The organism is Methylibium sp., assembly GCF_013817345.1.
Classification (GTDB): Bacteria; Pseudomonadota; Gammaproteobacteria; order Burkholderiales; family Burkholderiaceae_C; genus Methylibium.
Genome location: NZ_JACDCW010000002.1, coordinates 1 through 57671, shown reverse-complemented (window position 1 = coordinate 57671; position 57671 = coordinate 1). Strand labels below are relative to the sequence as shown.

The following is a 57671-nucleotide window of genomic DNA, read 5'->3' as shown; positions in this document are numbered from 1 at the left end:
ATTTTCGGGTGAGCAACCTGTGGGCGGTGCGGCGCGGCAGCGCAGGCCAAGGCGGCCGCCTCCTCGCCTTCGCCGGCCACACCGATGTGGTGCCGACCGGCCCGCTGGAACAGTGGACCAGCGACCCCTTCGTGCCGACGCACCGCAACGGCAGGCTCTACGGGCGCGGCGCTGCCGACATGAAGACCTCCATCGCCTGCATGGTCGTGGCCGTGGAGGAATTCGTCGCAGCGCATCCGGAGCACGCCGGCTCGATCGGCTTCCTCATCACCAGCGACGAAGAAGGCCCGGCGCTCGACGGCACGACCCGCGTCGTGCAATGGCTGCGCGAGCGCGGCGAGCGGCTGGACGCCTGCATCGTCGGCGAACCGACCTCCGTCATCGCCGTCGGCGACATGATCAAGAACGGCCGGCGCGGTTCGCTCTCCGGCCGGCTGCGGGTCTGGGGCGTGCAGGGGCACATCGCTTATCCGCACCTCGCGAAGAATCCGATCCATGCGCTGGCGCCGGCATTGGCCGAACTGACCGCGATGCGCTGGGACGAGGGCAATGCGCATTTCCCGCCGACCTCCTGGCAGGTTTCCAACCTGCACGCCGGCACCGGGGCGAGCAACGTGATCCCGGGCGAGGCAGTGGTCGATTTCAACTTCCGCTTCTCGACCGAATCGACGCCCGAGTCGCTGCAGCAGCGGCTGCTCGACGTGCTGAGCCGCCACGGCGTCGAGCACACGCTGGACTGGACGCTGGGGGGCCGGCCCTTCCTTACCGCGCCGGGTGATCTGACGCAGGCGCTGAGCGGCGCGATCCTCGAGGTCACCGGCCGCCAGACCGAGCTGTCGACCACGGGAGGCACCTCCGACGGCCGCTTCATCGCGCAGATCTGTGCGCAGGTGGTGGAGTGCGGGCCGGTCAATGCCAGCATCCACCAGATCGACGAGCATGTGGCGGTGGCCGACATCGAGCCGCTCAAGGACATCTACCGCAAGACGTTGGAGCGCTACGTGTCGTGAAGCTCATCGAGGCAATCGAAACTCACAGCGCCCGCTTGGAAGAAGCGGGCGTTTCGTTTGGGCACGGCACGGACAACGCCTTCGACGAAGCCGCGTGGCTGCTGCAGTGGGCGCTCGGGCTGCCGCCGGACGCGCTCGACGAGCACGCCGAGCGCGAGCTGACAGGCGACGAAGCCGCAGCGATCACCGCGCTGATCGCACGCCGCATCGCCACCCGCCAACCCGCCGCCTATCTGACCCGGGAGGCCTGGCTGCAAGGCGTGCCCTTCTACGTTGACGAACGCGCCATCGTGCCGCGCAGCTTCATCGCCGAGCTGCTGGCCGACCTGGACGGCAACGGCACCCTCGACGCCTGGCTGGGCGAGCACACCTACCGCGTGCTCGACCTGTGCACGGGCAACGGCAGCCTCGCGGTGCTGGCGGCGATGGCGTATCCCGACATCACGCTCGATGCCGCCGACCTGTCGGCCGACGCGCTGGCCGTGGCCCGCATCAACGTCGAGCGCCACGGGCTCGCCGAGCGTATCGCGGTGATCGAATCCGATGGTCTGCGCAGCCTGCGCGGTCCCTACGACCTGATCCTGTGCAACCCGCCCTACGTCAATGCCGCGGCCATGGCTGCGCTGCCAGCCGAGTACCGTGCGGAGCCGGCGCTGGCGCTCGCGGGCGGCGAAGACGGCATGGACTTCATCCGCACGCTGCTGCGCGACGCGCCCGCCTGCATGACCGAGCACGCCGTCCTCGTGCTCGAGATCGGCAACGAGCGCGAGCATTTCGAGCGCGCTTTCCCGACGCTCGAAGTGGCCTGGCTCGAAACCAGCGCCGGCGACGATCAGGTGCTGTTGATCACCCGGCAAGCGCTCACGCCGGCGCCTGCAGCGGCTGCTTCGACCCGTTGAAGCGCTTGCAGTACCGCGCTGGCGTCATGCCGACGTGGCGAAACAGCCGGCCGAAGAAGCCGGCATCCCCGTAGCCCACCTCGCCGGCAATCGACTCGCGGCAGTTCACGTCATCATCTCTTCACTACCGGCAATTTCGGCGCGGCGATGTCCGCGCGAGCCGGTGCGCGACATCGATCGCGTATGCTGCGCGCCCTCATGATCACCCTACGCAACCTCATCCTGCGCCGCGGCCCCAAGGTCGTGCTGGCCGGCGCCAGCGTCACCCTCAATCCGGGCGAGAAGATCGGCCTGGTCGGGCGCAACGGTGCGGGCAAGTCCTCGCTGTTCGCGCTCATGACCGGCAAGCTCGGCGCCGATGCCGGCGATTTCGGCCTGCCGCCGCGCTGGCGCATGGCCGAAGTGGTGCAGCACATGCCCGAAACCGAGCAGCCCGCCACCGACTTCGTGCTCGACGGCGACACGCGCCTGACCGAAGCCAACGCGGCCCTCACGGCCGCCGAGGAAGCCGACGACGGCCACGCCATCGGCGACGCGCATGCGCTGCTCGCCGAAGTGGGTGCCTTCGACGCCCGCCCGCGCGCTCAGGCGCTGATGCTCGGCCTGGGCTTCAAGACCGCGCAGCTCGACGCGCCGGTCAACAGCTTTTCCGGCGGCTGGCGCATGCGCCTGCAACTCGCCCGTGCGCTGATGTGCCCGAGCGACCTGCTGCTGCTCGACGAGCCCACCAACCACCTCGACCTCGACGCCCTGGTCTGGCTCGAAGCCTGGCTGCAGCGCTACGAAGGCACGATGCTCGTGATCAGCCACGACCGCGAGTTCCTCGACGCCATCACCAAGGTCACCCTGCACCTCGACGAAGCCCAGCTCACCCGCTACGGCGGCAACTACAGCGCCTTTGAGCTGATGCGCGCCGAGCGCATGAGCCAGCAGCAGGCCGCGTTCGGCCGCCAGCAGGACAAGGTGGCGCAACTGCAGCGCTTCATCGACCGTTTCAAGGCCAAGGCCAGCAAGGCCAAGCAGGCGCAAAGCCGGGTGAAGGCACTCGAGCGGATGGAAAAGATCGCGCCGGTGCTCACCTCGGCCGACTTCAGTTTCGAGTTCAAGGAACCTGCGAACCTGCCCAACCCGATGCTGGCGATGCGTGACATGAGCTGCGGCTATCACGTCGCGGATGCCGAGCCCATCACCATCGTGCGCGACATCAACCGCTCCGTCATGCCGGGACAGCGCATCGGCATCCTCGGCGCCAACGGCCAAGGCAAATCGACGTTGGTCAAGACCTTGGCGCGCATGCAGCCGGCGCTGAGCGGCAGCGCCACCGAGGGCAAGGGGTTGGCCATCGGCTATTTCGCGCAGCAGGAGATGGACCTGCTCACGCCCGACAGCGGGCCGATGGAGCACATGATCCGGCTCGCCAAGCAGGTTTCGCCGAACGCGCGCGAGCAGGAGCTGCGCAACTTCCTCGGCCAGTTCCGTTTCACCGGCGACATGGTCCACCAGACCGTCGGTTCGCTTTCCGGCGGAGAGAAAGCGCGGCTGGTGCTCGCGATGCTGGTCTGGCAGCGCCCCAACCTTCTGCTGCTGGACGAGCCGACCAACCACCTCGACCTCACCACCCGCGAGGCGCTGTCGATGGCGCTCAACGAGTTCGAGGGAACGGTCATGCTGGTCAGCCACGACCGCGCGCTGCTGCGCGAGGTGTGCGACGAGTTCTGGCTTGTCACGGCCGGCGGCATTCAGGAATTCGACGGCGATCTCGATGACTACCAGCGCTGGCTGCTCGAGCAATCGCGAGAGCAGGCCAAGGCCTATGCGCAGTCGCAGCGTGCGGGTGCTTTGACGCCCGCTGCGCCGGTGAAGGCGCTCGCACCAGCACCGGCTTCGGCACCGACGCCTGTCGCAAGCGCCGCAAGCAGCGATCCCGCCAAGCGCCGCGACGAGCGCAAGGCGCAAGCCCAGCAGCGCCAGAAGGCCGCCGACCATGCCCGGCCTTTGCGCCAGGAGCTGAGCCAGCTCGAGGTGCGCATGGCCGCCGCCTCGGCGCGGCGCGATGCCGCGGCCGCCCGACTGACCGACCCGGCGCTCGATCCGGCCGCTCGCGCGGAACAAGGCCGTCAGCTCAAGCTGCTCGAAAGCGAGATCGCCGAACTCGAGGCGCGCTGGCTCGAAGTGGGTGAGTCGATCGACGCGCTGAATGCGGCAGCCTGAAGCGCCTCGGCGCCTCGGCGGCTGGGGGTCGGCCGCTGGCCCCAGACTTCGGCAATTCGAGGCGGAGCCGAGCGGGGCCCGGACATGGCCCATGAAATGCGGAAACGCTGCATCTGCAGGCAGCGCCGCTCCGTAGTGAAGGGTGAGGCTCTACCGAACCCGTCCCCTTCCCGTGACCATCAGCGCACGCTGGCCCGCCGCTTCCAATTCCCGACGCGATGCCGATACCGATCAGGCGCTCCTGCTGGTCGGCCGCATGCGTTCGTCGCGGCTCACCGTGCTGTATGGAAGCGCCGGGGCCGGCAAAACGGCGCTGCTGACCGCCGGCGTGCTGCCGCTGCTCGCGCGCACGCGCGTCGAGCCGTTACCGGCGGTCGGGCCTGTATCCGGGCCGGTTCTGCGCTTTGCCGGCGCGCAAGGGCGTCGTCCCGGCGACGTGGCGGCGGACAGCGGCGAACGGGAGGTGGCGATCTTCTTCGACGCCTGGGAGGCGCCGCCCTGGGTCGGCCTACAAGCCAACGTACGAGACGCGCTGGCCATGCCGCCAGCCACGACGCCATCACGCTTCGGCATGGCGCAGACGCTGGCCGCCTGGTGCGAACAGGCCGGCGTGCGCCTGATGATCGTGCTCGATCGCTTCGAGGAGTGTCTGGCCGGCGCGGCGCGGCGCCCCGACCTGCGCGCCTTCACCGACGAGCTGGTGCAGGCGGTGAACCGGCCCGACCTGCGCGTGAACTTCCTGGTCGCCCTGCGCGACGAGGCCGAGCCGCTGATGGCGCGCCTGTGCCGGCGCATTCCCGGCTTCGACCCGAACCGCCTTGAGCTCGCGCCGGCGTCCGACCTGCGGCGCGCGCAGCTTCCGGCCAATGGTGCGCGGCTGGCAGAGGCTTCAGAAGCGGCACCGGCCCGGCCGACCTTCAGGAGACTCGGCGCGTCGAGGGCCGGCGAAACTTCCGCTGTGCCAAGGGCGGCGAAGACCGATCAGGTTTATGCGGCCATCGAGGCGGTGCTCGCTCGCACCGCCCGGCCCGGCGATGACGAGTGGGCGCCGCCTAGCGGCAAAGCCGAGGTTGTCGTCCCGACCGTTCCTGCACCTGCACCTGCACCTGCACCTGCACCTGCACCTGCACCTGCACCTGCACCTGCACCTGCACCTGCACCTGCATCTGCATCTGCATCTGCATCTGCATCTGCATCTGCCCGCGCCACCTTTGCCTTCACAGCGCAGGCAGCTGTGCGCGAACGGCCGGCGGTGTCCGCCCAATCCCTCGCGCCCCTCGCCGCCGCAGTACCGGCCGACGCGGCGCCAGCCCCTGAGAGCCGCGCCGAATTGCCGTCGGGGTTCAGTGGCGGCACCCAGCCCATCGACTCCGCCGACGAAGCGGCCTTCGCCGCCGCCGCGCCCGGCGTGAGCGGCGCCCGCGAGCCCTGGCTGGACGCCGGCACTACACCCCTGTCGACGCCCACACCCCCAACGCCAGAGTCGGCGCCGGCACCGCCGGGCAGCGCGGCCGGCACCGTTTCACGGCGAAGCCCGATGCTGCGGCGCTGGGTGCCGTGGCTTGCCTTGCCCGTGGCCCTGAGCGCTGTGCTTTTCCTGATCGAGCCCGCCAACCCGCCGGGCAGCATTCCTTCGGTACCCGAAGTAACCCTTCCGCCCGTCGTCTCACCTGTCCCCGAAGCGCCCGAGCCGCCTGACGAGATCTTGGCCGAGCCCGCCGGCCGCCCCGGCCCGCTGACCGGCAAGCCGGGCGCCGGACCCGTGACCAGCGCTCCCGACACGGTGCCGCAGGCGGACCCGTCCGCGCCCGGGCCACCGCTCGAAGCCCTCACCGAGGCGACCGTCCCCTCGGCACCGCCCGCTGACGCTGAAGTCAGGCCGCCCGCCCCGCCCGCCCGCCCCCGGCTCGAGATCGCCACCGACCTCGACGCCGCCGCCGATCGGCGTCTGGTCGGCCAGCTGGCTCGCGCCATGCCCCCCGCAGCCGGCATCGACGTCGGCGGGCTGTCGTCGGTGGACTGGGCCGCCTCGCTGGCAGGGCTGGATGGCGGGGCACGGCTGGCGATCGTGCGCTACGACGCGCTGCAGGCCGCGCGGCAGGTGCCGGCGCCGATCCCGCTGGAAATCATTACGCCGCTGCACACCGACGCCCTCCACTTCCTCGTGCCGGCCGACTCGCCGCTGCGCTTCATCCATGAGATCGTGGACCGCAGGATCAACATCGGCCCGGCCGAAAGCGCCGGCAGCCTGACCGCCGCCACCGTCTACCGGCGCCTGTTCGGCCAGCCGCTCGCGCCGGACCAGACGAGCGAACTGGCACCGGACGCGGCGCTGCGGCAGCTTGTCGTCGAGCGCAGCATCGACGTGATGGTCGTCGTCGGCGACATCTTTCCACCGTCGCGGCCGGTACCCGCCACAGCGGATCTGAAGCTGCTGGCCCTGGACCGCGAACACCCGGCAAGCCGCCGGGCGCTGCAGGCGTTCTTGCCGATCACTACAAGCCTGCAAGGCGGCGCAGCGGCGCAAACGCCGACGCTGGGCGTCATGTCTTTCCTGGTCTCCGCTCCGCCGGCCAGCGAAGCTCGAGCCGAACGGCTCCGCGACTTCGCCCGCGGGCTGTGCGGCGCCCTGCCCACGCTGCAGCGCGAAGGCGATCCGCAATGGCGCACCGTGCAGCCCGGCCTGCGGCTCGAAACCGGCTGGCCGTATTCAGCCGCGGCGGCCGAAGGATTCAGCGAATGCACGAACCCGGACCGCGATCAGCGGCCCAACCCCCCGGCCCGAACAGGCCATTCCTCACCACCTCCCGAAAGGAGCCCGACATGAAGATCCGCATCGCCACCCCGTTGACGCTCGCGCTGAGCGCCGCCCTGTGCGCACCCGCCGCCGCCCAGCCCGCCGCAGGCGTGGCGGTGGAGCCGGTCACCGTGCGCACGGTGGCCAATTTCGGTTTCGACCAGGCCAGCGTGCGCTCGAACGACGGCGAAGACATCCTCACAGAGGTCCACAAGCTAGAGGACGTCACCTGGCAAAGCGTGACCGCCACGGGCCACACCGACAGCATCGGCCCCGAGGAATACAACGAGGGTCTGTCGGTCCGCCGCGCGCAGGCCATCAAGGACTTTCTGGTCGGCAAGGGAGTCGACCCGACCATCATCGCCACCGACGGCAAGGCCGCCGCCGTGCCGGTGGCGGCCAACGACAACGCCACCGGCCGGGCCGAGAACCGGCGCGCCGAGATCGAGTTCAAGGGCGTGAGGCCGGCGGCGCGCTGACGGAGCACATCGCGCGCAGCGACGGCCCGCGGCTTCGGTGCTGGCCTCTGATCTCGCGGCCAGCCCGAAACGACTGCACCGGCCAGCCTCCACGGGGATCAGGGTCGGCTCAGCGGCGTGAAGAGCGAATCGGCCGGCGACACGGCCGCCGTGCGGCTTCGCTTGTCGAACAGGCACAGTTCGCGGGCACGCCTTGCGTCCATGTGCCCGGCGGCATGGCGGCCGGTGATCAGCAGCGCGGTGATGCCCGTGCCATCGTCGAACTCGATCGGCTGGCCTGCCGCGCGGGCGCCTTGCAGCGCGCTGGCCGCGACGCACGCAGCCGTCACTTCCCGCTCGTGGGCCGCCCACGCTTCGGCTGTCGCGGCATGCGCCGCCGGCGCGCTGGCTGGTAGCGCCCAGCCAGACACAGACGCCAGCGAACACCGCGCGTCCATGGCGCCAAGGCAATGAAGTCAGCATGGCGAGGCCTCCGATTACTTGTCTGTTGCGATCCCGAACCCGTGGATTGCCGCGCCGGCCCGGCCGCGTTGAACATCGCGCACATCGGCCATCGCTCCCGGCGGGCGCGCTCTGCGGCACCGCTCACAGCCCACGCATCATCTCCACATGGGCGATGCCGGCATCGAGGAACTCCGGCCCACGCGCAACGAAACCGCAACGCGCGTAGAAGGCAACCGCCGAGGTTTGCGCATGCAGCAGCACCTCGGTTTCACCGCGTTCTCGCGCGGCCTGCATCAGTGCCCCGAGCACGAGCCGACCGGCGCCTGCGCCGCGCAGCGGCTGGCGCACTGCCATGCGTCCAATCTTGCCCACCCCGGGTACGTGCTCGAGCAGCCGGCCGGTGGCCAGCGCCGCGCCGATGCGGTTGTAGGCCACGGCGTGCACGCAGGCGCTGTCGGCCTCGTCCCATTCGAGTTCGGCGGGGATGTGCTGCTCCTGCACGAAGACCTCGGTGCGAATCGCTCGCGCGTCGGCGCCGAGCTCGTCCCAGGTGCCCGTGCGGACCGAGAGCATCGGCTCGCCGTCATCGAAGGCTTGCAGCACCTCGCGCAGCGGCTGAGGCAGCGGCTTGCTTTTCTGTGTAGCCGGGTCGGCGAACACATAGACCAGCTCGCCGGCGGCGAGCAATTCATCCTGACGGAACACGGCGCCCGCCAGCAGCAGCGAGGTGGTGCCGGCGCGCGCGCAGCGGATGCCGATGTCGAGGACGTCGTCGTAACGGGCCGAGGCGTGGTAGTCGAGCGTGGCCTTGCGCACGTAGAGATCACCGCCGAAGGCCTGCATCGACTCGGTGTAGGGCAGCGCCAGCGCTCGCCAGTAGTCGGCCACGGCGGTGTCGAAGTACATCAGGTAGTGCCCGTTGAAGACGATGCCCTGCATGTCGACCTCGGCCCACCGCACACGCAGGCGGTGCAGGTTGCGGAAGGCGCTGCGCTCGGGGCGCGTCTCAGCCGTTGCTGGGGTGGCATCTTGGTTCATGTCGCGAACGCTTCCTGAAGTGCGCGGCCCGCGGCGGCATGCGCGAGCCGGGCCTCGGGCACGGAGCGGCCCATCTTGATGAAGTCGTGGACCACACCGCGCCAGAGCTCGAGTTGCACCGGCAAGCCGGCGGCGCGCAGCACGTCGCCGTAGGCCAGGCCCTCGTCGACCAGCGGGTCGCATTCGGCCAGGCCGATCCAGGCCGGCGCCGCGCCGTGGTGATCGGTGGCCAGCAGCGGCGCGAAGCGCCAGTCGTCGCGCTGGGCCGCATCGATGTAGTGCGCGAAGAACCACTCGATCAGCGGATGGTCGAGCAGCACTCCGCTGGCGTAGCGCCGGTGGGAGTCGCTGTTCGTCTGCGCGGCGGTGCCGGGATAGAACAGCAGCTGCAGCGCCAGCGGCAAGCCGGCGTCACGGGCGAGCAGCGCACACACCGCGGCCAGGGTGCCGCCGGCGCTGTCGCCCCCGATGGCAAGGCGCCCGGCGTCGAGCCCGAGTGCCGCAGCGCCCTCGCCGGCCAGCCACTGCAAGGCATCCCAGGCGTCGTTGACCGCGGCGGGAAAGCGATGGTCGGGCGCGCGGCGATAGTCGAGCGCCAGCACCGCCGCGCCGCTGTGCAAGGCGAGCTGGCGGCACAGGCTGTCGTGCGTTTCCAGGTTGCCGATCGTGAAGCCGCCACCGTGCAGGTAGATGAGCACCGGCAGGGGCTCCGACGAGTTCGCGTACAGCCGCCCTCGGAGCAAGGCGCCGTCGCGGGTCGGCACTTGAAGGTCTTCGATCCGCGCCAGCGGGGCGCGCGGCAGGTCCATGATCTCGGCGCCGATCTCGTAGGCCATGCGTGCCTCTTCGACGGCCAGCGTGTGCAGCGGCGAGCGGCCGGCACGGTGGATGCGCTGCAGCACGCTGCGCGTGGCGGGAGTCAGTGCATCGGGGTTCATGAAGGCGGTGCAGAGTCGGCCCGCGCGGCGCGCTGGGCTTGCGGGCCACGAGCATACTGGCTCGGTCGCAGCCCGGCCCTTGCGCGGGTCCTCAAGGCGAGCCCGTTTCGGCCCCCTCTTTTCATCCCGTCCCACCATGGCCAGCATCTTCTACATCACGCAAGTCCAGTTCGATTTCGGCGCCGTGCGCCAGCTCGGCGCGGAGTGCGCCCGTGTGGGCATCACCCGCCCGCTCGTCATCACCGATGCCGGCGTGCGCGCGGCCGGCGTGCTGCAAAAAGCGCTGGACGCGCTGAAGGATCTGCCGGTCGCCGTGTTCGACGGCACGCCTTCCAACCCGACCGAAGCCGCGGTGCGCGCCGCACGCGAAGTCTGGAAAGCGCACGGCGCCGACGGGCTGATCGCGGTGGGCGGCGGCTCGAGCATCGACCTGGCCAAGGGGCTGGCCATCCTCGCGACGCACCCGGGCGAGCTGAAGACCTACGCCACCATCGAAGGCGGCTCGCCGAAGATCACTGCCGCGGTGGCGCCGCTGATCGCGGTGCCGACCACGGCCGGCACGGGCAGCGAGGTGGCACGCGGCGCCATCGTCATCGTCGACGACCACCGCAAGCTCGGCTTTCACTCCTGGCACCTCGTGCCGAAGGTGGCGATCTGCGACCCCGAGCTCACGCTCGGGCTGCCGGCTGGCCTGACGGCGGCCACCGGCATGGACGCCATCGCGCACTGCATGGAGACCTTCCTGTCGGCGGCCTTCAACCCGCCTGCCGACGGCATCGCGCTCGACGGCCTCGAGCGTGCCTGGGCGCACATCGAGCGCGCCACCAACGAGGGCAGCGACCGCGAGGCGCGCAAGCAAATGATGAGCGCTTCGATGCAGGGCGCGATGGCTTTCCAGAAAGGGCTGGGCTGCGTGCACTCGCTCAGCCATGCGCTGGGCGGCGTGAACCCGCGGCTGCACCACGGCACGCTCAACGCGATGTTCCTGCCGGCCGTAGTGCGCTTCAACGCCGAGGCCGAAAGCGTCAAGGCCGAGCGCCGCCTGGAACGCATGGCGCATGCGATGGGGTTGGCGGCGGCGGGCGACATCCCCGACGCCATCACGGCGATGAACGCCCGCCTGGGCCTCGCGCCCGGCCTGGCCGCGCTGGGCGTGGAGCGCGACTGCTTCGACAAGGTGATCGAAGGCGCGCTGGCAGACCATTGCCACCAGACCAATCCGCGCCTGGCCAGCGCCGAGGACTACCGCTCAATGCTCGAGGCGGCGATGTAGCTTCGTCCGGCTCCGTCTGAACCGGCGCTACAGCGGCTCGACGCGCATCGCCGGCCCTCGGCCCAGCGCCTCGGCCAGCTCGTCGGCCAGCCGCTCGCTCTCGGCGGCGGCCCGGCTCCAGTCGCGCACGCGATCTTCGAGCCGGTGGGCATAGCGCCTGAAGTCGCTGCGGTCGGGCAGTTTGGCGCCGGGGAGCGTTTTGATCCATTCCGGATCGGGCGCCAGCACGACCACGTTGTCCAGAAATGGCGTGCAGCGATGGCGGCGCGTCCACGCCTTGTCCAGCCACCCCGGCACTACCGCCTGCTGAAAGTGCAGATAGAGCACGAGGCCGTGCTCCGCCTCGGCAACCGCCTCTGCCAGGCCGGCCACGCTCGCCTCGCGCGCCGTGTTGATCGTCGGGTAGTTCCAGTGCAGGTGATAGTCGGTGATGCCGCCGTCCGGCCGGGATCGACCTCGTAGGTTTGGTGGATGTAATCGTGCTCCAGGCGCCGAAAGCCCGCCACCGGATCGGCGAGCGCTGCGGTGGCTATGCGCCAGGCGCCGATCGAGGCTCCGACCAGGTGTACCGGCTGCGCAGCTCGGGGCAACCACTCGCCAAACACATATCGGTCGAGCGCCCCCAGCACCAAGCCCTTGGGCCCGCCCGCGGCGGCCGCGACGACGCGCACATCCCCGGGCCGAAGGCCATGCCGCTCCAAGTGTGCCCGGGCAGTTCGGCCGGCCAGGATACGGAGCGCGCGTGGGAAAAAGGACATCGCTTGGATGCTAGCCGTGCGCGCGGAGCGGCTCGGCGCAGAGAAGAGCGCCGTCCTTGCACCTTGTCCTACAAGCGGCTTGCAAGCCAGACTACAGCGGGCAAACCCTTGCTTCTGTGAGAATCGTTAGGGCAGTGCTTCGAAAGGCCGTAAGCGCCTCTCGCTTCTCGACTTGTTGAACGCAGTCGCCGACCTCCTCTCATGCTGACTCCTCATCTTCCTTGCGTGCTCACGACCTTTCCGGCTGTCTTGCCTGTAAGCGGATGGCGCTCGAGTTTTGCGCGGGCGCCGAATTCGGCGTCGGTTTCGCGGGCACAACCGTTGCTCTACTGCCGGGCAGCACGGTTCACGGCGGCTGTCACGACCAGTGACAAAGCTCCGGTCCCGTCGGCGAACGCCCACCGTCTTCCCTTCATCAATGGCTGGAGGTTGAACTCGAAGGTTCAACGAACCGATTCCCTTCAGCCCCCGCAGGCTCGTGCCTTCTTGCCGTACGAGTCCGACGCACTTACCGAAACCCGCCCCTAGCCCTGCCCGCGCAATGAAACTCACCGAAACGATTTCCGACGTATCGCCGCTTGCAGACGTCGCGACGGCACCGCAGCTCATGCGCGGCAGCATGACGCCACGGCCCTGGGCCGGCCTTGGCGGCAGCCTGCGTGCAGGCCTTGGCGCGGCGCTCGGTGACAAGTCGACTGCGCTGCCGGTTGCTGCACAGGCGAGCTGGGCAGGCATCGCGGCCGATCGCCGCCGGCTGTTGCTGGCGCTGGTCGTGGGCAGCGCCACGTTCGCCACCTTGGTGCTCGAAAGCGTCGCGCCGGTCGGTGACGGCGGTCCCTGGGCCGGTGTCCAGACTGGCTTGTTCGCGCTGCTCTTCGCCTGGGTTTCGGCCGGCTGCGTGACCGCGGTGATGGGCTACCTGACGCTGCTGCGTGGCGACCGCCATGCGCTGACCGCCGCGGGTGTGGCCAACCACGCCATCGATCCGTCTGCACGCACCGCGATCATCATGCCGATCTGCAACGAAGACATCGCCACGGTGGCCGCAGGTCTGCGCGCCACTTGCGAGTCCTTGATCGCGGCACAGCAGCAGGCCGGTGCGCCGCCGGTGTTCGATGTCTACCTGCTCTCCGACACCGCCGATCCGAAACTGCGCGAGGCCGAATTGCTCGCCCTCCAGGCGCTGCGCGCCGCGCTCGGCGACCTGCCGGTCTACTACCGCTGGCGCCAGCGCCGCACCAAGAAGAAGGCCGGCAACGTGGCCGACTTCTGCCGCCGCTGGGGGCGCCAGTACCGCTACATGATCGTCCTCGACGCCGACAGCGTGATGAGCGGCGAGGCGCTGCTCACAATGGTGCGCCTGATGGAAGCGCACCCGCGTGCCGGCATCGTGCAGACGGCGCCGCGCTCTTGCGGTCACGATTCGCTGCATGCCCGCGTGCAGCAGTTCGCCGGCCGGGTCAGCGGCGCGCTGTTCAGCGCGGGCCTGCGCTACTGGCAGCTCGGCGAATCGCACTACTGGGGCCACAACGCGATCCTGCGCGTCGAGCCTTTCATGAAGCATTGCGCCCTGGCCCCGCTGGCCGGACGCGGTGGCCTGTCAGGACCGATCCTCTCGCACGATTTCGTGGAGGCCGCGCTGATGCGCCGTGCCGGCTACGAAGTCTGGCTGGTCCCTGACATCGAGGGCAGCTTCGAGCAGCCGCCGCCGCACCTGATCGACGAGCTCACGCGCGACCGCCGCTGGTGTCAGGGCAACCTGCAGAACGCCCGGCTGGTCGCCGAGCCTGGCATCGCCGGCGTGCACCGCGCGATGTTCGTGACCGGCGCCATGTCGTACGTTGCTTCGCCGCTGTGGTTGGCTTTTGCCTTGCTGGGAGTGCTCCCGTGGCTCGTGAGCGGCACCGGTGCGGGGGTTCCCGACGGCGGTTTGCCGATGGCAGCCGTCGGCCTGTGGGCTGCAACGCTGGCGCTGCTGTTCCTGCCCCGGGTGCTGGCCGTGCGTCTCATCGTGCAGCGCGGCGAAGCCGCTGCCTACGGCGGGACGGGCAAGCTGGCGGTGAGTGCCGTGCTGGAGGCGCTGCTTTCGGCCCTGCAGGCGCCGGTGCGCATGGTGGCGCATTCCATCTTCGTGGTGGGCGCCCTCACCGGCTTGAAGCTGGCCTGGAAATCACCCTCGCGCGAAGCCACTGCAGTGGGCTGGCGGGAAGCCGCCGGTCGCTTCGGCGTGGTTGGCGCACTTGTCGCCGCCGCGCTGGCCTGGTGGATGGCCGGTCAGCCGGCCGACGCGTGGCGTGTGCTGCCCCTGGCACTGCCGCTCATGCTGGCCGTGCCCCTGGCGGTGGTGACGAGTCGCACAGGTGTGGGACGGGCGTGGCGTCGGCGCGGTTGGCTGCTGATTCCGGAAGAAACGCGTCCCCCAGCAGTGATGCAGGCGGCGTGGCGCCATGCCGGAGCCGAAACCATCGAGCTTCCTCCGCAGGCCGAAGTGCCCGCCCTGCCGACGCCTGTAGCTGTGCAGCCAGCATGGCCGGCTCGTCATCCGGTTTCCGGTCGCGGCGAACGCGGCAGCGCAGGCAGCCTGGCTTGGCCGGGCGCCCGCAGCGTTGCCTTCGCCAGCTTTGCAATGGCCAGCGTGGTCGCCATGATGGTGCCCAACACCGTGGCCACCGGGGGGCTGTCTGCCAGTGACCTGGCGGCGATGCGCATCGTGATGATGGCGTCCAGCCCCGAAGCCGCACCGCGCGTGCTCGAAGAACAACGGCGCGCGACGCCACAGCGTGGTGTGCGCCGGGTCGCGGTCAAAGCCACCGGCGATGCGGTTCGTCGTGTGAAGAGCCGCCCGACCAGCATCTGACGGGGACGGACGAGCCGGTATCGCCGGCTCGTCCGAATCTCGCAGTTCACCGCAGCGGTTTCAGCGCCCGGTTCGCAATTTTGCGAAAGCAGCGGCCATCGCACTGCCCGACTTGTCAGCTGGCGCGGCCGAGCGCGGTGTGCCGATACGTTCACCGCGAGCCGGCGCTTGGTAGGCGTTGCCTGCGCCCGTTCGCGGCGCGGGTTTGCCGTCGAGCTTCATCGTCAGTGAAACCCGTCCGCGCGCGAGATCGACCTCGAGCACCCGCACCTTGACGACGTCGCCGGTCTTCACGACCTCACGCGCATCGCTGACGAACTTGTTGGCCAGCTGGCTCACATGCACGAGGCCGTCCTGGTGCACCCCCAGATCGACGAAGGCGCCGAAGGCCGCCACGTTGCTGACCGTGCCCTCGAGCAGCATGCCGGGCTGCAGATCCCTCAGGTCTTCGATGCCGTCGTTGAAGCGGGCCGCCTTGAAGCCGGGGCGCGGATCGCGGCCGGGTTTTTCCAGCTCTGCAAGTACGTCCTTGACGGTGATCGCGCCGTGGCGCTCGTCCGCGAAGGCTTCCGGCTTCAAGGCACGGATCACGTCGCTCTTGCCCATCACCTCACCGGCCGGGCGGCCCAGCGTGGCGACGATTCTCTCGACGAGCGGATAAGTTTCCGGGTGCACGCCGGAGCCGTCGAGCGGGTTGTTGCCACCGCGGATGCGCAGGAAACCCGCCGCCTGCTCGAAGGTCTTCTCGCCCAGCCCGCCCACCTCGCGCAACTGGCGGCGGTTGCCGAAGGCGCCGTGCGCGTCGCGCCAGCGCACGATGTTCGCCGCCACGGCCGCGCTCAGACCCGACACGCGCGCCAGCAGCGGCGCCGAGGCGGTGTTCAGATCGACGCCGACCGAATTGACGCAATCCTCGACCACTGCATCGAGCATGCGCGCGAGTTCGCTCTGGTTCACGTCGTGCTGGTACTGGCCCACGCCGATCGATTTGGGATCGATCTTCACCAGTTCGGCCAGCGGGTCCTGCAGCCGCCGCGCGATCGAGACCGCGCCGCGCAGGCTGACGTCGAGCTCGGGCAGCTCCTTGCTCGCGAACTCCGAGGCGGAGTAGATCGAGGCGCCCGATTCGCTGACGACCATCTTTTCGATGGGCGTTGCCGGCGCGGGTTGCGACGCGGCGGGCGCCGAGCCGTCGGTCATTCGCTTGATCAGGTCGGCCGCCAGCCTGTCGGTTTCGCGGCTGGCCGTGCCGTTGCCGATGGCAATGAGGTTCACGCCGTGGGTGGCGGCGAGCCGGCCGAGCGCGTGCAGAGAGCCGTCCCAGTCCTTGCGCGGCTCGTGCGGATAGACCGTCGCGGTGTCCAGCACCTTGCCGGTGTCGCTGACCACCGCGACCTTCACGCCCGTGCGGATGCCAGGGTCCAACCCCATCACCACGCGCTTGCCTGCGGGTGCGGCGAGCAGCAGATCGCGCAGGTTCTCGGCGAACACCTTGATGGCGACCTTTTCGGCATCCTCGCGCAGGCGCGCGAACAGGTCGCGTTCCAGGCTCAGGCTGAGCTTGACCTTCCAGGCCCAGGCGATGCACTTGCGGATCAGGTCGTCGCCGGCCCGGGCCCGATGGCTCCAGCCGAGATGCAAAGCGATGCGCGCCTCGGCCACTGAAACCTTGCCGGGCACCGGCTCCTCGGCCAGCACCAGCTTGGCATCAAGGATCTGCTGCGTGCGGCCGCGAAACACCGCCAGCGCACGGTGCGAAGGCACCCTGGCGATCGGCTCGATGTAGTCCAGATAGTCGCGCAGCTTTGCCACGTCGGGCTGCAGCGGATCCTTGCCTTCCATCAACTTGGCGCGGAAAAGACCCGTCTCCCACAGCCAGCCGCGCAGCGACTGCACCAGCCCCGCGTCCTCCGCCCAGCGCTCGGCGAGGATGTCGCGAACGCCGTCGAGCAAGGCCAGCGCGTCGGCAAAGCCCGCCTCGGCGAGGGCTGCCGCGCCACCCTCATGAGCCGCTGCGAAGGACGCCGCCTCGTCCAGCGGCACCAACGTCGGGTCACCGAACAGCCGGTCGGCCAGCGGCTCCAGACCCGCCTCGCGTGCGATCGTCGCCTTGCTGCGGCGCCTGAGCTTGTAGGGCAGGTAGAGGTCTTCGAGTTCTTGCTTGGTCGGCGCGGCATCGATGGCGATGCGCAGCTCGGCGCTGAGCTTGCCCTGTTCGTCGATGCTCCTGATCACTGCGGCGCGGCGCTCTTCCAGCTCGCGAAGATAAGAAAGGCGCGCTTCGAGGTCACGCAGCTGGGTGTCGTCGAGGTTGTCCGTCGCTTCCTTGCGGTAGCGCGCGATGAAGGGGACGGTGGCGCCGCCGTCGAGCAGTTCGACGGCCGCTTTCACCTGGGCCGCTCGGACCTTCAGTTCGGTGGCGAGCTGCAGCAGGATCTTGTCGGCAGTATTCAATGGGGAAAGCGATGCGAAAAGCGGCGGTGCGCCGCGAAGGCGCGCAGTGTGCCACTGGCCACCGGGTCGAACCCTCACCCCCACCCTCTCCCGCAAGCGGGGAGAGGGAGTAATCCGGCTTGGACGCTAGGCCAGATTGCGTTCGGCCAGCGGCGGCGGGTTGTACTGGTACAGCCAGGTTTCGCTCATGGGCTGCCCGGCACTGCTGAGGAACAGGCGCAGATCGATGGGCTCCTCGTCGGGGGGCGGCACCACGTCGAACATCGCGCGCCAGCCGTTGATCGCGAGCAAGGGCCGCGCGGAGGTGATCTCGATCTTGCCGCGCGAGGCGGTGACGACCGCCTCGACCTTGGCTTTCGGGCCGAGCAGGCCCAGGTCGCCCCCGGCGAAGTCGACCGCGAAGCGCCACGAGAAGTGCTTGCGGGCCTGGCCGACGATGCCGCCCAACCCCGTACGCGTGGCCAGGCAGCGCGCCATCGGCGGCACGGCCGGCTGGGCGCCCCAGTGCAGGCGATACGAGAACAGCAATTCTTCGCCGGGCTGGGGTGCGCGATCGGGGTTCCACAGCACGACGATGTTGTCGAAGGTTTCGTCCACCGTCGGAATCTCGATGAGCTGCACCGAGCCGGCTTCCCAGCCGGCTTTCGGCTCCACCCACAGGCTCGGGCGCTTCTCGTAGAAGACGCCGTCGTCCTGGTAGTTGTCGAAGTCGCGGTCGCGCTGCATCAGGCCGAAGCCGCGCGGGTTGAGATCCTTGTACGCGTTGAAGCGCAGCGTGCGGGGGTTGTTCAGCGGGCGCCAGATCCACTCGCCTTCGCCGGTGAACATCTGCAGGCCGTCGCTGTCGTGGATTTCCGGGCGCCAGTCGTTGGCCATGCGGCGGTCGTTTTCGCCGGTCTGGAACATGCTGGTGAGCGGCGCGATGCCTAGCCGTTCGATCGTCTTGCGCGGGTACAGGGCCGCGTCGATGTCCATCACCTGGGTGTCGCCGGGCGTGATGAGGAAGCGGTAAGCGCCGGCAATGCTCGGCGAATCGAGCAGCGCGTAGACGGTGATGCTGCTGGCACCCTGCGCGGGCTTTTCGAGCCAGAACGAAACGAAGTTCGGAAACTCCTCGGGCCGCGGCAGGCCGGAATCGATCGCCAGGCCGCGTGCTGACAGGCCGTACTGCCATTGGCCGCCCACCGCGCGGAAGTAGCTCGCGCCGAGGAAGGCACAGATGTCGCGTTCCGGATCGGTGTGGAAGTTCAGCCGGAAGCCGGCGAAACCCAGGTCCTTCGGCAACTGGCTGCCCTGCACGCCGCTCTTGCCGTAATCGAACATCGACGGGTCGTAGGCGAGCTCGCGGGCCTGGCCGTCGACGAGCTCGTGAATGCGGACCGGGGATTTGAAAAAGAGCCCCAGGTGGAAGAACTGTGCTTGCAGGCGCAGCCGGTCGTCGCGCCACAACGCATGCTCGGGGCGAAAGCGGATCGCCTGGTGCTGGTCCCAGTCGAGCGAGTCGATGGCCGGAGGCAGTGTGGTGGGCGGCGCTTGGTAAGCCCGGGCCGCCAGCTCGCGCGCCCGGCCCTTGAGCCCCGCATAGTCGAAAGGCTGCGGCTTGCCGAGGGTCTCCAGCGTGGCCGCGCCGGCCGCATGGCCGAACAGGGTTTGTAGGGCTGCCGAGGCGGCCAGGCCGCCGACGAAGTGTCTTCTTTGCATGGAGCGGTCGTGTTGTCGTGGAAACCAGCTTGCCGCACGGGCCGCAGAGGCGAAGCGTCCGCTGACCGGGTCACCGCCCGGCGCTGACGCGATGCAACGACAGCGATGCAGCGAGCAACGACGCAGCGTAGCGGCCCGCCGGCGCCCGGTCTGTAGGACAGCAGCCAGAATTCTGTAAACGGCCGCGCCCTGCCGACGCGCAGGGGCGGTCAGACGGCGTGCAGACCCAGCGTCTCGAACAGCGCTTCGTCGCGTGCCACGTCCGGGTTGCCGGTCGTGAGCAGCTTCTCGCCGTAGAAGATGGAGTTGGCGCCGGCCAGAAAGCACAGCGCCTGGATGGCGTCGCCCATTTGCTGGCGGCCTGCGGACAGCCGCACGTAGGCCGTCGGCATGGTGATGCGCGCCACCGCGATCGTGCGCACGAACTCGAAGGGATCGAGCTTGTCGGTGCCGGCCAGCGGCGTGCCCTCCACCTGCACGAGCTCGTTGATCGGCACCGACTCCGGGTGCGGATCGAGGTTGGCAAGCTGCGCCACCAGGCCGGCCCGCTCGCGCCGGCTCTCGCCCATGCCGACGATGCCGCCGCAGCACACGTTCATGCCGGCCTCGCGCACATGGGCCAGGGTCTGCAGCCGCTCCTCGTACACGCGCGTGCCGATGATGCGGCCGTAGGCCTCGGGCGAGGTGTCGAGGTTGTGGTTGTAGTAATCGACGCCGGCTTCCTTGAGCGCCGCGGCCTGGGGCCGGCTCAGCATGCCGAGCGTGCAGCAGGCCTCGAGACCCAGCGACTTGACCTCGCGCACCAGTGCGGCCACTTTCTCGATGTCGCGGTCTTTCGGTTCGCGCCAGGCCGCGCCCATGCAAAAGCGCGTAGCGCCGGCCGCCACCGCGGCTTCGGCGGCGGCGCGCACGGCGCTCGGCTCCATCAGCTTGTCGGCTTCGACGCCGGTGTCGTAATGCACCGACTGCGGGCAGTAGGCGCAATCCTCCGGGCAGCCGCCGGTCTTGATGGACAGCAGGGTCGAGCGCTGCACTGCGTTGGCGTCGAAGTGCTCGCGGTGCACTTGCTGGGCACGGAACATCAGGTCGTTGAAGGGCAGGTCGAACAAGGCCAGCGTGGCTTCGACGCTCCAACGTTCGCACGCGGGGTGGAGGTGGCGCGCCTCGGAGCGGACCACGTGAACAGGCTGTACGGCGGCATTCATGAGAGGCTGTGCAAGGGGAGTTTCTGCAGATGCCGGGGGTTCTAACACAGGGTGCCGGCAAGATCAGGGAACGGTTGCCCTGCCGGCCAGCCAGTCGAGCGCGCCCTGCCCCGCCACCCGCCCGCTGGCCATGCTGGCCGTGAGGAGGTAGCCGCCCGTGGGCGCTTCCCAGTCGAGCATTTCGCCGGCGCAGAACACGCTCGGCACGGCGCGCAGCATCAGCCGTTCATCCAGCGATTGCAGGCGCACGCCGCCGACAGTGCTGATCGCTTCGGCGATGGGCCGGGGCGACACCAGCCGCAGCGGCAGGGCCTTGCATGCCGCCGCAAGCTGCACCGGGTCGTGCATCGCTTCCTTGCCGAGCACTTCATACAGCAGCGCTGCCTTGACGCCGGTGATGCCGAGCCGGCTCCTCAGTTGCGTGGCCAGCGTGCGCGGCCCGCGCGGACGCCCGACTTCCGCGGCGACGAACTCGGCGCTGCGGTCGGGAAGGAGGTCGAGGTGGATCGTCGCGGCGCCTTCTGCCGCGATTTCATCGCGCAGTGCGCTCGACGCCGCGTAGACCAGGCTGCCTTCGATGCCGGTGGCCGTGACGACGAACTCGCCCTGGCGCCGGAATTGCGCGCCGTGGCGGTCGGTGAAGGCCAGCACCACCGGCTTGATCGGCGCACCGGCGAAGCGCTCGCGGAAATGCTCGCTCCAGCCGATCGGCTGGCCGGCATGGCCCACGTCGAAACCGCAGTTCGAGGGCAGCAGCGGCGCCGTCTCCACGCCGCGGGCCGCCAGCGGCGCGGTCCAGGCGCCGTCCGAACCGAGCTGCGGCCAGCTCGCGCCGCCCAGCGCCAGCACCACCGCGTCGGCCTTCGCGGCGCGCTCGCCCTGCGGCGTCGCGAAACGCAGTGCGCCGTCTTCCGCCCACCCCTGCCAGCGATGCCGACTGTGAAAACCGACGCCGGCCGTACGCAGGCGGTGCAGCCAGGCGCGCAACAGCGGCGCGGCCTTGAGGTCGGTCGGAAACACGCGGCCCGAGCTGCCGACAAAGGTGCTGACGCCAAGCCCTTCGGCCCAGTCGCGCACCGCGGCCGGCGGCAGCACCTCGAGCCAAGCGCCGACCTCCTCAGTGCGCGGGCCGTATCTCGCGCAAAAGTCTTTCAGCGGCTCGCCGTGCGTGAGGTTCAGGCCGCCCTTGCCGGCCAGCAAAAACTTGCGGCCGACCGAGGGCATGGCGTCGTACAGATCGACGCGCGCCCCGCCGGCGGCCAGCACCTCTGCCGCCATCAGCCCGGCCGGCCCGCCGCCAATGACAGCCACCTTGGCCGCGGCCGGGGTGTCGCCGTCGATCCGGTGGCATTCGGTCGGCGCCGATGCGCCGCTCACAGTTGCGGATGACGCCGACGCCGACGCGCCCCCAGCGTCGCCGGCAGGCGCTGCCATGCTCACCCTGCGTCGCGCAGTTCTTGCGCAGGCGCGGCTGTCACCGGCTGGGGCCACACGATCTCGAAATGCTCGAGCACCAGCTCCAAGCTCTCGCTCGCCTCGAAGCCTTCGCGCTCGCCGCGTTCGGCGAAGTCCTGCCGGTGGGCGGTGAGCCACCAGCGCAGGCTCAGGTCGCCCTCGCCGGCCTCGAAGGCGAAACGGTCGTCGATGTCGTGGAAGTGGCGCAGCTCGACGTGGGTGTTGCGCACGATGGCGCGCGGCCGGCCGGCGCCGTCGAGCACCACGAGGTGGTCGCCCGGTTGCGGCAGGGGCTCGAGGTCCTTCTGGAAGTCGCGGTGCAGCGTGGCATGGGCGCGCTTGATGCCGCGGGCCACCAGATCGGCCAGTTCGTCGGCGAGCGGCCGTGTGTGGCCGAGGGCGCTGGCCGCGAAGCCTTCGACCTTAATACCGCACTGGCGCTGGTAGTCGAGCCAGAAGGGCTCGATGTCCTCGGCGCGGCCGGGTTGGGGCGACGCGCTCATCGAAGCGCCTTTGCCGCAGGGCGTTGCGCATGTCGCAACACCGGCATGGGGGGTCGCCGGGGTACAGCGAAAGTGCGAACGCGGATCGGTGTCATCTCAGTTGCTCCACGTGCTTCGCGCAACCCACGACGCATGAACCGTCGCAGCCAGGCAGACGCCGCAGATCCGGCTTCGCCGGTCTGCTGGCGTCGCCCCCTCGAGGGGGAGGCGCCGCAGGCGCTTCGGGGGTGGTTCATTCAGGCAGTTTGACATGCGACCCCGGCCGCGAGCGGCAGGCTATGCGCTGCGAAACCGGGTCGCCTTCACGAACACGATCGCCAGCAGCGGCAGCACCAGACCGATCGCGGTCGCGGTGATGAACAGCCACCCGAGTTCGCCGTAATCGGCCGGCACCTGCACCGCCCCGCCGGGGGCTTTCACCTCCCGCGTGACGAGGAACACCTCGTTGAGGTACTTCGTGCCGAGCTGCGAGGCCGACAGCGCGAGGTTCGTGAACGAGGCCATGACGGCGAAGAAGGTCGCTTTCAGACGGTCCGGCGCCGAATTGGCGATCCACGCCAGCATCGGCACCATGGCGATCTGGCCGAGCGGCGACTCGAGCGCCGTGTCGATGAGCGCAATCGCTCGGGCGTCGATCACGCCGCCCGTGAGCGCCGCTGTCCATTCGTGCAGCCCGTAGTACATGCCGACGATCGGCAGGCTGAGCAGCGTGCTGGCGACGGTGAGCAGGCCGACGATGTAGGCGATCGAACGCTCCGCCATGAAGCGGCGGAAGATGAACAGGCCCGCCAGCGTCAGCACGCTGCCCAGCAGCGACAGCATGGCGATGAACTGCTGGTCGAAATCGAGCTCGTCGATCATCCACCAGGTCGAGCCCGCGCCCGGGCCGGGCATGGCCCGGAACACGAAGATGACCACGGCCGTGCCGACCAGCACGTTGCGCGCCTCGGCCGGCAGCTCGCGCGTGAGCTGCCGGATGAGGAACAGCACGATCGCCATCGAGGCCACGAAAATGATCTCCTGCCCCGCCGCCACGTCGCCCAAGCCGACCGCCACGGCGACGGCCGCGAAGGAGAGCCCGCCGCCGAGGATCCACCAGTTGATCGGCGGGGGCTCGCCGTGCGGGTTCATCATCGTGCGCAGTTGCTCGTCCGAGAACCCCTTCCCGGCGAGCCCGGCCGCCTGGCGCCAGCGCAACCACAGGCCGAGCGCCACGCCGAGCACCGACACCACCGGAATGATCAGCGCGAGTTCGTAGATGCGCAGGTAGAGCCGGGCCAGCTCGTCGGGAGGCAGGGCGCCGGCGTCCCGCAGCAGCACCACGTTGGCCACCGAGATCAGCACCGAGCCGCCGATGATCGCCACGCGGCCGAGCGTCTGCATGGTCGTGTGCATGGAGCGCAGCATGGCCGGCGCGATGGGCCGGCCTTCGCTGTCGAAACGCGGAACGGCCTCAACCGTCATGGCGTCGGCCACCGTGTCCTGTACGACATAACCGATGGGTGCCAGCAGCGCGGACAGCACGAACCAGGCTTCCACCGTGGCCACCGCCTGCATGGCTTCGGTGTGCCCGAGCAGCCCGATCATGATGAAGAGGCTTGCGGCGATCAGGCCGGCGCCGATGAACACGAGGCCGGCCTTCCAGCGCCACAGCAGATCGACGAGGTGCCCGAGCGGCATCTTGAGCGACCATGGCAGCGTGGCCCAGAAGCCGAGTGCGGCGAGGAACTCGGCCGACAGCCCCAGACGCTCCTTCACGTAGAAGGTGCCGACGATGGCGGTGAGCCCCGAGATGCCTGCGGCGACATACACCATCAGCGGCGGCAGGTACGACCACCGCATTTCGCGGCCGAGCCCGAGGACGTTGCGATCCGCCCACCGCCGCAACGCAGCGGCCGCGCTTGCAAACGAGGACGAGTTCGCGGCGGGATCGGTACTCATCGCGCGGAACATATCAGGTCGGGCGTGGCCTCGCAGCGCTTGCGACCCCTGGGCATGTCGGTTGCTGCAAATCGGCATGCTGAAACACCTGATTCCCACGCTGTTCCTTGCCGCAACGGCCACCGTTGCAAGCGCCCAGGGCGGCGCCGTCGACCGCAACGACGCTGCGGGCCGCGGCGGTCCTGCCGTTCAAGTATCCGAATTCGGCCGCTACACGCTGCGGGCCAACGCGGTCAACAGCGAGTCCCTGGCGCCTGGCACGGCAGAAAACCACGGCATCGAGCGCGCGGCCGACCGCGCCGTGCTGAACCTCGTGGTTCTCGAGCGCAAGGACGGACGGCAGATGCCGGTGCGGGCCGAGGTCAGCGCCACCCAGCGCAATCTGCTCGGGCAAACCGAGGCGATCGAAATGCGCGAAATCGAGCAAAACGGGCGTGTGTCCTATCTCGGCACTTTCGGCCTTGCCCCCCTGCGAAATTTCAGCTTCACGATCACTGCACGGCCGGTCGGCGGCGGCGAGCCGATGACGATCGAGTTCGAGGACCGTCTGATCGCACGCGACCGATGAGCCTTCGCTACAGGCGTATCAACGGCAGCCGGTTCGGCGGGCCTGCGCCGCTCACCCGCAGGGGTTGAGCGATCGCAGGCCGCCTCACGGTCAGCGACCCGGTTCGATCGTGTAATTGCTGGTGAACTCGTCCTTGCTGATACGGTTGTCGCCGTTCTTGTCGAAGCGCTTCCAGTTGCGGTCCACATCCGCCGTGTCTTTGACCTCGGCCTTGTCGAGCGAGCCGTCCTTGTCGTCGTCCAGGCGCGAGAACAGCCCCGCAGGCGGGGCGTCAGAACCGGCCATGCTGCCGCCGTTGGCGCCAGACGTGGCGGCCATGCCGCCGCCAGCTGACGCCGGCAGCGCGGTCACGAAATAGCGGTCGATGTCGGCGACCCACACACGGTCGTTGAGATTTTCGTAGCGGCTGTCGGGAAAGTTCTTCATCGCCTGGAGCTTGGACTTCGTGATGTCGAGCACGAGTTCGTCCTTGCCGTCGGTCAACTTGAACGACGTCAGCGGGAAGGCGTAGTTCTGATCCGGCGAGACCCAGCTCGGGTCGAATTCGAGCACGGCGTAGTGCACTTTCTGCGTGGCCATGTTGATGATCAGCTCTTCGATCTCGCCGATCTTCTCGCCGCTTTTGCTGTTCACGTCCTTGCCGATCAGGTCGCTCGCGCGGTGCGCCCGCGCGCCGCGTGTCGGCTGCTTGATGCCCTGTACCGTGTCGAGCTTGGCGAGGTAGTCGGGGTCGTTCCAGATGCCGTCGTCCCAGCCGGCTCGGTCGATCTTCCCGCGCTCGAGCTTGGCTTCGCTCATGTTGTAGACCACGTCGTCGCGATCTGCGGCAATGCGCAGCTCGGTAGTCGGCACGGCGTACAGCTCCTCGCCCTGCAGGATGCCCGGATCGAACTTCAGGATCGCGTAGCGCACGTCGCCGGTATTCATGTTGACGATCATGTCGCCGATCTCCCCAATGTTGTCGCCCTTGGGGTTGCGCACGCTCATGCCGATCATTTCGCTGGCACGCACGCCGCGGTACTGCGTTTTCTGGGCAGCCTTGCTGCCGGTGGTTGCACTGTTTGCCTGAGCCTTGTCGGCGCTGGTGCTGGTTTGCGCATGGCTCGGCATGGAAAAGCCCATGGCGATGGCGGCCGGCACGACGGCGAACCGGGCGAGTCTGGAAAGGGTTGTAGTGCTCGAGAGGGTTGTGTTGCGCATGGTGCTTCTCCTGGTCGAAATAGAGGACTGCTTCGCGAGCCCGAAAAGCGTTGGTACATCTTGAGCCGGCAAGCAAGATGCCTGTGCCGCCGTGTTGAGTCAGTCGTCCGTTTCAGGACGATCAGACGCCCGGGAAATAAACGACACCGGTGACCTTGCCGCCCGGCTCAACGTGATTCAGCTCCGTTCGTGACGGGCTTGAAGCGCCGACTCGCCCTCGCCCGACAGCGGCGCATTGCGGTCGTAGGGCGGGCTGGCCTTGACCGCTTCGCGCGTGAGCTTCACCCGCACTTGGCGGGCGCTCCAGTCGACGCTTTCGATGGCCTCGGGCGACACCAGCACGAGCCGCCCCGGCAGCCAGTTGCGCGTGTCGACGACGGCTTGGCGTATTTGCCAGGAGCGCTCGTCGAACAGGAAATCCTCGATGTGGCCGATGCTGCCGTCGCCGGCCTCGATGTGGTAGCCGATCACCTCCTTGCTGCTGCGCAGGTTCGGGTCGGCGGCGGCGTCCTCGGCCTGCGCGGCGCGCTGCGAAAGCTCACGCGCCCGGCCGTCTTCAGCCTGCGGTACAGCCATCGCACCGACCGTCAGCGGATACGCCGCCGCACCCCACAAGCCGGTGCCGGTCCAGTAGTAGGGATAGCCGTAGTGATCGGAGAAGGCAATCTCGTGCTGCCGGGAGACCGGCTTGTCGGCGTCGATGCCCGGCGCGTCTTCGATCTGCTGGCGCGACAGGGCCACGGTGAGCCGTTGCTGGTCGCGGTCGAGCCGCTCTATCGAATGCGGAGAGATGAGCACCTTGCGGCCGGACAGCCAGCCGCCGGTGTCCACGACGAGATGCCGGATCACCCAGTGCCGGTCGTCGAAATAGACCTCGCGCACGCGACCGATTTCGCCATCGCGGGCGTCGAGCTTGAACCCTTCGAGTTGCCTGGTGCTGAAGAGCATGGTCGGATCCTCCAACAAAGTTGACGTTTCGTTACGGGCAGAGCTTGTGCCCGCGGAGGGACGGCGACTGCTTCTTGCGGACCTGCGGGTCGCCCGCGATGACCCCGCTTCCGTTGGCGGGAAGCGGTGCGGCAAAACGATCCGCCACTGCGAGGTCGGGCTTTCCCGGCCCGCTCTGGAATGCAGATCGACGAGCGGCGCGAAAGGCCGCCCGCTAGGGCTCAAGCCTGCACGCGCAGCGCTCGGCGCAGCTTCTTGCCGATCTCGGGCCTGCCCGCGAACGGGTCGGTCGGATTGCGCGGCAGGAGGATGTCTTCGAGCCGCGTCTGCACGCCGGCCAGCGCCTGCGGGTGGCTGTAGATGTAGAAGCGCTTCTCGCGCACGGCGTCGAACACCGATTGCGCCACCTGCGCGGCGCTCACCTTGCCCGAGTTGACCGCCTTGTCGCTCATCGCCTGGGCGACGAGTTGGCTCGCGGTCGGCTTTTGTGCAGCCATCGCACCCGGGCGGTTGCGCTGGCTGCGGCTGATGCCGGTCGGCACGAAATACGGGCACAGCACCGAGGCGCCGACCTGTTCGGTAACGAGCCGCAGATCCTGGTAGAGCGTTTCGCTGAGCGCCACGACGGCATGCTTGCTGACGTTGTAGACGCCCATGTTCGGCGCGTTCACCAAGCCGGCCATCGAAGCGGTGTTGACGATGTGGCCCCGGTAGTCCGGGTCGGCCTGGGCGGCGGCCAGCATCATCGGCGTGAAGACGCGCACGCCGTGGGCTACGCCCATGAGGTTGACGCCGACGACCCATTCCCAATCGGCCAGCGTGTGCTCCCAGATCAAGCCGCCGGCACCGACGCCGGCGTTGTTGAAGACCAGGTGCGGCGCGCCGAAGCGCTTTTCGGTGGCGGCACCCAACGCCTCGACCTCTGCGGCCTCGGCCACATCCACGCGCATCGACAGCACGGACGCGCCCGAACTGCTGATTTCGGCAGCGGCCTGCTCGAGCGCATCGGCCTGCACGTCGGCCATCACGACGTTCATCCCCTCGCGGGCGGCAATGCGTGCTGCCTCCAGCCCAAAGCCGGAACCGGCGCCGGTAATAACGGCTGTTCTCTTGCTGAGATTCCTCATTAACAAACCAGTCTAAACGTCTGACAAACAACGGATTCTGATTCGGACAAACGGCAGTCAGAAACCTATTTTCCAAAGATCGAGCACGGCGCTAAAGTCTGACTAAAAACCGGATAAATATCTAAACTGTTTGTTCATGATTAATTCTTAAGTCGTTGATTTATAAGCTAGGGAGTGAACTTCTTGATCTGAAAGCCGATCCGCGGGAAGTGCACGACCACCGCACCGGCGCGTTCATCCTCACGGCGAACCGCCACTTCGTCCGCACTCAGCCCGACCAGTTGCCCGAGGACGAGATCGCTGCCGTAGTCGGTGGCAGCCACGCTGACCGTCTCGCCGGCTTCGAAGCCCAGGCCGGCCTGAACGGCACTCGGCTCGCGTGCCCCGGCACCGGCACTGGCGGCGAGGCGCAGCGCTTCGGCGGCATCGACCTTCTCGCCGGGCTGGCCCTGCCCCAGGGCTTGAACCCGCTCGTACCACGCCGCCAGACGCGGGCAGGCGTCGAGCACGCCGGCCACCGGCGGTGCACGGCGGATGAACCAGATCGGGTGCGCCACCGAAAAGTCGGCAATGCTGACCTCGTCGCCGCCGAAGAAGGCCCGCCCGTCGGCCAGTTGCCCTTCGAGCCAGGCCAGGTAGATCTGCAATTGCACGCTGCCGTCGGCCACGGTCGGGCGGCGGAAATGGGGCGACATGGCGGCGCGGTCAGCGCCGAAGACCTTGATCGCCTCGGGCGGCGCATTGTTGAAGATCGAGGCCAGGCCAGCCGGCTGCATCGTGTACGGAATCGCCGTCCAGAACAGGGCGCTGTCGGCCCAGTGCGAGAGCAATTCGGCGCTGCCGGCCGAAGCCGGCGGATAGAGCGTGGGCTCGGGCGCGAGCCGCTCCAGCACCCGCGCGATGAGCGCGCTGTCGCAATAGATGTCGGCGCCGATCTGCAGGAAAGGGGTGCGCCGGTAGCCGCCGGTCAGGGCCACGACGTCGGGCTTGGGCAGGACCATGGGCACGGTCACGCTGCGCCAGGCGAGCCGCTTGTAGCCGAGGATGAGGCGCACCTTCTCCGAGAAGGGCGAGGTGGCGTAGTGGTGGAGGATCAGATCGCTGGCGGTGGGGTGGCTCATGGGGCTCCGGGAAGTGGTGATCGAGGTGGTGCGGCAACAGCAGCGCACGGCCGGCCGGATTGGGCAGTGTTTCGGCCAGCCGGCCGCTCTCGTCTCGAACGCCCTGCCCCGACCGGTTCCGGCTCAGACCAGCTTGACCAGCTGCTTGCCGAAATTGCGTCCCTTGAGCAGACCGAGGAAGGCCTGCGGTGCGCTCGCCAGCCCTTCGGCTACCGTTTCTCGGTACTTGAGCTTGCCGGTGGCGACGGCCGTGCCCAGTTCCTTGAGCGCAGGCGGCCAAGCCTCCATGTGCTCGCTGACGATGAAGCCTTCGATCTTCAGCCGCGACATCAGGATCAACGACGGGTTGGCCATGGGGATCGGCTCGCCGTTGTAGCCGGCGATCATTCCGCACACCGCTATTCGGCCGAAGGCGTTCATGCGCAGCATCACCGCGTCGAGGATCATGCCGCCGACGTTCTCGAAGTAGCCGTCGATGCCTTTCGGGCAGGCGGCCTTGAGCGCACCCGAGAGCGACTTGAGGTCGGGGTGCTGCTTGTAGTCGATGCAGGCGTCGAAGCCCAGTTCTTCAGTCACGTAGGCGCACTTCTCGCGGCCTCCGGCCAGGCCCACGGCCCGCGCACCGCGCGCTCTCGCGAGTTGGCCGACCACGCCGCCCACCGCGCCGCTGGCCGCGCTCACGACCACCGTTTCGCCCGGCTTGGGCGCAATGATCTGGGTGAGGCCGTACCAGGCCGTCACGCCCGGCATGCCGACAGCGCCCAGGTAGGCGGACAACGGAAGGTGCGTGGTGTCGACCTTCTGCAGCACACCGCGCTGGCCGGCATCCACGAGTTGGTAGTCCTGCCAGCCGCCCATGCCGACGACCATGTCGCCCACCGCGAAGGCGGTGTTTTTCGAGGCCACCACTTCGCCAACCGTGCCGCCGATCATCACCTCACCCAGCGGCTGCGGCTGCGCGTAGCTCTTGCCTTCGCTCATGCGCCCGCGCATGTAGGGGTCGAGCGAGAGGTAGTGGTTGCGCACGAGCACCTGGCCGTCCTGCAGCTCCGGCACTTTCGTCTCCATCAGCTCGAAGTTCGCAGCGCTCGGCTCGCCCTCGGGGCGGGAGGCGAGCACGATCTGTTGGTTGATCAGGGTCATGGTGGGGTCCTTTTGGGAAGGGTCGTGTCGATGCGCATCCGGGGCGGTGGGTCGGTTGGAGGCAGCGGCTGGGGCAAGGGTTCGCTCGTCGTTCAATCGGAGCCGCTGCCGCCAGACACTGGCGGCTCGCGCGTTTGCAGCGGCGCGAGCGTGCGCCGGTCGGTGGGCAGCGCGCGCAGGTACTTGAAGGTGGCCGTCGCATGCGCGCACAAGGCCCCGTCTTCACCGAAGACGCTGCCCTCGCAGAACGCCAGCGTCATGCTTCGGTGCAGCAGCTTGCCGGTGCCGCGCAGGCGGCCCTGGCCGGGTCGCATGAAGCTCGTCTTCATCTCGATGGTCACCACGCCGGGGCCGTGATCGACCGGCCCCACGCCGGTGGCATCGGCTGCCGTCATGTTGACGCTGCGCGCGGCATGCGACATCGCCACGTCGAGCAAGGTCATCGTCAGGCCGCCGTGGGCGACGCGAAAGGAGTTGAGGTGCTCCTCGCGCAAAGCCACCACGATCTCGGACTCGCCGCCGCCCAGGCGCACGAGTTCGAAGCCGAGCTGTTCGGTGAAGGGAATGTGAACGGGGAACTGCAGCATTGAAAAAGGTCCGTGGGAGTCGTGATGTTCGTGACGGTGGCGGGCGCACGCACGCTCAATGCGCGAGCCACTCGAAGAAAGCGTTGTTGTTCGGCGCCCGGCCGAGAAAGCGGGTGACCAGAATGGTGGGCTCGAACTGCCCGCCGTGGGCCAGCACGGTGTCACGGTAGCGCCGGCCGGTGGCGGCGTCGAGCGGGTCGGCGTCGAACGCGGTGTAGAGGTCGCGCGCCGTGGCCAGGCTCCACAGGTAGGCGTAGTAGCCCGCGCCGTAGCCGCCGGCCAGATGAGAGAAGTTGGCCGGGAACGTCGTGCCGGCCTCGTGCGACAGCGGTGTGGCGGCTTCCATGCGCGCCCACAGCGCCATCGGCTCGGCGACGTCGGCTGCGTGCAGCGCCAGGTCGTAGCTGGCGTACAGATGCTGGCGTGCAAACCGCAGGCCCTTGCCGAAGCTGCGCGATTGCCGCGCGCGCGCCAGCAAATCGGCCGGCACCGGCTCGCAGGCCGCACACACGTCCTGAAAGAGCGCGAGCACGCGGGCGTCGTAAACCCATTCCTCCAGCATCTGCGAGGGCGCCTCGACGAAGTCGAGCTCGACGCTGGTGCCGGCCTGGCCGGCATAGCGCGTGGTCGACAGCGCCGTGTGCAGCGCGTGGCCGAATTCGTGCAGCAGCGTCTCCAGCTCGTCCAGGGTGAGGCCGCGGCGGTCGAAGTTGGTGACCAGCGCAGCCGCCGGCCGCTGGCCCGTGCGGGTGGAAGAGCCCTGCAGCGACCACACCGCCGCGTGGCCGTATTTGTTCTCGCGCGGATACAGATCGAGGTAGAGCGTGGCCAGCCGTTGTCCGCCGCTTTGCTCGAACACACCGTAGGCGCGAGCGTCGGGATGCCAGAGCGCCTGCTCCAGCGGCTCGAAGCCGACGCCGAACAAGCGGCCGGCCAACGCGAACACGAAGTCGACGCTGGCCTGGGGCGGAAAGTGACGGCGAAACCGCTCCTGGTCCAGCGCGAAACGCTCGCGTTTGACGCGTTCGATGTAGTAGCCGATGTCCCAGCGTTTCAACGGCGTGCCGGCGAGCGGCTGTTGCAGCTCGCTCGCTTTGGCGCTGCGCAGGTCGGCCAGGTCGATGCGCTCGCGCGCTTGCACCACCGCCTTCACCTCGTCGAGAAAGGCCTGCACCGTCGCAACGTTGCGCGCCATGCGGCGGCGCACCTGGAACTCGGCGTAGCTTTCGAGGCCGAACAGTTGCGCATACGCCCAGCGCTTGCTTGCAAGCGCTGCGAGCCTGTCGAGATTGAGCTGGCCGCCGCGGGCATGGAAGGCACGCCACATGCGCTCCCGCGCCGCCGGGTCGTGCGCCGTTTCCATCACCGGGCCATAGACGGGATAGTCCAGGCCGAGCAGCACGCGGCCCTGCGGGTCGCGCGGGGCCTCGCGCCACACCGCTGCCGGCACGCCGTTCAGCTCGGGCTCGGTAAAGGCGACGAGGGTGTCGTCCTCGCGCACCTGCCGCTCGAAAGCCTGCGACAACTCGGCCATCTCGTTGCTGAGCCGGCGCGCCGTGGCACGGCGCGGCGCAGGCAGCGCGACGCCGGCATCTTCGAATGCGGCCAGCAGGTCTTCGCGCATCTGGCGGTCGATCGGATCGAGCGGCGCCAGTGCCTCTAACCGGGCGTGTATTTTCGCGTTCTGGTAGAGCCGGCTGGCGAAGTCCTGAAAGCGAAGGGTGCAGGCCTCGGCGGCGTCGCGCACCGCCGTGTTCGGGTGAACGTGCGCCTGAAAGGCGATCGGCGCCAGCTGCTCGTCGACCGCCTGGGTGATGCCGTCCATGCCGGCCAGCACGCCGACCTTGCTGTCGGCACCGGCCGCGACGCGGCGCTCACGCCGCGCCACATCGCCCAGCAAGTCAGCGCACTGCGCTTCGACCTGGGCAACGCTGCGAGCGACGGGAAAGACCTGAAACGCAGCAGCAGCATCCTTCGCCGCCGCGGTGGATGCGCACATCGAAAACATTGCAGCACCGGCCAGTCGACGCAGGCGCATGGCCGTTCAAGGCCGCTCGAAATCGACCACCCGCCGCTCACGGCGCAGGGGTCCGAGTTGCGCGGCGACGGCCTGGTGCTGAGGATGGCTCTGGTAGGCCTCGAGCGCAGCGGCATCGGCGAAGGCCGAGACCAGCACCACGTCGGCATTGGCCTCCAGGCCCTGCGTGCGGATGCCGACCGCGAAGCTCGGCATGCCCGGCACGAGGTTCGCGCAGCCATCGAGCAGTGCCTTGAAGCGGGGCGCGTCGGCCGCGTCGTGCAGCGTCCAGATAACGATGTGGTGGATCACCGCGGCGTTTCCTTGTCCGGCAGCTCCGCCGCGTCGCCGCGCCGGGAACGCAGCCAGATCATCAGCACGCCGACCAGTATTGCCAGGCCGCCGCCCCAGCTCAGGCTGTGCCCGAGCGCGGCGTTGTCGTCGATCACCCACAGGCCGAGCATCGCAATGAAGATGCCGCCATAGATCAGCACCCAGGTCAGTTTTTCGAGTCGTACGGTCTTCATCTCGTTTGTTCCGGTTTCGCTGCTGAGACGCATGAGCATGCCGTGTCCGCGATCAACGCGGCAGGTGGCGGCGCACTCACAGCACCTCGAACACGCCGGCCGCGCCCATGCCGCCGCCGATGCACATGGTCACGCACACCTTCTTCGCGCCGCGGCGCCGGCCTTCGATGAGCGCATGCCCGGTAAGGCGCTGCCCGCTCACGCCGTAGGGATGGCCGACCGCGATGGCGCCGCCGTTGACGTTGAGCCGATCCATCGGGATGCCCAGGCGTTCAGCGCAATAGAGCACTTGCACCGCGAAGGCTTCGTTGAGTTCCCACAGGTCGATGTCGGCGACCGTGAGGCCCAGGCGCTCGAGCACCTTGGGCACGGCAAAGACGGGGCCGATGCCCATTTCGTCGGGCTCGCAGCCTGCCACTGCGAAGCCGAGGAAGCGACCCAGGGGCTTCAAACCGTTCTTCTCGGCGAACGCATCGCTGACGATCACGCAGGCGCCGGCGCCGTCGCTGAACTGGCTGGCATTGCCGGCAGCGATCACGCCACCCGGGATTGCCGGCTTGATGCCGGAGACCGCCTCCACGGTGGTGCCGGGTCGCAGGCCTTCGTCGGCGCTGACCGTGATCTGCTTGCTGTGCAGGCCCCGCTGCGGATCGGCCACACCAGCGGTCACCGTGATAGGCGCCAGCTCGTCGTTGAACTTGCCGGCCTCCTGCGCCGCACAGGCGCGCTGCTGGCTGCGCGCGCCGTACTCGTCCATGCGGTCGCGGCCGATCCTGTAGCGCTTGGCCACCTGCTCGGCGGTCTGCAGCATGTTCCAGTAGATCTCGGGCTTGTGTTCGATCAGCCAGGGGTCGGTGATCATGTGGCGGTTGGCTTCGTTCTGCACGCAGGAGATGCTCTCGACGCCGCCCGCCACGTACACGTCGCCCTCACCCGCGACGATGCGCTGGGCGGCCATGGCGATGGTCTGCAGGCCGCTGGAGCAGAAGCGGTTGACGGTCACGCCGCTGGTGGTCACCGGCAGGCCGGCGCGCAGCGCGATCTGGCGCGCGATGTTGCTGCCGGTGGCGCCCTCGGGGGTGGCGCAGCCCATCAGCACGTCGTCCACCAGGGCGCCGTCGATGCCGGCGCGTTCGATGGCCGCCCTGACCGCGTGACCGCCGAGGGTGGCGCCGTGGGTCATGTTGAAGGCGCCTTTCCAGCTCTTGGCCAAAGGCGTGCGGGCGGTGGAGACGATGAGGGCTTGGGTCATTTCGACATCCTTCGAGTTCGGCTTGTTTTCGAGTGGCGGGCCGGGCCCTCACCCCAGCCCTCTCCCAGAGGGAGAGGGGGCAATTCAGGGTTCCTGCGTTCAGGGAAAGCGAGGGGTTGCAGCAACGTCCTTCAATGCCCGGCGCAGGCGGAAGTTCCTGTCAGGTGAAAGTTTTCCCTTCGGCAGCCAACCGAGCCAGCAGCGGGGCGGGTTGCCAGACCTCGGCGTCGTCGTTGGGGTTCATTGCGAAGCGCTTCATCGCTTGCACCACGTTGAAGAGACCCTGCGTGTCGGCGTAGCACATCGGCCCGCCGCGGTGAAGCGGAAAGCCGTAACCGGTGAGGTAGACCATGTCGATGTCGGAGGCACGAGAGGCGATGCCTTCGTCGAGAATCTTCGCGCCTTCGTTGACCAGTGAATAGACCAGCCGGTGCACGATCTCCTCGTCGCCGATCTTGCGCGGCGTGATGCCGAGGTCGGCACGGTGCTGCGCGATCATGTCCACCACGTCCTTCGACGGGATCGCATCGCGCTTGCCGGGCTGGTAGTCGTACCAGCCGGCGCCCGTTTTCTGGCCGAAGCGGCCCTTCTCGCACAGCAGGTCGGCGGTCTTGCTGTAGCGCATGTGGGGCTTCTCGACGTAGCGGCGCTTGCGGATCGCCCAGCCGATGTCGTTGCCGGCAAGGTCGCCCACGCGGAAAGGGCCCATCGCAAAGCCGAACCGCTCGCAGGCCTTGTCGACCTGCTCCGGCGTGGCGCCCTCCTCCAGCAGGAAGCCGGCCTGGCGCGTGTACTGCTCGAGCATGCGGTTGCCGATGAAGCCGTCGCATACGCCGGAGACGACGCAGGTCTTCCTGATTTTCTTGCCGAGCTGCATGACCGTGGCAAGCACGTCCTTGGCGGTCTTCTCGCCGCGCACCACCTCGAGCAGTCTCATCACGTTGGCGGGGCTGAAGAAGTGGGTGCCGATCACGTCTTCGGGCCGTCGGGTGAAGGCGGCGATCCTGTCGACATCGAGCGTGGAGGTGTTGCTGGCGAGGATGGCGCCGGGTTTCATCACCTCGTCGAGCGCCTTGAAGACCTTCTCCTTCACGCCCATGTCCTCGTACACCGCCTCGATCGCCATGTCCGCGTCTTTCAGGTCGGCGTAATCGAGCGTGGTCGAGAGCAGGTTCATGCGCTCGTCGTACTTGTCGGCCTTCAGCTTTCCCTTCTTGACCTGCGCCTCGTAGTTCTTGCGGATGGTCGCGACGCCGCGTTCGAGCGCTTCGGATTTTTGCTCCAGCATGACGACCGGGATCCCGGCGTTCAGGAAATTCATGGCGATGCCGCCGCCCATGGTGCCCGCGCCGATGACGGCCACCTTGTTCACCGGGCGCAGTGGCGTGTTGGCGGGAACGTCGGGAATCTTGCTGGCCGCGCGCTCGGCGAAGAACGCATGGCGCAGCGCCTTGGATTCCGGCGTCAGCATCAGCGCGGCAAAGGCTTCGCGCTCATAGCGCATGCCGTCCTCGAACCTGGCCTTGACCGCTTGTTCGATGCAATCGACACAGCGAACCGGCGCCGGGAAGTGCTTGGCCATGGCGCGCACGGTGTTGCGCGCGAACTGGAAATACGCGTCGGCGTTCGGATGCATCGCCTTCAGATCGCGCACGCGCGGCAGCGGGCGCGCGTCGGCCATCGAGCGCGCGAAAGCGACCGCGCCTTCGAGCAGATCGCCCTCGATGATTTTCTGGAACAGCTGCTGCCCGGGCGCCTGTGCCAGCAGCTCGCTCTTCACCGGCTCGCCGCTGACGATCATGTTGAGGGCGTTCTCCACGCCGATCGCACGCGGCAGCCGCTGCGTGCCGCCGGCACCCGGCAGCAGGCCGAGCTTGACCTCCGGCAGCGCAATGTTCGCGCCGGGCGAGGCCACGCGGTAATGGCAGCCCAGCGCCAGCTCGAGCCCACCGCCCATGCACACCGTGTGGATCGCTGCGACCACCGGCTTGCTGCTGTTTTCCACCGTCCGGATCACGCTCAGCAGGTTGGGTTCGGCCAAGGCCTTCGGCGACCCGAACTCCTTGATATCGGCACCGCCCGAAAAGGCCTTGCCGGCGCCTGTGATGACAATGGCGCGCACGGCGCCGTCCGCCTGCGCCCTCGCGAGCGCGTCGGTGATGCCGCGACGCGTCTCGAAGCCCAGGCCGTTGACGGGCGGGTTGTTCAGCGTGATGACGGCGACGTCGCCGTGCGCTTCGTAGATGGCGCTCATGGTCGGCCCTTCGGTGTTGAAAGCCGCCTCGGGCGGCAATAGCACGATCGTTCGATTCTGGATGGAAAGTGCTCGGGGGGGATGTCGCTGCAGTGACAAGACAGTCGGCGCAGCGCGGGCACTCGGTCGCGGCCATCGAGGCCGCTCCCTCGCCGATCGCTGCGCTGGTCGATTCCCGTGGTCCGGGGCCCCTCGCCCTTCGCTCCGCGCTCTAGACCTCCAGCCACTCCTTGCGAATATAGGCGTTGCCTCGCAAGTCGGCCGGCGTGCCCTCGAAGACGATGCGGCCGTGGCCCATGACGTAGCAGCGCTCGGAGATTTCCAGCGCGATGGTCAGCTTCTGTTCGACCAGCAGCACCGACAGGCCGCGCCGCTTGAGCTCCTTCAGGAACTCCGCGACCAATTCGACGACCTTCGGCGCCAGCCCCTCGGTGGGCTCGTCGATCATGATCAGCTCGGGGTCGCCCATCAGCGTGCGGCACAGGGTCAGCATCTGCTGCTCGCCCCCCGAAAGGACGCCGGCCTCGGTGTGCTGGCGATCCTTCAGGCGCGGGAACAGCTGGTACATGTCGTCGAACGACCAGCGCGGCTCCTTCTGACTGCCGTTCTCCCCGCGCTTGCGCCGCCCTTTCTCACCGAGCTGCAGGTTCTGGTGCACGGTGAGCTTGGGAAAGATGTCGCGGTTTTCGGGGACATAGCCGACGCCGCGGTGAGCGATGTCGAAAGCCTTGTGACCGAGGATCTCCTCGCCCTTCCACTTCACCGAACCCCGCCCGTTCACGAGGCCCATGACGGTCTTGACGGTGGTCGATCGGCCCGAGCCGTTGCGGCCCAGGATGCTGACGATCTCGCCCGGCTCGACCTCGAGCGACACGCCGTGCAGCACATGGCTCTTGCCGTAGAACGCGTGCAGGTCGGACAACTGCAGCATGGCTCAGGCCGGCGCCGCCGTGTTTGCCGCCTGCGCCGGCTGCTCGGCCGGCATCGAGCCGAGGTAAGCCTCCTGGACCTTGGCATTCGCCCGCACCGCCTCGGGCTCGTCGAAGGCGATCACCTCGCCGTAGACCAGCACCGCAATGCGGTCGGCCAGGCCGAACACCACGCCCATGTCGTGCTCAACGGTCAGCAGAGTCTTCCCCTCGGTCACTTCCCGGATCAGTTGAATGAAGCGCTGCGTCTCGCTCTTGCTCATGCCGGCCGTCGGCTCGTCGAGCAGGATGACGCTGGCGCCTCCCGCAATCGTGATGCCGATTTCCAGCGCCCGCTGCTCGGCGTAGGTCAGGTTCATCGCCAGCGCGTCGCGCTTGCGCTCGAGCTTGATCATCTCCATGACCTGCTCCGCGCGCTCGTTGGCGTCGGTCAGATCGGCGAGGAACTTCCAGAACGAATAGCGGTAGCCCAGTGACCACAGCACCGCGCAGCGGATGTTCTCGAACACCGACAACCGCGTGAACAGATTGCTCACCTGAAAACTGCGGGCCAGTCCCTTGCGATTGATCTCGTAGGGCTCCAGGCCGTCGATGCGTTCGCCGTGCAGGGCGATCTCGCCGCTGCTGATGGGAAAGCGCCCGCTGATCAGGTTGAAGAGCGTCGACTTGCCCGCGCCGTTGGGGCCGATGACGGCGACTCGCTCGCCCGGCCTCACCGCCAGATTGGCGCCGCGAATGATCTCGGTCTTGCCGAAGCGCTTGCAGACGTTTTTCAGCTCGACGGCGAAGGCCGATGAGCGGGTGGGCACGACCGCACTCACAGCGCATCCCTTTTTCGAATCTCATGCTCGATCTCTTCTTGCACCACGCCCCACTGCCGTGCGAACTCTCGGCGCGTCAGTTCGAACAGCGCCAGGCCGGTGAGCATCACGAAGCCGGCACCGAACCAGCTGTCCAGGCTGTGTGCGTCGAGCGGCACGCTCATGAAGCGCAGCGTGCTGCCCAGCGAAGTGCCGAGCTGCAGGTGATAGATCATCTCGATGATCGCCGCCGCGCCGGCCAGCATGACCAGCGCCGTGCCGCCCAGTGCCAGGTAGGACGTGAACAGCTTCCTGAGCTTGCCGTACGCCGCAACGCGCAGGTTCATCATGATCAGGCTCGCGATGCCGCCCGGTGCGTACATCACCATGAACAGGAAGATCAGGCCCAGGTAGAGCAGCCAGGCCTGCGTGAACTCGCTGAGCAGCACGAAAGCCACGATCATCAGGACGGCGCCGATGATCGGGCCGAAGAAGAAGGTCGTGCCGCCGAGAAAGGTGAACAGCAGGTAGGCGCCCGAGCGCGCCGCGCCGACCACCTCGGCCGTGACGATCTCGAAGTTGACCGAGTACAGCCCGCCCGACACACCGGCGAAGAAGCCCGCAATGATGAAGGCGAACCAGCGCACGCGCTGCAGGTTGTAGCCGATGAACTGCACGCGCTCGGGGTTGTCGCGCACGGCATTGAGCATGCGGCCGAGCGGCGTGCGCGTGAAGGCGAACATGGCGGCGGTGCACACGAAGGTGTAGAGCGCGATCAGGTAATAGACCTGGATCTGCGGGCCGAACGTGATGCCCGCCACCGCCTCGCCGACCACCCGGTTGCCCGACACGCCGGCCTCGCCGCCGAAGAACTCCGGGATCATCAGCGAGGCCGCGAACACCAGCTCGCCGATGCCGAGCGTGATCATGGCGAAGGGCGTGCCGGCCTTGCGTGTGGTCACGAAGCCGAGCAGCAACGCGAAGGACATGCCGGCCAGGCCGCCGACCAGCGGGATCAGGCTCACGGGGATCGGCAACTGGCCGCCGGCCACGCTGTTGAGCGCGTGAATCGCGAGGTAGGAGCCCAGGCCGGTGTAGACCGCATGGCCGAAGCTCAGCATGCCGCCCTGCCCCAGCAGCATGTTGTAGGACAGGCAGGCAATGATGGCGATGCCCATCTGCGAAAGCATCGAGCGCGACAGGCCACTGGTGAACAGCATGGGTGCGGCGATCAATACCACCGCGAACAGCCCCCAAACGAGCCAACGGCCCACGTTGTGCGGCTTGTAGTGGTAGACCTCCGCCGGCTTCCGGGAAAGCGTGAAGAGACCGTGGCGCGCAAGCCCGGCTGGCGTCGCCGGAAAGCTCAGCGGTACTCCTTGTACGGCGAGCACCGCAGGCTCAAGGTCAGCCGTCGCAGTCGGTCTGTTCATGCCGGCTCAGCCCTCCCGCGTGCCGAGCAAGCCCCTGGGCCGGAAGATCAGTATCAGCACCAGGAACAGGTACGGCAGGATCGGCGCGACCTGCGAGATGGTGAGGCTGAACACGCTGTTGCCGGCAACAGTGGGGCTGAGCGCGATGCCGAGCTGCTCGAAAGCGCTCGCCAGCGAGTAGTCGAGCGCGACGGCAAAGGTCTGCACCACGCCGATGATCAACGAGGCCAGGAAGGCACCCGACAGCGAGCCCATGCCGCCGACCACCACCACGACGAAGATCACCGAGCCGACGGTGTAGGCCATCGCCGGTTCGGTGACGAAGGTCGAGCCCCCGATCACGCCCGCCAAGCCCGCCAGCCCGGCGCCGGCGCCGAACACCAGCATGAACACGCGCGGCACGTCGTGGCCGAGCGCCTCGACCATTTCCGGGTGCGTGAGCGCCGCCTGGATGACCAGGCCGATGCGCGTGCGCGTGAGCAGCAGCCACAGCGCCAGCAGCATCATGAGCGCGACCAGCATCATGAAGCCGCGCGTGGCGGGAAACGGCGAGCAGATCACGCCGGCCGCACTGCACAAGGCCGGCGCGGCGGCGCCCCACACCATTTGCAGGCCCTCGGTAGGCGCACTCACCAGCGTGAAGGCCGGCCCCTGCAGGGCGGGCGGCGGCATGAAATCGACCGCGCCGCGGCCCCAGATCAGCGCTACCAGTTCCAGGATCACGTAGGAAATTCCGAACGTGACCAGCAGCTCGGGCACGTGGCCGAACTTGTGCACCTTGCGCAAGCAGGCCCGCTCGAACAGCGAGCCGAGCGCAAACACCAGCAGCGGTGCGAAGAAGAGCGCCGCCCAGAAGCCGACCAGTTGCGCCACCGTATAGGCGATGTAGGCGCCGAGCATGTAGAAGCTGGCGTGGGCGAAGTTCAGCACGCCCATCATGCTGAAGATCAGCGTGAGGCCCGAACTCAGCATGAACAGCAACAGCCCGTAGCTCAGGCCGTTGAGCATGGAGATTGCGAAGAATTCCATTCGGGTCGGTGGGTGGGATGTGCGCGGGCGTTGGGCTATGAGCCCGCGGCGTCAAAGGAAGGGGCTCGATGCGGGGTCACCGATCGAGCCCCACCGGCTCAGCAGCAGACGCCATGCGCCTGTTCGAGCGTCACGCCGGCCGCGACGAAGGGCGCTTCATCCGGCAGCTCGTCGGCGTGCTCGACACGTACGGCTCGAATGTCTTTACCGGTGCGAGCGTCATGCCCGTGTTTTCGGGGCTGTAGGGAAACTCGGCCGAGGCTTTTTGCCAGGTTGTCATGTAGAGCGTCTGCTGCAGTTGGTGATCGGCCCGGCGCATCTCGACGTCGCCGTTGAAGCTCTTGAACCTTAGGCCCTCCAGCGCTGCGGCCACCTTGACGGGATCGGTGGATTTCGCCTTGGCGATCGACTGCGACAGCGCGTTGAAGATGTGGATCACCGAGCCGGTGTAGAAATCGTCGTTGAACTTCTTCTTGTACTCGGCCTGCCACTCGCCCATCTGCCCGCCCATGTTGTAGTGGTTGTACGAGACCTGGAATATCTTGCCCTCGAAAGATTTGCCGATCGCCGTGGGCGTGCCGGAGACGCCCGTGTAGAAGGTGAAGAACTTGCCGTTGTAGCCGCCCTCGTTGGCCGCTTTCATCAGTAGCGTGAGGTCGGAGCCCCAGTTGCCGGTCACGATGGTGTCGGCGCCGCTGGCCCTGATCTTGGCGATGTAAGGCGAGAAGTCGCGCACCTGGGCGAGCTGGTGCAGGTCTTCGCCGACGATCTGGATGTCGGGGCGCTTGCGCCCGAGGATCTCCTTGGCGAACTTGGCAACCTGGTGACCGTGCGAGTAGTTCTGGTTGAGCAGGTAGACCTTCTTGACGTCGGGCAGGTCCTTGATGAAGGTGGTCATGGCCTCCATCTTCATGGACGTGTCGGCGTCGAAGCGGAAGTGCCAGTAGCTGCACTTGCTGTTGGTGAAGTCGGGGTCGACCGCCGAGTGGTTGAGGTAGACGATCTCCTTGCCCGGGTTGCGATCGTTGTGCTTGCCGACCGCATCGATCAGCGCCGCCGCCACTGCGGAGCCGTCACCCTGGGTGATGTAGCGCACGCCCTGGTCGATGGCGGCCTTCAGCGCCGTCAGGCTCTCGGTCGGGCTCAGCTTGTTGTCGAAGGCAATGACCTCGAACTTCACGCCGGCCGGATTGAGCATGGCGTCGTTGTTGAACTTGTCGGCAAAGAACTGGAAGCTGCGCACCTGGTTCTGGCCCACCGACGCCATCAGGCCCGACAGCGGGTCGATGAAGGCCAGCTTGACCGTCTCGCCCTTCTGCGCAAACGCCGCGCCGGCATTCAGGGCGAGGCCCGCGCCGACCACCAGACCGAACAAGCGCTTCCTGAATTGCATCGCTGCCTCCTTGGCGGCCGTCGGCCGTGCTGATTCGTCCACCGTACGAGCGTAAGTCTCAAGTTCACGCACCGGTTGAGGGACATCCCGACATGCACCTGTCGCCGACCGGACACGGTTCTCGCGGTTCTCGCGCGAGGCCGTCAGGCCCCTCGCAGAACATGATCCATGAATTGCTCGCGCAGCTTGAGCTTCTGTATCTTGCCGGTAGCCGTATGTGCAATTTCGGTCACGAAGACCACGTCGTCGGGAATCTGCCACTTGGCGATGCGGCCTTCGTAATGGGCGAGCAGTTCCTCGCGCGTCACCTCGGCGCCGGGCTTCCTGATCACCACCAGCAGCGGCCGCTCGTCCCACTTGGCATGTGCCGCGGCGATCACGGCAGCCTCGTGAACGGCCGGGTGCGCCATCGCAATATTCTCCAACTCGATCGAGCTGATCCATTCGCCGCCGGACTTGATGACGTCCTTGCTGCGGTCGGTGATGTGCATGTAGCCGTCTGCGTCGATCGCCGCCACATCGCCGGTCGGAAACCAGGCTTGTCCGTCGGCCTGCACGAGTGGCGAGGCGTCCTGCTTGAAGTAGCGGTCGATCACCCACGGCCCCCGCACGACGAGGTCGCCCGAGGTCTTGCCGTCCCAGGGCCGGGTGCTGCCGTCGTCGCCGATCAACGCCATGTCCACGCCATAAACCACGCGGCCCTGGCTTTGCAGCAGGCGGCGCTGCTCGGCCACCGGCTGCCCGGCATGCTTGGCCTTGAGCCGGGCCAGCGTGCCCACCGGCGACATTTCGGTCATGCCCCAGGCGTGGATCACGCTGACGCCGAAGTCGTCTTCCAGCGTGCGCAGCATGGCCGGCGGGCACGCCGAGCCGCCGATCACCGTGCGCTTGAAGCTGCTGAACTTCAGGCCGTTCTGTTTCACGTAAGCCAGCAGGCCGAGCCACACGGTCGGCACGCCGGCGCTGAAAGTGACCTGCTCGCTCTCGAACAACTCGTACAGCGATTTGCCGTCCATGTGCGGGCCGGGAAAGACCAGCCGGCAGCCGACCAGCGGCGCGGCGTACGGCAGCCCCCAGGCGTTGACGTGAAACATCGGCACGACCGGCAAGATGGTGTCGGTCGCCGAGTTGCCCATGCTGTCGGGCAGCGAGACGGCATAGGCGTGCAGGATGCTCGAGCGGTGGCTGTAGACGGCACCCTTCGGATGGCCGGTGGTGCCGGAGGTGTAGCAGAGGCTCGAGGCGGTGTTCTCGTCGAACTCGGGCCAGGCGTAGTCGCCGTTCTCGGCTTCGACCAGTTCCTCGTAGCACAGCAGGTTCGGAATGCCGGTCTGCGCCGGCATGTGGGCACGACCGGTCATCGCGATGTAGTGCTTGATGTGCGGCAGCGAAGGTGCGAGCTTTTCCACCAGCGGCAAGAAGGTGAGATCGAAGCACAGCACGCGGTCTTCGGCGTCGTTCGCGATCCACGCGATCTGCTCCGGGAAAAGCCGCGGATTGATGGTGTGGCACACGAGTCCGGAGCCCGAGCTGGCGTAGTAGATCTCCAGGTGCCGGTAGCCGTTCCAGGCCAGGGTGCCGATGCGGTCGCTGTCGGTGCAGCCGAGCCGCGCGAAGGCCTGAGCGAGCTTTCTCGAGCGCAGTTCGCACTCGGCATAGGTGGTCCGGTGCAGGTCGCCCTCGACCCGCTTGGAGACGATTTCGGTGTCGCCGTGGTGGCACGCGGCATGCACGATCACCGAAGAGATCAGCAGCGGCATCTGCATCATCTGGCCCATCAGGCGTGCCATGGTTCGTGTCTCCGGCAATGAAAGCGATCGCGGATCATAGGAGCCCCCAAGGAGTCGGCTGCGGGTTAGCCCTAGCGGTCGAACGGGCCGGGGCGCATCGATAGACTGCCTTGCATGACAGCACTGCACGCCCCGCTCGATCTGCAAGAAGACGTGGCCGCGCCGCCGCTGCGCTGGCTCAACCGCTACGCGCGGCTCGGCCCGGCGTTCTACACACTCCTGCCGGCGCAGGCCGTGCCCGAGCCGCATTGGGTGGCGCGCAGCGACGACCTGGCCGCCAGCCTCGGTTGGCCTCCGGACTGGGCGGAGCGCCCCGACTGGCGCGCGCTGCAGGTGCTGGCCGGAGCAACGCCCTGGCAAGGCGCCGAGCCGCTGGCCACCGTCTACAGCGGCCATCAGTTCGGCGTGTGGGCGGGGCAGCTGGGCGATGGCCGTGCGCTGCTGCTCGGCGAGATCGATACGCCCCGCGGCCCGATGGAGCTGCAGCTCAAGGGCAGCGGCATGACGCCCTACTCCCGTATGGGCGATGGCCGGGCCGTGCTGCGCTCGTCGATTCGCGAGTTCCTGTGTTCGGAGGCGATGCACCACCTCGGCATTCCCACCACCCGGGCGCTGGCCGTCGTCGGATCAAAGTTGCCGGTGCGGCGAGAAGCGATCGAGACCGCGGCGGTGGTGATGCGAGTGGCGCCGAGCTTCCTGCGCTTCGGTCACTTCGAGCATTTCGCTCATCACGACCAACCGGCTTCCTTGCGCACACTGGCCGACTACGCGATCGAACGCTACTACCCTGAATGTGTCGATACGCCCAACGCCTATGCCGCTCTGCTCGAGGCGGTGGCGCGCCGCACTGCGACGCTCATCGCCGATTGGCAGGCCGTCGGCTTTTGCCACGGCGTGATGAACACCGACAACATGTCGCTGCTCGGCCTGACCATCGACTACGGGCCCTTCGGTTTTCTCGACGGCTTCGACCCGGGCCACGTCTGCAACCACTCCGACCATCAGGGCCGCTACGCCTATGCGCGCCAGCCGGGCGTCGCCTTGTGGAACCTGCACGCGCTGGCGCAGGCCCTGCTGCCGCTGATCGCGAACGGCGAAGAGGTCAGCGAAGCCACCGGAGAGCTGGCACTCGAAGCCATCGAGCCCTACCGCAGCGGTTTTGCCGAAACCCTGCAATCGCGCATGCGCGCCAAGCTCGGCTTCGCCACGGTGGACGATGGCGACCCGGCGCTGATCGACGGCTGGCTCGAGCTGCTCGCTGCCGAGCGCACCGACTTCACCATTGCCTGGCGCCGGCTCGCCGATTACACCGAGGCCGACCCGAGCCCCGTGCGTGATCTCTTCCTCGACCGCGCCGCCTTCGACGCATGGGCCGTGCGCTATGCCATTCGCCTCAGGGCCGAAGCCAGCATCGACGCCGAACGCGCCGAGCGCATGAACCGCGTCAACCCGAAGTTCGTGCTGCGCAATCACCTGTGCGAAAACGCGATTCGTGCGGCCCAAGGCGGTGACTTTGGCGAGACGGCGCGGCTGCTGGAAGTTCTGCAGCACCCCTTCGACGAACAGCCCGAGCACGCGGCCGATGCCGACTTCCCGCCCGACTGGGCGCAAACCCTGGAGGTTTCCTGTTCATCATGAGCACCTCAGACAGAAACCGCGACGACAAACCCCGCAAGGTCGAGAAGACCGACGCCGAGTGGCGCGCCCAGCTCGACCCCATTCAGTTCGACGTGACGCGCAACGCCGCCACCGAGCGCGCCTTCACCGGCAAGTACGCCGATCACTGGCAAGAAGGCGTCTACCACTGCGTGGCCTGCGGCGCCCCCCTCTTCGCCTCGGACACCAAGTTCGACGCGGGCTGCGGCTGGCCGAGCTACTTCCAGCCCCTGCGCGGCGAGATCATCGAGCGCGTGGTCGACAAGGCCCACGGCATGGTCCGCGTCGAGGTGCGCTGCCAGGACTGCGGCTCGCACCTCGGCCATGTGTTCGAGGACGGCCCGGCGCCGACCGGCGAGCGCTTCTGCATCAACTCCGCCTCGCTCGACTTCAAGCCGAAGGGCTGAAAGCGCGAGCCTGGGTCGCGGCAGAGGACAATCCCCCTTTCACCGACGCCCGGCCTGCGAGCCCTCTTGCCCGATGAAACTGCTGTTCGACATCTTCCCCATCGTCCTGTTCTTCCTGGTTTTCAAGCTCGCAGAAGGCGAACCGGATGCCGCCGCGGCGTTCGCCACCGAGCATTTCGGCATGCTCGTGGCAGGCAGCGTGATCAGCGCCAAGCTGGCGCCCGTGCTGCTGGCCACCCTGGTCGTGATCGTTGCCACTTTTGTGCAGATCGGTTGGCTGATGGCACGGCGCAAGAAGATCGAGACCATGCTGTGGGTGAGCCTGGGCCTGGTCACGGTGCTCGGCGGCGCCACCATCTGGTTTCAGAACGAAACCTTCATCAAATGGAAGCCGAGCGTCCTTTATTGGGTGATGGGCACGGCCTTTTGGCTGAGCCAGGCACTTTGGCGCAAAAACCTGCTGCAAGTGCTGATGGGCGGCCAGCTCGAGTTGCCGCCCGCGGTGTGGCGCAATCTGAACTTCATGTGGATCGGCTTTTTCGCCTTCATGGGCCTGCTCAATCTGTATGTGGCCTACAGCTTCTCGACCGACACCTGGGTGAACTTCAAGCTGTTCGGCGGCGTCGGCCTGATGCTCCTGTTCACCCTGGCTCAAGGCCTGTACATGAGCCGTCATGTGAAGGCCGAAGATGAGTGACACGCCGCTGGGCGCCTGCGCGCCGACTTCCTCGCCGCCCGAGTTCGCGCCGAGCGCGGCCGAGGTCGAGGCCGCGATACGAGGCGCGCTCTCGCCGCTCCTTCTGGAAGTGCACGACGACAGCCACCTGCACGCCGGCCATGCTGGTGCCCGCGAAGGCCGTCACTTTCGCGTTCATGTCGTCAGTGCGCGCTTCGAAAACCTCGCAAGGCCGGCGCGACATCGCCTTGTGTATGATGCCGTCGCCTTGTGGATGCCCCGCGGCATTCACGCCTTGGCGCTGACCACGCTTGCGCCCGCAGAAGCGGCCCGCCCCGGCGCCTGAAAGAGCCTGTTTTGCGAGCCCGAGGCCTGTCCCGCCTGGCCGGAGATCGGCCTTCCACTCGGTCGCTGCCCGCCCCGCCCCCCCATCCAACACCCGAGGTAGTTCATCGCATGAAGCCGTCCATTCTTGCCGCCCGTCTTGCTTCCATCGGCCTGGCCGCCGCTCTACTGGTTCCGACGTTCGCCGCCGCGCAGAACATCGCCACCGTCAACGGCAAGCCGGTGCCCAAGGCGCGCGCTGATGCGCTGATGACGCAGGTGGTCCAGCAGGCGATGAGCCAGGGCCAACAGGTCCCGCCCGACATGGACCGCCAGATCAAGGACGAAGTGGTGCTGCGTGAGATCTTCGTGCAGGAAGCCGAGAAGCGCGGCCTACCCGCCAGCGAGAGCTACCAGCAGCAGATGGAGAACGCGCGCCAGAGCCTGCTGATCCGGGAGCTCTTCACCGACTACCAGAAGAACAACCCGGTCAGCGACGCCGACATCCAGGCCGAGTACGACAAGTTCAAGGCCCAGGCCAGCGGCAAGGAATACCGTGCCCGCCACATCCTGGTCGACAAGGAAGCCGAAGCCAAGGCGCTGATCAAGCGCATCAAAGGCGGCGCCAAGTTCGAGGACGTGGCCAAGAAATCGAGCAAGGACACCGGCTCGGCCACCAACGGCGGCGACCTCGACTGGGCCCCGGCTGACAACTACGTGCCCGAGTTCTCCGAGGCCATGGTTAAGCTGAAAAAGGGCGAGATGACCGCGCAGCCGGTGAAGAGCCAGTTCGGCTGGCACATCCTCAAGCTCGAGGACGTGCGCGAGGCGCAGGTGCCGCCGCTGGAAGAACTCAAGCCGCAGATCGAGCAGCGTCTGGGGCAGCAAAAGTTGCTGGCTTTCCGCGACGAACTCAAGAACAAGGCCAAGACCGACTACAAGTTCGAGGAAGCGCCCGCGGCGGCGCCGTCCGACGCTCAGCCCCGCTGAAGTAAACCGTTTGCCGCTGATGAAGAAGCGCCCCGCGGGGCGCTTCTTTCATGGGCGCGACCCACCTCAAGCCAGAGCCTGCCAAGCCAGCAACGCACCGATCAGCACCGGCTGGTGAAGCATGTAGAAGACGAGGCTCCAGCGGCCGAGCCGGGCCAGCAGTTGCAGTCCCGGCGCCAGTCCACCGGCAAGCCACACCGGCCGCCGAGCCAGCAGCCAGTGCCCGGCCGCCACGCCCCACCACATCACGCCCAGCCAGGGCAGGAGCGGCACCCAGTCTTCGGTGAACGGCTTTCTCGTCACCAAGCCGACCCAATTGGTCAGGCGTGTGTCGAAGAAGGGATGCTGAACGAACTGCGGCAGCAGGATCGCAACCAAGCCGAGTGGCCACAGCCAGCGGCCCCAGCCGGCACTCAGGCGGCAAACGACGAGCATGAGCGCGATGCCGTGCAGCACGCCGAAGCTGATCCAGGTTCTCGGGAACATCAGCGCGCTGCCGGCACTGACGAGGAGAGCGCATGCCGCCACCTGCGCCCAGCGTCGCCAGAAGCGGCGCCAGCTCTGACCCTGCGCGACGGCAACCGCCTGGCCGAGTCCAGCGCAGAACAGGAACAGGCTGACGATTGCGGTGCGCTGCGAGGTCCAGAACGGGTCGCGGTAGAAGTCGGCGTCGATCAGGCGAAAGTGCGCGAGGTCGAAGCCGAAGTGGAACAGCGCCATCCAGACGATGGCGAAGCCGCGCAGCGCGTCGAGGCGGTCGTAGCGGCAGGCCGGTGAAGCGTCGAAGGCGGCTCTCACCAGATGCGCGCTTGCGGGGGCATCACACCTTCACGCTGCGCTGCAGATGCTGCGCATCACTCGCGGTGCATTTGCCATTCTTGATGGGCAAGCACCGGCCCGGTCGGATCGTCATGTCGCAGCGCGCTGCCCTTCAGCCGCTGCCGCACGGCGGCGGCCTTATCCGGTGCCGGCGCAGGCGGCATGAGTTCGGCGACGACCCGGCCTCGGGATATGACCCGAACGTGCTCGCCCTGACGAACGCGCGCAAGGTAGTCCGGCAGTTGCTGTCGCAGGTTGCTGACGTCGACATCCACGATCATTCCCTCCTTGTAGCCAAGGCAATGTACGCGAAGCCTCGACGCGCTCCTGAAGAGAGTGCTCGAACGCCGCGGTCGGGCGTGCGGGATGTCTCGTCTTCATCTCGGCACTCACGGCCACGTTCCGGCTCGTGGGGGTGCCTGGCTATCGCAACGGCTGCCGCGTCCGACAGCGCGGGCGAGGCCTCAGTCGACCCACTTTCTTGCATTCGCGAACATTCGCATCCACGGACTTGCCGCGCTCGCGTCGCCGCTCGTCCAGCTCATCTGAACGTTGCGGAACACCCGCTCCGCATGCGGCATCAGCACCGTGAAGCGGCCGTCGTCCGTGGTTACCGACGTGAGGCCTTGCGCGCTACCTCCTGGATTGGCGGGATAGGCCTCGGTCGGCTGGCCGGCATGATCGACGAAGCGCAGTACGCGCCGCACCGCCTTCGCGTCGCCGCGCTGCGAGAAGTCGGCGTGACCCTCGCCGTGCGCCACCGCCACGGGCAGCCGGCTGCCGGCCATGCCGGTGAAGAAGATCGACGGCGATTCGAGCACCTCCACCATCGACAGCCGCGCCTCGAACTGCTCGCTCACGTTGCGGGTGAAACGCGGCCACGCCTGCGTGCCGGGAATGATGGGGCTGAGCGCGGCCATCATCTGGCAACCGTTGCACACGCCGAGCGCGAAGCTGTCGCGGCGGTTGAAGAACTCGGCGAACTGTTCGGCCAGCGCGGCGTTGAAGAGGATGGAGCGCGCCCAGCCTTCACCGGCGCCGAGCGTATCGCCGTAGCTGAAGCCGCCGCAGGCCACAAGGCCCTGGAACATGGCCAACCGCGCGCGGCCCGCCTGCAGGTCGCTCATGTGCACGTCGTGGCAGTCGAAGCCCGCCTTGTCCATCGCGTAGGCGATCTCGAGGTGCGAATTGACGCCCTGCTCGCGCAGGATCGCGACCTTGGGCCGCGCCAGGTTCAGGAAAGGCGCGGCGATGTTCTCGGCGGGATCGAACGTCAGGTGCAGGTGCAAACCGGGGTCGTCAGGCGCACCGGCGGCGGCATGCTCCGCATCGGCGCAGGCAGGGTTGTCGCGCAGGCGCGCGATGCGCCAGCTCACCTCGTCCCAGGCCTGTTGCAAGGTTTGCAGCGGCGCCGAGAACACGGCCTTGGTGTCGCGCCAGACTTCGACAATGCCGCGCGCGTTGGGCTTGCCGATCACGTGGCTGTGGCGGCCGAGGCCGAATTCACGCAGGGTCTGCATCACCGCGTCGCGCTCGGCGGTGCGCACCTGGATGACGGCGCCCAGTTCTTCCGCGAACAGGGCCTTGAGCGTCAGCTCGTTGCGGCGCTCTGCCGTCTGCCCAGCCCAGTTCTTTGCGTCGCCCCAGTCCATGCGGCTGTCCTGGATGCCGTCACCCTCGGTCACGAGCAGGTCGACGTTGAGCGAGACGCCGCAGTGGCCGGCGAAGGCCATCTCGCACACCGCCGCCCACAGGCCGCCATCGCTGCGGTCGTGGTAGGCGAGCAGCAGGTCGGCAGCGCGCAGGCGATCGATGGCGCTCACCAGACTCTTGAGCAGCGCCGGGTCGTCGAGATCGGGCACCTCGTCGCCAACCTGCTCCAGCGTCTGGGCAAGAATGGAGCCGCCCAGCCGGTTGCGGCCGGCGCCCAGGTCGATCAGGATCAGCGAGCTGTCCCCGGCGTCCACGCCGCCGGCAGCGGCACCGGCGTTTGCGATCTGCAGTTGCGGCGTCAAGGTGCCACGCACGTCGGCCAGCGTCGCAAAGGCCGTGACGATCAACGAGACCGGCGCCGTCACCTGCTTCGCCTGCCGCTCAGCACCTTCGCCCTCGCTCCAGCGCGTGCGCATCGACAACGAATCCTTGCCGACGGGCACCGAGATGCCGAGCGCCGGGCACAGCTCCAGGCCGACGGCGCGCACGGTCTCGTAAAGCGCCGCATCGTCGCCCGGCGCGGCGGGGTCGTCGCTGCAGGCGGCCATCCAGTTGCAGCTCAGCTTGACGCGCGCCAGCTCGATCGGTGCGGCAAGCAGGTTGGTGATTGCCTCGGCCACAGCCATGCGGCCGGCGGCCGGCGCGTCGATCACGGCCAGCGGGGTGCGTTCGCCCAGCGCCATCGCCTCGCCGCGAAAACCCGCGTAGTCGGCCAGGGTGACGGCGCAATTGGCCACCGGAACTTGCCACGGGCCGACCATCTGATCGCGATGGCTGAGGCCACCGACCGTGCGGTCGCCGATCGTGATGAGGAAACGCTTGCTCGCCACGGTGGGATGGCGCAGCACGTCGAAGCAGGCGCGTTCGAGCGGCACGTCGGTGAGGTCCACCGGCGCGAAGCGGCGCACCGCTCGCCGCACGTCGCGGTGCATCTTGGGCGGCTTGCCGAGCAGCACGTCCATCGGCATGTCGATCGGCCGAACCGGCGCACCGGCCTGCTCGCCTTCACTGCCGTCCTCGAGCACCAGTTGCGCGGCTTCGGTCGCAACGCCGACCACGGCGAACGGACAGCGCTCGCGCAGCGCCATCGCCTCGAAGATCGGCAGACTATGCGGCGCAATGGCCAACACATAGCGCTCCTGGCTTTCGTTGCACCAGATCTCGCGCGGCGCGAGGCCGCTTTCCTCCAGCGGCAGCTTGCGCAGGTCGAAGCGCGCGCCGCGGCCGGCGTCGTGCGCCAGCTCCGGAAAGGCATTGCTCAGGCCGCCCGCGCCGACGTCGTGGATTGCCAGCACGGGGTTCGTTTCGCCGAGCGACCAGCAGTGGTTGATGACCTCCTGCGCGCGGCGCTGCAGCTCGGGATTGCCGCGCTGCACGGAGTCGAAGTCGAGTGCGGCGGTGTTGGTACCGGCGGCCATCGAGCTCGCCGCTCCGCCGCCCATGCCGATGCGCATGCCGGGTCCGCCGAGCTGGACCAGCAGCGTGCCGGCAGGGAAAGCGATCTTGTGCGTCTGGCCTTCGGCGATCGAGCCCAGGCCGCCGGCGATCATGATGGGCTTGTGATAGCCGCGGCGCTCCTCGCCCGCCGCCGCGGGGACGGTCTGTTCGTACACGCGGAAGTAGCCCGCGAGGTTCGGCCGGCCGAACTCGTTGTTGAAGGCGGCGCCGCCGAGCGGGCCGAGGGTCATGATGTCCAGCGCGCTGGCGATGTGCTCGGGCTTGCCGTAGTCGACGCGCTCCCAGCGCTCGGCCAGGCCGGGCAGGCGCAGGTTGGAGACCGAGAAGCCGGTGAGCCCCGCCTTGGGCCGGGCGCCGCGCCCGGTGGCGCCCTCGTCGCGGATCTCGCCGCCCGAGCCCGTGGCCGCGCCCGGAAACGGCGAGATCGCCGTCGGGTGGTTGTGCGTTTCCACCTTCATCAGCACATGCGCAACTTCTTCGCGCGCGCCGTAGGCCGGGGCATTGGTATAGCTCAGCGGCCCCCAGCGCTCGACGGGCCCACCGGCCATCACCGCCGCGTTGTCGCTGTAGGCGACGATGGTGTGCTGCGGTGCCGTCTGGTGGGTGTGGCGGATCATCTGGAACATCGAGTGTTCCTGTTCCTGACCGTCGATCGTGAAGCGCGCGTTGAAGATCTTGTGCCGGCAATGCTCGCTGTTGGCCTGCGCGAACATCATGAGCTCGACGTCGCTCGGGTTGCGCGCCAGGCCGGTGAACGCCGCCACGAGGTAGTCGATCTCCTCGGCGTTCAGTGCCAGCCCGAAGTCGCGGTTGGCTGCCTCCAGCGCCGCACGTCCGCGGCCGAGCACGTCCACCGTCTCCATCGGCTTGCCCGGCTGCACGTCGAAAAGCTGCCGCGCGGCGTCGCGATCGAAGGCGACGCTTTCGGTCATGCGGTCGTAAAGCAGCGCTGCTACAGCCTCGCGTTCGGCAGCGGTAAGCGGCTTGGCCCCACCGAGCAGGCCGCTCTTGAGCACGATGTGGAACTCGGTCACCCGTTCGATGCGCCGCACCGCCAAGCCGCAGTTGTGCGCAATGTCGGTGGCCTTGCTCGCCCAAGGCGACACGGTGCCGAGCCGCGGCATCACCACCACCCGCTCGCCGCTGTCCGGACCTTCGTAGGCGTCGCCGTAGCGCAGCAGCGCGGCCAGCGTGTCGCGCGCTTGGCGACTCGCCTCTTCCGCCGGCAGCACCCAATGCACATGGCGCGCATGCACGCCGGCCACGCGCGACACCGCCCCCTGCAATCGCGGCAGGAGTGCCTGCGCGCGAAAAGCGGGCAGCGCATTGCCGCCTTCGAAGAACAGGATCGTGGGCGTGGAAGGCGTCATGGACTGGATGAATGAGAAGCTGCGGCGGCAGCAGGCAGGCGGCGCGCCTTGCGCCGGAAGAACCGCGCGAAGGCTTGTCGGCAGCGCCGGGCCGCCCTGGCCGGACCCGGAATTTTACGGGGCCGGTGTGATAATTCCGGCCATGCCGATCACGATCAAGACTGCAGCGGATGCCCAGGGCATGCGCATCGCCGGGCGACTCGCCTCCGAGGTGCTGGACATGCTCACGCCGCATGTGGTGCCCGGCGTCAGCACCGAAGAGTTGGACCGACTCGCGCACGATCACATCGTGAACGTGCAGGCCGCGATTCCCGCGCCGCTGAACTATGCGCCGTCGGGCTACACGCCCTACCCCAAGTCGGTCTGCACTTCTGTCAATCACCAGGTCTGCCACGGCATTCCCAACGAACGGCCGCTCAAGAACGGCGACATCGTCAACATCGACGTCACCGTCATCAAGAACGGCTGGCACGGCGACACCAGCCGTATGTACATCGTCGGCGAGGGCTCCATCGCCGCGAAGCGCCTGTGCCAGCTCACGTACGAGGCGATGTGGCGCGGCATCGCCCAGGTCAAGCCGGGCATGCGCCTGGGCGACATCGGCCACGCGATCCAGACCTTCACCGAGCGGCAGGGCTTTTCCATCGTGCGCGAGTTCTGCGGCCACGGCATCGGCCGCAAGTTCCACGAGGAGCCGCAGGTGCTGCACTACGGCCGCCCGGGCACCCTGGAAGAACTGGCGCCGGGCATGGTGTTCACCATCGAGCCGATGGTCAATGCCGGCCGGCGCGAGATCAAGGAACTGGGCGACGGCTGGACCATCGTGACCAAGGACCGCTCGCTCTCGGCGCAGTGGGAGCACACCGTGCTGGTCACCGACAGCGGCTACGAGGTGCTGACCGTCTCGGCCGGCAGCCCGGCGCCGCCGGAGCTTGCTGCCGCCGCTTGAGGTTCTGACATGGCCGCGGTGCTCGACCCCGCCCCGGCGCCTGCCCTGCCCGGCCTGCGGGCGCGCTTTCGCGACGGCAAGGCGGCGCTCATCGAGCACTTCCGTGGCCAGCGGCCGACAGCGCCGGCGGCCGCGCAACTGATCCGCGGGCTGGCCCGCCATGTCGATGTCAGCCTGGGCCAGCTCTGGCAACACGCGCTCATGCCCAAGGGCGCGGCGCTGGTGGCGGTGGGCGGCTACGGCCGCGGCGAGTTGTTTCCGTACTCCGACGTCGACGTGCTGGTGCTGCTGCCAACGGCGCACGGCCAGGACGATGCCGGGCCGCACGACAACGATGCCCTTCGGTCCACCGTCAGTGGCTTCATCACGGCCTGCTGGGACATCGGCCTGGAGATCGGCTCGAGCGTGCGCACGGTCGCCGAGTGCGTGGCCGAGGCCGAACGCGACGTGACGGTGCAGACCGCCCTGCTCGAAGCGCGCTTCCTGTGCGGCTCGCGCCGCCTGTTCGAGGACTTCCGGGCCCGGCATGCGGCCGCGCTCGACCCGGCCGCCTTCCTGCGCGCCAAGACGCTCGAGATGCGGCAGCGCCACACCAAGTACGAGGACACGCCCTACGCACTCGAGCCCAATTGCAAGGAGAGCCCCGGCGGGCTGCGCGACCTGCAGGTGCTGATCTGGGTGGCACGCGCGGCGGGCCTGGGAAAGACATGGAGCGCGCTGGCGGCCCAGGGTCTCGCGACGCCCTTCGAGGTCAAGCAGCTACAGCGCAACGAGGGCCTGCTCAAGCTGATCCGTGCCCGGCTGCACCTGGTGGCCGGCCGGCGCGAAGACCGCTTGGTGTTCGATTTGCAGACCGCCGTGGCGGAGAGTTTCGGCTACCAGGCCACACGCGAGCGGCGCGCCTCCGAAGCACTGATGCACCGCTACTACTGGGCCGCCAAGGCGGTGACCCAGCTCAACCTCATTCTCATGCTGGGCATCGAGGAGCAGGTCGGCGGCACGGGTGGCGCGCCGATGCGCCCGATCAACGAGAAGTTTCTCGACCGCGGCGGCATGCTCGAAGTGGCCAGCGACGATCTCTACGAGCACGACCGCCACGCCATCCTGGAAACCTTCCTGACCTACCAGCAGTCGGTCGGCGTCAGGGGCTTCTCGGCACGCACCCTTCGCGCCCTGTACAACGCGCGCGGGCTGATGAACGCCGAATTCCGCCGCGACCCGGTGAACCGGCGGCTGTTCATGCAGATCCTCATGCATCCGGGCGGCGGGCAGACGCACGCGTTCAGGCTGCTCAATCAAACGTCCGTGCTGGGCCGCTACCTGTGGGTCTTTCGCCGCATCGTCGGGCAGATGCAGCACGACCTGTTCCACGTCTACACGGTCGACCAGCACATCCTCATGGTGCTGCGCAACGTGCGGCGCTTCTTCATCCCCGAGCATGCGCACGAGTACCCGGTCTGCTCGCAGCTCGCCGCGCAGTTCGAGCGGCCCTGGGTGCTCTATGTGGCCGCGCTCTTTCACGATGTCGCGAAGGGCCGCGGCGGCGACCATTCCGAGCTCGGCGCTGCCGAGGTGCGGCGCTTCTGCCGCGATCACGGCATCGGGCGCGAGGACACGCAGCTCATCGAGTTCCTGGTCAAGGAGCACCTGACCATGAGCCGCATTGCGCAGAAAGAAGATCTGAGCGACGCAGAGGTCATCGAAGCCTTCGCCGCACGGGTGCACGACACCCGCAGGCTGACCGCGCTCTATCTGCTCACCGTCGCCGACATCCGCGGCACCAGCCCCAAGGTCTGGAACGCCTGGAAGGGCAAGCTGCTCGAGGACCTGTACCGCAGCACGCTGCGTGCGCTGGGCGGGGAGCGGACCAATGCCGATGCCGAGCTCGAGGCGCGCAAGCAGGAGGCGCGCAACGTGCTCAACCTGTACTCGCTGCCCACGGGCGTGGAGCAGCCGCTGTGGGCGACGCTCGAGATCAGCTACTTCGCGCGCTTGGAGGCGGCCGACATCGCGTGGCATGCGCGCGCGCTGTACAGCCACTTGAAAACGCGCACGCCGATCGTCCGGGCTCGCCTGTCGAGCATCGGCGAAGGCCTGCAGGTGCTCGTGTATGCGCCCGACCAGCCCGACCTGTTCGCACGCATCTGCGGCTACTTCGACACTGCCAACTTCAGCATCCTCGACGCCAAGATCCACACCACGACCAGCGGCTACGCGCTCGACACCTTCCAGGCGATCTCGCCGCAGGTCGATCAGCGGCTCGACACGAGCTACCGCGATTTGATCTCGCTGGTTGAGCACCAGCTCGCCCAGGCGGTTGCCAGCAGTGCGCCCTTGCCCGAGCCCAACCGTGGGCGGCTGTCGCGGCGGGTGCGTTCGTTTCCGGTCACGCCGCGCGTGCTGCTGCGCCCCGACGAGCGCGGGCAGCGCTGGCTGCTCAGCGTTTCGGCCAGCGACCGCTCGGGGCTGCTCTACGCGATTGCCCGAGTGCTGGCGCGTCACCGGCTGAACCTGCAGCTCGCCAAGGTTTCGACGCTGGGCGAGCGCGTGGAAGACACCTTCCTGATCGACGGCGCCCCGCTGCAGCGAAACCGCCAGCAGTTGCAGATCGAAAGCGAATTGCTCGACGCGATTGCTTAAACCCCGGTCAACCAGCGCAGTGCCGGCGCAGCGCGGGCCAGCGCCACTGCGTCCACACTGCCCAGCCGGCGGATCAGGCGGCGATTGGAAACGGCGCGTACCTGGTCGATGAGCAGGTCAGTGGCCTCACGCAGGCCAGTACTGGTGGCTGCCGGCAGCCGCACGCGAAGGGGGAACAGATCGTCTTCCTCCAGCGCCGCCAGTTGGCTCGTGCCCGGGATGACGATGGTGCTGGCGTGGCCGGCCCGGTTGAGGGCATCGGTCTGAAGCACCAGCGCCGGGCCACTACTCGATCCTGAACTCGAACTCCTGCGTCGCGATCACTTCGCCGGCGCCGCTGGCGCACTGGTACTGCAGCATGGCGTTGCGCACGGCGGAGTGGAAAACGCGCGGGCCCGACAGGATGGTGACTTCCTGAATCACGCCGCCACTGATGCGCACCTGCGCACGCACCACGCCCGAAGTACCGTCCTGCAGCGCACGACGCGGCACGTCGGGCTTGACCTGCTTCGGGCAGACGACGCCGATGTCCTGCCGTAGCGGCGCGGGCGGTGGTGCCGGCGGCGCGGGCGGTGGCGGGGGGGGGGG

Annotated in this window: 46 protein-coding genes and 2 pseudogenes (1 of these 48 running past the window's edge); 15 read left to right on the top strand and 33 right to left on the bottom strand. The window is 68.0% G+C overall.

The window, feature by feature from the left end:
* Window positions 1-1010, top strand: partial view of a succinyl-diaminopimelate desuccinylase gene (dapE, locus tag H0W40_RS00775; protein ID WP_292442080.1) — the 3' portion only. The gene continues 169 nt to the left of window position 1, outside the view; 1010 of the gene's 1179 nt are visible here — the last part of the coding sequence; its start codon lies off the left edge, out of view; it ends in the stop codon at window positions 1008-1010.
* Window positions 1007-1909, top strand: coding sequence for a 50S ribosomal protein L3 N(5)-glutamine methyltransferase (prmB, locus tag H0W40_RS00770; RefSeq protein WP_292442078.1), 903 nt, complete (start codon window positions 1007-1009; stop codon window positions 1907-1909). Before dapE ends, prmB begins: the two co-directional genes overlap by 4 nt.
* Here prmB and H0W40_RS00765 read toward each other — a convergent pair.
* Window positions 1872-2018 (bottom strand): hypothetical protein, encoded by a 147-nt coding sequence (locus H0W40_RS00765; protein WP_292442077.1) that lies wholly within the window; start codon window positions 2016-2018, stop codon window positions 1872-1874. The genes prmB and H0W40_RS00765 overlap by 38 nt on opposite strands.
* An 89-nt stretch (window positions 2019-2107) precedes the next feature.
* Here H0W40_RS00765 and H0W40_RS00760 point away from each other — a divergent pair, with 89 nt between their 5' ends.
* From H0W40_RS00760 to H0W40_RS00750, 3 genes are all read left to right on the top strand, one after another.
* Window positions 2108-4120 (top strand): ABC-F family ATP-binding cassette domain-containing protein, encoded by a 2013-nt coding sequence (locus tag H0W40_RS00760; protein WP_292442166.1) that lies wholly within the window; start codon window positions 2108-2110, stop codon window positions 4118-4120.
* Window positions 4121-4292: 172 nt separating this feature from the next.
* Entirely contained in the window at window positions 4293-6947 is a 2655-nt protein-coding gene (locus H0W40_RS00755; protein ID WP_292442075.1) for a TAXI family TRAP transporter solute-binding subunit, read from the top strand.
* A complete protein-coding gene (locus tag H0W40_RS00750; protein ID WP_292442072.1) occupies window positions 6944-7396 on the top strand; it encodes an OmpA family protein in 453 nt (150 codons plus the stop codon). The genes H0W40_RS00755 and H0W40_RS00750 overlap by 4 nt, the downstream gene beginning before the upstream one ends.
* A gap of 98 nt (window positions 7397-7494) precedes the next feature.
* Here the strand turns inward: H0W40_RS00750 and H0W40_RS00745 are convergent, their stop codons facing one another.
* From H0W40_RS00745 to H0W40_RS00735, 3 genes are all read right to left on the bottom strand, one after another.
* A complete protein-coding gene (locus tag H0W40_RS00745; protein WP_292442071.1) occupies window positions 7495-7725 on the bottom strand; it encodes a hypothetical protein in 231 nt (76 codons plus the stop codon).
* A gap of 256 nt (window positions 7726-7981) precedes the next feature.
* Window positions 7982-8878 carry a YbgC/FadM family acyl-CoA thioesterase gene (locus H0W40_RS00740; RefSeq protein ID WP_292442069.1) on the bottom strand — a complete coding sequence of 299 codons (897 nt, stop codon included), beginning with the start codon at window positions 8876-8878 and terminating at the stop codon, window positions 7982-7984.
* The gene (locus H0W40_RS00735) at window positions 8875-9816 is read right to left on the bottom strand and encodes an alpha/beta hydrolase (RefSeq protein ID WP_292442068.1); all 942 of its coding nucleotides are present in this window, start codon (window positions 9814-9816) and stop codon (window positions 8875-8877) included. Before H0W40_RS00735 ends, H0W40_RS00740 begins: the two co-directional genes overlap by 4 nt.
* Before the next feature lie 136 nt (window positions 9817-9952).
* Between H0W40_RS00735 and H0W40_RS00730 the strand changes: the two genes are divergently transcribed.
* Window positions 9953-11089, top strand: coding sequence for an iron-containing alcohol dehydrogenase (locus H0W40_RS00730; RefSeq protein ID WP_292442067.1), 1137 nt, complete (start codon window positions 9953-9955; stop codon window positions 11087-11089).
* Between the two features lie 27 nt (window positions 11090-11116).
* Here the strand turns inward: H0W40_RS00730 and H0W40_RS00725 are convergent.
* A pseudogene (locus tag H0W40_RS00725) lies at window positions 11117-11847 on the bottom strand (hypothetical protein).
* A 541-nt stretch (window positions 11848-12388) separates the two neighbouring features.
* On the opposite strand from H0W40_RS00725, the gene mdoH reads away from it, so the two are divergent.
* Window positions 12389-14704 carry a glucans biosynthesis glucosyltransferase MdoH gene (gene mdoH / locus H0W40_RS00720; RefSeq protein ID WP_292442066.1) on the top strand — a complete coding sequence of 772 codons (2316 nt, stop codon included), beginning with the start codon at window positions 12389-12391 and terminating at the stop codon, window positions 14702-14704.
* A gap of 60 nt (window positions 14705-14764) precedes the next feature.
* Here the strand turns inward: mdoH and H0W40_RS00715 are convergent, their stop codons facing one another.
* From H0W40_RS00715 to H0W40_RS00690, 6 genes are all read right to left on the bottom strand, one after another.
* Complete coding sequence (locus H0W40_RS00715) at window positions 14765-17158, bottom strand: Tex family protein (protein WP_292442065.1); 2394 nt, start codon at window positions 17156-17158, stop codon at window positions 14765-14767.
* 126 nt (window positions 17159-17284) lie between these two features.
* On the bottom strand, window positions 17285-18859 hold the full coding sequence (locus H0W40_RS00710) for a glucan biosynthesis protein (protein ID WP_292442063.1): 1575 nt from the start codon (window positions 18857-18859) through the stop codon (window positions 17285-17287).
* A gap of 209 nt (window positions 18860-19068) precedes the next feature.
* Entirely contained in the window at window positions 19069-20064 is a 996-nt protein-coding gene (gene bioB / locus H0W40_RS00705; RefSeq protein ID WP_292442061.1) for a biotin synthase BioB, read from the bottom strand.
* A 63-nt stretch (window positions 20065-20127) separates the two neighbouring features.
* Window positions 20128-21498, bottom strand: a complete 1371-nt coding sequence (locus H0W40_RS00700) for a TIGR03862 family flavoprotein (RefSeq protein WP_292442059.1) — start codon at window positions 21496-21498, stop codon at window positions 20128-20130.
* A 2-nt stretch (window positions 21499-21500) separates the two neighbouring features.
* The gene (locus H0W40_RS00695; protein WP_292442057.1) at window positions 21501-22022 is read right to left on the bottom strand and encodes an ASCH domain-containing protein; all 522 of its coding nucleotides are present in this window, start codon (window positions 22020-22022) and stop codon (window positions 21501-21503) included.
* A 276-nt stretch (window positions 22023-22298) separates the two neighbouring features.
* Complete coding sequence (locus H0W40_RS00690; protein ID WP_292442056.1) at window positions 22299-23963, bottom strand: hypothetical protein; 1665 nt, start codon at window positions 23961-23963, stop codon at window positions 22299-22301.
* Window positions 23964-24039: 76 nt separating this feature from the next.
* On the opposite strand from H0W40_RS00690, the gene H0W40_RS00685 reads away from it, so the two are divergent.
* Window positions 24040-24531 (top strand): DUF4426 domain-containing protein, encoded by a 492-nt coding sequence (locus tag H0W40_RS00685; protein ID WP_292442055.1) that lies wholly within the window; start codon window positions 24040-24042, stop codon window positions 24529-24531.
* Window positions 24532-24621: 90 nt separating this feature from the next.
* Here H0W40_RS00685 and H0W40_RS00680 read toward each other — a convergent pair whose 3' ends face one another.
* The 17 genes from H0W40_RS00680 to H0W40_RS00600 form a co-directional block, all read right to left on the bottom strand.
* A complete protein-coding gene (locus H0W40_RS00680) occupies window positions 24622-25731 on the bottom strand; it encodes a PRC-barrel domain-containing protein (protein ID WP_292442053.1) in 1110 nt (369 codons plus the stop codon).
* 177 nt (window positions 25732-25908) lie between these two features.
* On the bottom strand, window positions 25909-26679 hold the full coding sequence (locus H0W40_RS00675) for a PRC-barrel domain-containing protein (RefSeq protein WP_292442052.1): 771 nt from the start codon (window positions 26677-26679) through the stop codon (window positions 25909-25911).
* A 221-nt stretch (window positions 26680-26900) separates the two neighbouring features.
* Entirely contained in the window at window positions 26901-27806 is a 906-nt protein-coding gene (locus H0W40_RS00670) for an SDR family oxidoreductase (RefSeq protein ID WP_292442051.1), read from the bottom strand.
* Window positions 27807-27973: 167 nt separating this feature from the next.
* On the bottom strand, window positions 27974-28927 hold the full coding sequence (locus tag H0W40_RS00665; protein WP_292442048.1) for a glutathione S-transferase family protein: 954 nt from the start codon (window positions 28925-28927) through the stop codon (window positions 27974-27976).
* Window positions 28928-29050: 123 nt separating this feature from the next.
* Window positions 29051-30070, bottom strand: coding sequence for an NADP-dependent oxidoreductase (locus H0W40_RS00660; RefSeq protein WP_292442047.1), 1020 nt, complete (start codon window positions 30068-30070; stop codon window positions 29051-29053).
* 92 nt (window positions 30071-30162) lie between these two features.
* The gene (locus H0W40_RS00655; RefSeq protein WP_292442046.1) at window positions 30163-30657 is read right to left on the bottom strand and encodes a PaaI family thioesterase; all 495 of its coding nucleotides are present in this window, start codon (window positions 30655-30657) and stop codon (window positions 30163-30165) included.
* 55 nt (window positions 30658-30712) lie between these two features.
* Entirely contained in the window at window positions 30713-32695 is a 1983-nt protein-coding gene (locus H0W40_RS00650) for a M3 family metallopeptidase (protein WP_292442045.1), read from the bottom strand.
* Between the two features lie 6 nt (window positions 32696-32701).
* Window positions 32702-32986, bottom strand: coding sequence for a Dabb family protein (locus tag H0W40_RS00645; RefSeq protein ID WP_292442044.1), 285 nt, complete (start codon window positions 32984-32986; stop codon window positions 32702-32704).
* Complete coding sequence (locus H0W40_RS00640) at window positions 32983-33201, bottom strand: hypothetical protein (RefSeq protein WP_292442043.1); 219 nt, start codon at window positions 33199-33201, stop codon at window positions 32983-32985. The genes H0W40_RS00645 and H0W40_RS00640 overlap by 4 nt, the downstream gene beginning before the upstream one ends.
* 76 nt (window positions 33202-33277) lie before the next feature.
* Window positions 33278-34453 carry an acetyl-CoA C-acyltransferase gene (locus tag H0W40_RS00635; RefSeq protein WP_292442041.1) on the bottom strand — a complete coding sequence of 392 codons (1176 nt, stop codon included), beginning with the start codon at window positions 34451-34453 and terminating at the stop codon, window positions 33278-33280.
* A 160-nt stretch (window positions 34454-34613) separates the two neighbouring features.
* Window positions 34614-36707, bottom strand: a complete 2094-nt coding sequence (locus H0W40_RS00630; protein WP_292442039.1) for a 3-hydroxyacyl-CoA dehydrogenase NAD-binding domain-containing protein — start codon at window positions 36705-36707, stop codon at window positions 34614-34616.
* Between the two features lie 211 nt (window positions 36708-36918).
* On the bottom strand, window positions 36919-37638 hold the full coding sequence (locus H0W40_RS00625) for an ABC transporter ATP-binding protein (RefSeq protein WP_292442038.1): 720 nt from the start codon (window positions 37636-37638) through the stop codon (window positions 36919-36921).
* Between the two features lie 3 nt (window positions 37639-37641).
* Window positions 37642-38457, bottom strand: coding sequence for an ABC transporter ATP-binding protein (locus tag H0W40_RS00620; protein ID WP_292442036.1), 816 nt, complete (start codon window positions 38455-38457; stop codon window positions 37642-37644).
* Entirely contained in the window at window positions 38454-39710 is a 1257-nt protein-coding gene (locus H0W40_RS00615) for a branched-chain amino acid ABC transporter permease (RefSeq protein WP_292442164.1), read from the bottom strand. The genes H0W40_RS00620 and H0W40_RS00615 overlap by 4 nt, the downstream gene beginning before the upstream one ends.
* Window positions 39711-39875: 165 nt before the next feature.
* Window positions 39876-40898 carry a branched-chain amino acid ABC transporter permease gene (locus H0W40_RS00610; RefSeq protein WP_292442034.1) on the bottom strand — a complete coding sequence of 341 codons (1023 nt, stop codon included), beginning with the start codon at window positions 40896-40898 and terminating at the stop codon, window positions 39876-39878.
* A 130-nt stretch (window positions 40899-41028) separates the two neighbouring features.
* Window positions 41029-42291 (bottom strand): branched-chain amino acid ABC transporter substrate-binding protein, encoded by a 1263-nt coding sequence (locus H0W40_RS00605; protein WP_292442033.1) that lies wholly within the window; start codon window positions 42289-42291, stop codon window positions 41029-41031.
* A gap of 143 nt (window positions 42292-42434) precedes the next feature.
* A complete protein-coding gene (locus H0W40_RS00600) occupies window positions 42435-44081 on the bottom strand; it encodes a 3-(methylthio)propionyl-CoA ligase (protein WP_292442031.1) in 1647 nt (548 codons plus the stop codon).
* Window positions 44082-44195: 114 nt separating this feature from the next.
* Here H0W40_RS00600 and H0W40_RS00595 point away from each other — a divergent pair, with 114 nt between their 5' ends.
* The 5 genes from H0W40_RS00595 to H0W40_RS00575 all read left to right on the top strand — a co-directional run bounded on the left by H0W40_RS00595 (window position 44196) and on the right by H0W40_RS00575 (window position 48134).
* Window positions 44196-45719 (top strand): YdiU family protein, encoded by a 1524-nt coding sequence (locus H0W40_RS00595; protein WP_292442030.1) that lies wholly within the window; start codon window positions 44196-44198, stop codon window positions 45717-45719.
* Window positions 45716-46144 carry a peptide-methionine (R)-S-oxide reductase MsrB gene (msrB, locus tag H0W40_RS00590; protein ID WP_292442027.1) on the top strand — a complete coding sequence of 143 codons (429 nt, stop codon included), beginning with the start codon at window positions 45716-45718 and terminating at the stop codon, window positions 46142-46144. Before H0W40_RS00595 ends, msrB begins: the two co-directional genes overlap by 4 nt.
* Before the next feature lie 73 nt (window positions 46145-46217).
* Window positions 46218-46841, top strand: coding sequence for a septation protein A (locus tag H0W40_RS00585; RefSeq protein WP_292442025.1), 624 nt, complete (start codon window positions 46218-46220; stop codon window positions 46839-46841).
* Entirely contained in the window at window positions 46834-47166 is a 333-nt protein-coding gene (locus H0W40_RS00580) for a BolA family transcriptional regulator (protein WP_292442023.1), read from the top strand. The genes H0W40_RS00585 and H0W40_RS00580 overlap by 8 nt, the downstream gene beginning before the upstream one ends.
* A 110-nt stretch (window positions 47167-47276) precedes the next feature.
* Window positions 47277-48134, top strand: a complete 858-nt coding sequence (locus H0W40_RS00575; RefSeq protein WP_292442021.1) for a peptidylprolyl isomerase — start codon at window positions 47277-47279, stop codon at window positions 48132-48134.
* A 66-nt stretch (window positions 48135-48200) separates the two neighbouring features.
* On the opposite strand, the gene H0W40_RS00570 is transcribed toward H0W40_RS00575, so the two are convergent.
* The 3 genes from H0W40_RS00570 to purL form a co-directional block, all read right to left on the bottom strand.
* Window positions 48201-48932 (bottom strand): DUF1624 domain-containing protein, encoded by a 732-nt coding sequence (locus H0W40_RS00570; RefSeq protein ID WP_292442019.1) that lies wholly within the window; start codon window positions 48930-48932, stop codon window positions 48201-48203.
* A gap of 56 nt (window positions 48933-48988) precedes the next feature.
* The gene (locus H0W40_RS00565; protein WP_292442017.1) at window positions 48989-49228 is read right to left on the bottom strand and encodes a type II toxin-antitoxin system Phd/YefM family antitoxin; all 240 of its coding nucleotides are present in this window, start codon (window positions 49226-49228) and stop codon (window positions 48989-48991) included.
* Window positions 49229-49417: 189 nt separating this feature from the next.
* Window positions 49418-53494, bottom strand: a complete 4077-nt coding sequence (purL, locus tag H0W40_RS00560; RefSeq protein ID WP_292442015.1) for a phosphoribosylformylglycinamidine synthase — start codon at window positions 53492-53494, stop codon at window positions 49418-49420.
* 142 nt (window positions 53495-53636) lie between these two features.
* Between purL and map the strand changes: the two genes are divergently transcribed.
* Together map and H0W40_RS00550 are read left to right on the top strand one after the other, a co-directional pair.
* Window positions 53637-54443, top strand: coding sequence for a type I methionyl aminopeptidase (gene map, locus H0W40_RS00555; RefSeq protein ID WP_292442013.1), 807 nt, complete (start codon window positions 53637-53639; stop codon window positions 54441-54443).
* Window positions 54444-54452: 9 nt separating this feature from the next.
* A complete protein-coding gene (locus tag H0W40_RS00550; RefSeq protein ID WP_292442011.1) occupies window positions 54453-57083 on the top strand; it encodes a [protein-PII] uridylyltransferase in 2631 nt (876 codons plus the stop codon).
* Here H0W40_RS00550 and H0W40_RS00545 read toward each other — a convergent pair.
* A complete protein-coding gene (locus tag H0W40_RS00545) occupies window positions 57080-57358 on the bottom strand; it encodes a type II toxin-antitoxin system PemK/MazF family toxin (RefSeq protein WP_292442162.1) in 279 nt (92 codons plus the stop codon). The two genes, H0W40_RS00550 and H0W40_RS00545, sit on opposite strands and share 4 nt — an antisense overlap.
* Before the next feature lie 10 nt (window positions 57359-57368).
* A pseudogene (locus H0W40_RS00540) lies at window positions 57369-57671 on the bottom strand (energy transducer TonB); the annotation flags it as partial.

What these genes read in the sequence shown, in the direction of transcription:
- H0W40_RS00760 (WP_292442166.1), top strand. Translation starts at nt 2,108, where the DNA reads ATGATCACCCTACGCAACCTCATCCTGCGCCGCGGCCCCAAGGTCGTG.
- H0W40_RS00750 (WP_292442072.1), top strand. Translation starts at nt 6,944, where the DNA reads ATGAAGATCCGCATCGCCACCCCGTTGACGCTCGCGCTGAGCGCCGCC.
- H0W40_RS00740 (WP_292442069.1), bottom strand. Translation starts at nt 8,878, where the DNA reads ATGAACCAAGATGCCACCCCAGCAACGGCTGAGACGCGCCCCGAGCGC.
- H0W40_RS00735 (WP_292442068.1), bottom strand. Translation starts at nt 9,816, where the DNA reads ATGAACCCCGATGCACTGACTCCCGCCACGCGCAGCGTGCTGCAGCGC.
- H0W40_RS00730 (WP_292442067.1), top strand. Translation starts at nt 9,953, where the DNA reads ATGGCCAGCATCTTCTACATCACGCAAGTCCAGTTCGATTTCGGCGCC.
- mdoH (WP_292442066.1), top strand. Translation starts at nt 12,389, where the DNA reads ATGAAACTCACCGAAACGATTTCCGACGTATCGCCGCTTGCAGACGTC.
- H0W40_RS00710 (WP_292442063.1), bottom strand. Translation starts at nt 18,859, where the DNA reads ATGCAAAGAAGACACTTCGTCGGCGGCCTGGCCGCCTCGGCAGCCCTA.
- bioB (WP_292442061.1), bottom strand. Translation starts at nt 20,064, where the DNA reads ATGAATGCCGCCGTACAGCCTGTTCACGTGGTCCGCTCCGAGGCGCGC.
- H0W40_RS00700 (WP_292442059.1), bottom strand. Translation starts at nt 21,498, where the DNA reads ATGGCAGCGCCTGCCGGCGACGCTGGGGGCGCGTCGGCGTCGGCGTCA.
- H0W40_RS00695 (WP_292442057.1), bottom strand. Translation starts at nt 22,022, where the DNA reads ATGAGCGCGTCGCCCCAACCCGGCCGCGCCGAGGACATCGAGCCCTTC.
- H0W40_RS00690 (WP_292442056.1), bottom strand. Translation starts at nt 23,963, where the DNA reads ATGAGTACCGATCCCGCCGCGAACTCGTCCTCGTTTGCAAGCGCGGCC.
- H0W40_RS00685 (WP_292442055.1), top strand. Translation starts at nt 24,040, where the DNA reads ATGCTGAAACACCTGATTCCCACGCTGTTCCTTGCCGCAACGGCCACC.
- H0W40_RS00680 (WP_292442053.1), bottom strand. Translation starts at nt 25,731, where the DNA reads ATGCGCAACACAACCCTCTCGAGCACTACAACCCTTTCCAGACTCGCC.
- H0W40_RS00675 (WP_292442052.1), bottom strand. Translation starts at nt 26,679, where the DNA reads ATGCTCTTCAGCACCAGGCAACTCGAAGGGTTCAAGCTCGACGCCCGC.
- H0W40_RS00670 (WP_292442051.1), bottom strand. Translation starts at nt 27,806, where the DNA reads ATGAGGAATCTCAGCAAGAGAACAGCCGTTATTACCGGCGCCGGTTCC.
- H0W40_RS00665 (WP_292442048.1), bottom strand. Translation starts at nt 28,927, where the DNA reads ATGAGCCACCCCACCGCCAGCGATCTGATCCTCCACCACTACGCCACC.
- H0W40_RS00660 (WP_292442047.1), bottom strand. Translation starts at nt 30,070, where the DNA reads ATGACCCTGATCAACCAACAGATCGTGCTCGCCTCCCGCCCCGAGGGC.
- H0W40_RS00655 (WP_292442046.1), bottom strand. Translation starts at nt 30,657, where the DNA reads ATGCTGCAGTTCCCCGTTCACATTCCCTTCACCGAACAGCTCGGCTTC.
- H0W40_RS00650 (WP_292442045.1), bottom strand. Translation starts at nt 32,695, where the DNA reads ATGCGCCTGCGTCGACTGGCCGGTGCTGCAATGTTTTCGATGTGCGCA.
- H0W40_RS00640 (WP_292442043.1), bottom strand. Translation starts at nt 33,201, where the DNA reads ATGAAGACCGTACGACTCGAAAAACTGACCTGGGTGCTGATCTATGGC.
- H0W40_RS00635 (WP_292442041.1), bottom strand. Translation starts at nt 34,453, where the DNA reads ATGACCCAAGCCCTCATCGTCTCCACCGCCCGCACGCCTTTGGCCAAG.
- H0W40_RS00630 (WP_292442039.1), bottom strand. Translation starts at nt 36,707, where the DNA reads ATGAGCGCCATCTACGAAGCGCACGGCGACGTCGCCGTCATCACGCTG.
- H0W40_RS00625 (WP_292442038.1), bottom strand. Translation starts at nt 37,638, where the DNA reads ATGCTGCAGTTGTCCGACCTGCACGCGTTCTACGGCAAGAGCCATGTG.
- H0W40_RS00610 (WP_292442034.1), bottom strand. Translation starts at nt 40,898, where the DNA reads ATGGAATTCTTCGCAATCTCCATGCTCAACGGCCTGAGCTACGGGCTG.
- H0W40_RS00605 (WP_292442033.1), bottom strand. Translation starts at nt 42,291, where the DNA reads ATGCAATTCAGGAAGCGCTTGTTCGGTCTGGTGGTCGGCGCGGGCCTC.
- H0W40_RS00600 (WP_292442031.1), bottom strand. Translation starts at nt 44,081, where the DNA reads ATGGCACGCCTGATGGGCCAGATGATGCAGATGCCGCTGCTGATCTCT.
- H0W40_RS00595 (WP_292442030.1), top strand. Translation starts at nt 44,196, where the DNA reads ATGACAGCACTGCACGCCCCGCTCGATCTGCAAGAAGACGTGGCCGCG.
- msrB (WP_292442027.1), top strand. Translation starts at nt 45,716, where the DNA reads ATGAGCACCTCAGACAGAAACCGCGACGACAAACCCCGCAAGGTCGAG.
- H0W40_RS00585 (WP_292442025.1), top strand. Translation starts at nt 46,218, where the DNA reads ATGAAACTGCTGTTCGACATCTTCCCCATCGTCCTGTTCTTCCTGGTT.
- H0W40_RS00580 (WP_292442023.1), top strand. Translation starts at nt 46,834, where the DNA reads ATGAGTGACACGCCGCTGGGCGCCTGCGCGCCGACTTCCTCGCCGCCC.
- H0W40_RS00575 (WP_292442021.1), top strand. Translation starts at nt 47,277, where the DNA reads ATGAAGCCGTCCATTCTTGCCGCCCGTCTTGCTTCCATCGGCCTGGCC.
- purL (WP_292442015.1), bottom strand. Translation starts at nt 53,494, where the DNA reads ATGACGCCTTCCACGCCCACGATCCTGTTCTTCGAAGGCGGCAATGCG.
- map (WP_292442013.1), top strand. Translation starts at nt 53,637, where the DNA reads ATGCCGATCACGATCAAGACTGCAGCGGATGCCCAGGGCATGCGCATC.
- H0W40_RS00550 (WP_292442011.1), top strand. Translation starts at nt 54,453, where the DNA reads ATGGCCGCGGTGCTCGACCCCGCCCCGGCGCCTGCCCTGCCCGGCCTG.